Below are 57,671 nucleotides of genomic sequence, written 5' to 3'. Positions count from 1 at the left end.
TACTTGAAGATGGAGAAGAATTACCCAAACCTAGTGATCCAGTTACAATTAAATGTGAAGATGGAGAGTTTATAGACTTAGTGAAGTGGGATGAAGAAGAGTATCTTAAAAAAACTGATAATAAAGCTGTAAAAAAAACACTTACTATTCCTAGTTGGCTTAACCATAAGGCCGAAGCTAAAAAATTAAATTTTTCTAAAATATTACAAAGAGCATTGAGAGAAGAGTTAGAATTAGTTTGATATTAAAATTATAATTTTTTATAATTTTAAAGAGGATGTAATATCATTGGTATTCTTATCCATGATACTACATCCTCTTTTATAATTTATAATATTCTCAAATCAATATTCTGCTAGAAGATTGTTGTAAAGGATATTATCAAGAGTGTATATAATGTTATTATATTAAGAGTAGTCAAAAAGTAGTCAACTTGATATATAGCGGACAGAATAAAAAGAAAGAGCGCAAGGCATAAAGCCTTGCGCTCTCTAGCTTGGTGCGGAAGAAGGGACTTGAACCCCCACGCCGTAAGGCGCCAGATCCTAAGTCTGGTGCGTCTGCCAATTCCGCCACTTCCGCGTATTGGAACGTCTATAATTCTATCAGAAGAGACCGTAAATGTCAATTATACAGTAAGGCTTTTATTGGTTTTTGCAATATATTTTATTTTACTATGAATTGAAATGCGGTTGATATGCATATGGTGCAGAGATAGATAGTTTGTTAGTTAATGTGAGTCGAATTAACTTAAACGTATTTTAAAGGATAACTAGTAGGGGGAATAAAGGAATAAATGAGAAATTAATATATTTTACTTTTAAATATATCATTGAAAATAATAAATCGCTTTATTATAATGGGACCCGTCAGAAGCTGGCATTGTTAATCAATGCCTTAGGTAGAGGAGGATATAACATGGAGTTTTGGTATCAGAAAAAGGGATTATTGTTATTAGGGGCTATTGCCGGTATTTTTACGGCTGGATTAGCTTATATGGGAAATCCGGCGAATATGGCATTATGTGCAGCTTGCTTTATTAGAGATATGGCAGGGGCAATGAAATTTCATAATGCTGCGGCAGTACAGTATTTTCGACCGGAAATTGTGGGAATCATCTTAGGGGCATTTATAGTTTCTCTTAAGTCCGGTGAATTTGGTTCTAGCGGTAGCGGCTCTACACCTATACGTGTATTATTAGGTGCTATCATGATGATTTGCGCGCTTGTATTTTTAGGATGTCCTTTGCGTATGGTGTTGCGCATGTCGGCCGGTGATATGAGTGCGTATGTAGGCTTGGTAGGATTCTTAGGTGGTTTGGCTACCGGTATCGTATTTTTGAAGAAGGGATACACTTTAGGTGAAGCGGTGGCTACACGTAAGAGTCAAGGGTATACAGTCCCGTTGCTGGTGGCCGTTTTATTTATTATCAGTGTGGCAACAACCTTGTTTGCGGTAAGTACAAAAGGACCGGGTTCTATGCATGCGCCGGTTTTCTTTTCTTTGCTTGCCGGTTTGATCTTTGGTATTATTGCGCAACGTACGCGGATGTGTTTTTCCGGTGCTTTTCGTAATGTGATGATGTATAAAGATAGTACGATGCTTTGCAGTATTATTGGTATTTTCGTTATCATGCTGATATATAATTTAGGGACAGGGCATTTTAATATAGCTGCCTTTGGACCTATTGCTCATGGTGATGTGCTTTGGAATATAGCTTCTATGTATGGTGTAGGTCTGGCGGCGACGCTGGCCGGTGGATGTCCTCTTCGTCAATTGGTATTGGCCGGTTCCGGATCATCCGACTCGGCAATGACTGTATTGGGAATGCTCTTAGGTGCGGCTGTAGCACATAATTTTAATTTGGCGGCTGTGCCGGGTGTAGCCAGCAAGTTTGTGGTAGGCGGTCCCAGTATATCGGGACAGGTGGCAGTTATTATTTCCATTATTATTCTATTGGTAATCGGTATATGGGGAAGCCATAAAACAAAGTCGTCTACTAACTAGAACGTGATGGACACTAAGCAGAATGTGACGGACACTAACTAGAATGCTAAGGATACTAGTCGGAAGGTGAAGTATATCAACCAGAGGGTGAAGGATACTAACCGGAAAATAAAGGGACACGAAAGATACTACTGGAAGGTCAAAGACGCTGGCTAGCATGTGATGGATGCTAGATTGAACGTGATGGATACCGGCTTGTGCGTGAAGGATAGTGGCTAGGATACGAGTGTGGCGTTAGCTTAGCGTAGCGTATAGATGAATCGCGTTATTGAATAGCGAAGTGTTGTCTATATGCTACTAATGTGGTACGATTAATGACATAGACGTGATTAATTACGGGCTTTGGCTTTGCTAAAGCCCGTTTTGGCGTGACTGAAAAAGAGTGGCTAGTCGAAGGGAAGACTGGGCAACTATTACGAAAGGTCTTGTAATATAGAATGAAAGAAATCACAGAGTTACTGCAAGCGTATCCGGCTTTTAAAGAAGCTGAGGCTGCGATTGCATCAACAAAGAAACATTTAATATATGGATTGGGCGGTTCGCAAAAGACATTCCTGTATAGCCGAGCTATGATTGATTACGGTCAGCGTCCGACGATTGTTGTCGTCCATGATAAAGAGCATCGAGAGCAGTGGGAACGGGACTTGGCATGTTTGCTACCGGACGTGCCGGTCATGTCTTTTCCGGTAACCGAGTCGGTAAGTTTTGCCGTATCGGCACGAAGTTTGGAACATCACGCAGCGCAAATGCGAGCACTTGGCTCCTTAGTCATGAATAAACCAGTGGTAGTTATTGCTACGGCAGAGGAAGCAGCTCAACGATTGCCCGAACCGGAACAGGTGCAAAGTAATGTCATTGTTTTTTCGGTAGATGATACCATTGACCGTGACGATATGTTGGAACGGTTGGTAGGAATGGGATATGAGCGAACCGATCAAGTGGAACAACGCGGGCATTTCAGTGTACGCGGAGATATTGTAGATATGTTCCCGGTCAATAGTGAGGTACCGTATCGCATCGAATTCTTCGGTGATACTATTGATACGATTCGAAGTTTTTCTTTGGATACGCAACGTTCGTTAGAATCGATGGATAGCTGTTTGGTGGTGCCGTTGCGTACCGAAAATGAAGAGCGCAGTGCTACCTTACTTTCTTATGCGGCGCAGGGCCTTATCGTCTTTGATGAACCGGGACGTATTCAAGAGGCTTGGAAGAGTTTTATTAAAGAGGATCGAAGTCATCTCACCGATTTTTGCGACTGGTCGGATGCAGTACGATCCATACGAAGCCAAGGAGAAATAGCCTTTACCTTTTTACAGCAGCGATTGTCCGGACTTAGTGGCTATAACGGCATTGGAGTACAAGGGAAATCCATGACATCCTTTGAACGACAGATACCGTTATTGACAGATGAAATTAAGCAGTGGCAACGAAACGGACATCGCGTGATCATCGTCATGAATAACCAACAGCGACGAGAAGGGATTGAACGGGCACTTACAGAGGAAGGAATTCACTTTGATCGATCCCGACAGCCAATGGATCCGGAAGGTTCTGTTCTCATCATGCAGGGACTGTTGTCAGAAGGTTTCGAGCTGCCTCATTGTCGCCTGGTGGTAGTTACGGAAGGCAATATTTTTGGTCAGCAAAAAAGGAAGCTTCGCAAGAAGGCAGCCAAAGGGAGAGAGATTAATTACTTTACCGACTTAAAGGTTGGCGATTATGTGGTACATAGCGTGCATGGTATCGGGAAATATGTAGGGCTTAAGACAATCGAAACGGAAGGTATTCACAAGGATTATATTGAAATTGCGTATGCCGGTACGGATCGCCTCTTTTTGCCGGCGGACAATCTTGACCAACTGCAAAAATATATCGGCAATGAAGGAGAGACGCCGCGGATTCATAAAATGGGTGGCGGTGAATGGCGTAAAATTAAGAATAAGGCGCAAAAATCAATTGACGATTTGGCGGAGAAGCTGGTTGCGTTGTACGCACAGCGCGAAGTAGTGGAAGGTTTTGCCTTTTTACCAGATCAGCCGTGGCAACAGGAATTTGAAGATGCGTTTCCTTATGAGGAAACGGAAGATCAGCTGCAGGCAACGCGAGAAATTAAAGAGTCCATGGAAAAGCCGTATCCTATGGATCGATTGCTCTGCGGTGATGTGGGATTCGGCAAGACGGAAGTGGCGATGCGTGCTATTTTCAAAGCGATTATGAGCGGTAAACAGGTAGCGGTTTTGGTACCGACTACAGTATTGGCACAGCAGCATTTTCAAACCTTTTCCGATCGATTTACACCGTTCGGCGCAAAAGTGGATGTGCTCAACCGATTCCGCAGTGTTAAAGAAAAACGGGAGATTATGCGACGCGCGGAAAGCGGCGAAGTGGATATTGTTATCGGCACACATGCACTGTTGAATAAAAAAATTCACTTTAAAGACCTGGGGCTTCTCGTGGTGGATGAAGAACAACGCTTTGGTGTAGCACAGAAAGAAAAATGGAAGAGCTGGGCCACCAATATTGATGTGTTAACATTGAGTGCGACACCGATTCCGCGTACCCTTCACATGTCACTGGTGGGAGTGCGGGAAATGAGTGTTATTAATACACCGCCGGAAGAACGATTGCCGGTGCAAACCTATGTGGTGGAATATGACATGCAGATTATTGTCGATGCGGTACGCCGTGAAATTCAGCGTGGTGGTCAGGTGTATTTTGTATATAATCGCGTGCAATCCATTGAACATATGGCAGAACTGTTATCGCAGGCTATGCCGGATTTACGCTTTGCCATTGCCCACGGGCAGATGACCGGTTCACAAATGGAAGCCATTATGGTTGATTTTTATGAAGGCCATTATGATTTGTTGCTCTGCACGAGTATTATCGAAACAGGTCTTGATATTCCTAATGCCAATACAATTATTGTATATGATGCGGATCATCTGGGATTGTCACAGTTATACCAGATGCGTGGTCGCGTAGGGCGTTCGAGACGGCGAGCCTATGCGTACTTTATGTATCGTCCGGATAAAATGCTCAGTGAAGCGGCGGAAAAACGATTAAAGGCCATCGAAGAATTTACAGAGCTGGGGGCCGGATTTAAACTGGCTATGCGCGATTTGGAAATACGCGGGGCCGGGAATCTATTGGGATCACAGCAGCATGGTAATATTGCTTCCGTTGGATTTGCTATGTATTGTACGATGTTGGAAGCGGCGATTGCCAAGGCGCAGCACAAGGAAGAAGCTCCTAAAGAATTGCCGGATCCGGTGATCGATCTTGAAATAGATGCTTTTATTGATGATGCATACATTCCGGACAGTGCACGGAAGATTACCTTGTACCAACGTCTGTTACATATTAAGACGCAGGAAGAACTCAATGATTTTACCGATGAATTAGTGGATCGCTTCGGTACACCGACACCGCCGGTGGATGCATTGCTTCGCTTGGCACGAGTAAGAGAAACAGCTCGTGCGTTAGGTCTTAAGAGCCTGGTATGGCGCGGGCAAAGGTTGACATTGGTATGGGCGGATGACAGCAAAATGGCAGGCTGGGATATGGCAGCAGTTGACGAAGCCGTATGGAAACGTATAAAATTTACCGAAGGGAAGGACGGTAAAGCGACAACCCTGGTGTATAATGTGTCCTCGTTGACGGGGTCACGTATACCGATTGTAGAAAATTTGTTGACGGAATTGGAACGTCGTTAACGATAGGAAAACGGAGGTACCGGATGAATCGATTCTTAAAGGGGGCTATGATTTTAACCATTGCCGGTATAGTGGTCAAAATTATGGGCGCTTTCAGTAAGGTCATATTGGCACGCATCCTAGGCGGTGAAGGCATTGGCTTGTATCAGATGGCTTATCCGATTTATCAGATTATTGTAAGTATAGCTACGGCAGGATTGCCGGTGGCCATATCGATTATGGTGGCCGATAAGTTGGCGAATAATGATGCGTTGGGCGTGCAGAAAATCCACCGCGTTTCCATGAGCCTGCTGGCCACGTTGGGGCTTGTATTCAGTGTGGCCATGTATTTTGCTACACCTCTCCTTATAGACAGGGGTGGCTTGGTAACAGATCCGCGAGCGTATTACGCTATTTTGGCATTGTCGCCATCTATTTTTGTGGTGACATTGCTCAGCTGCTTGCGCGGATATTTCCAGGGATTCCAAGATATGTTGCCGACGGGGATGTCCCAAGTATTTGAACAGCTGTTTCGAGTAACTGCGATGGTGGGCCTCGCATATTGGCTTTTGCCGAAGGGGCTTCACTGGGCAGCGGCCGGTGCCAGCTTGGCCACGCTACCGGGCGTGACGGCAGGACTGTTGGTACTGCTTTACTTTTATCGACGTCAACGGAAGGTGCGACAGGAATTACTGATAACACAAAATCCACAGGCAACAACGGAAACGGCGCTAGCCATTATGAAACGGTTGATTATCTTGGCCATTCCCGTATCCATGGCGAACATTATGATGCCGATTGTTTCGGGCATTGATTTAGGTGTTGTGCCGCGACGCCTGGTAGAGGCGGGCTACACTGTTAGAGAAGCGACTACCTTGTTCGGGTATTTGACGGGTATGGCCACGTCATTGGTGAATCTGCCGGTGATCCTGACTACCTCGTTAGCGGCCAGCTTAGTGCCGGCTATATCGGAGGCCTATGCAAAGCGAAATATGGAGGAAATCAGGCAGCGTACACATATGGCAATGAAGATTGCCGCGTTGATTACCATCCCCGCTTTCGTTGGCCTTTGCGTGTTGGCTACACCGGTGTCGTCTATGCTGTATGCGACGCCGAATGCAGGCGGTCCGATTGCAGTCATGAGTCTTAGTATTTTTCTCTTGGGGATGCAGCAGGTTACTACCGGCGTCCTTCAAGGGTTGGGACGAACGGCGATTCCTATGATTAATCTTATTGTCTGTACGATTTTAAAAATTCCCCTTAGCTGGTATTTGACGGCACAACCGGAATGGGGAATTAACGGAGCCGCTTGGTCGACGAACATTGACTTTGGTTTAGCGGCTGCTTTAAATATGATATTTGTCTACAAATACATTGGGTATCGACTGCCGCTGTTATTGATGATGAAAATTGCCTGTGCTGCACTGGCTATGGGCGGTGCGGCTATTGTGGTTTACTATATGGCACTGTCCTTAACGGGAAATGCAGTTGCCGTACTGTTAGCCATTGTAGGTGCCGTTGTCGTATACGGCGGCGCATTACTGCTGACAAAAGCATTGGAGAAGGAAGATATATATCATTTGCCGTTTATTGGAAAGCGATTACGTCGAAAGGAGAATGCGTAGTGGACTATGTGACATTGTTGCGTGATAAAGAATATATACAAGCTGATGATGCGGTATATGTAACATCGGCAGTGCGTATTGATCGCATGCCTTTCGATATGAGCGATGCTGTTCTTATCCGGGCTATTACGGCCGAAACTTGGCCAAGGGTAACAGAGGTGGTAACCTCACGTTTAGGCAAGGCGCGTCAACGAGTGTGGTTGGGAACTGCGTCTCATGCGGAGCCAAGCGGGCAAGAGGAGTTGCTATGGATACCGGAAGATGAAACCACGGATGTGACGGCAATGGTAAAGCAGACGGAATATAGCTGGTCACTGGTGGTGTTGCCTATTCAGAAAGAGGAAGATACCCCGTTTACACTGGCTCCCCTGCGTGATGTAGTGGCAGCATTGCGGGCACCGGATGGATGTCCTTGGGATCGACTGCAAACACACAGCACCTTGCGAAGATATTTATTGGAAGAAATCTACGAAGTGTTGGAAGCCATCGATAACGAAGATGTGGACAATTTACGGGAAGAGTTAGGCGATGTGCTATTACAGATTGTATTTCACGCACGCCTGGCGGAGGAAGCGGGACAATTCAGCTTGCAAGATGTGATCGATGATATTACGACTAAGATGATCCGCCGACATCCGCATGTATTTAACCGCACGGACAGCGAAGGGGCGGGAACGGCCGTATTGTCCTGGGAAGCTTTGAAAGCACAGGAACGCGGTCATGAACGGCACGGTCTTTTAGATGGTGTTTCCAAAGGGTTGCCGGCACTTCTGCGCGCTCAGAAGCTACAGGAAAAAGCCGCCAAAGTAGGATTTGACTGGGATTCGGTAGAGCCGGTATGGAATAAATTTTACGAAGAAATTGATGAATTTAAAGAAGCTGTAGCGGCGGGAGACCGCAAAAATGCTGAATTGGAAGCGGGAGATGTGCTTTTTTCCTTGATTAATCTGCTGAGATGGTATAAAATAGGCGGTGAAAATGCACTGAACCGCACCAATACTAAGTTTTACCGACGTTTTTCATATGTCGAGCACTGTGTCCGAAGCAGTAATACATCGTGGGATGAATTAACCCTGGCTGAATTGGATTCGTATTGGGATGCAGCTAAGGTGAACGAGAGAAGTCATTCTGTGTAACTTGTGGCAAGCCGCAAGATGGCATTTGAATGGATATATTCAAATTTTTAAGGAGGTTCTGTCATGAACAAAACAGAATTAATCGCAAGCGTAGCTCAGAAAACAGATTTAACTAAGAAAGATGCTGAAAAAGCAGTTAAAGCTGTTTTCGATACTGTTGCTGAAGAATTGGCAAAAGGCGAAAAAGTACAGGTAATCGGTTTTGGTACGTTCGAAGTACGTGAACGCCAGGCTCGCGAAGGCCGCAATCCGCAGACTAACGAAGTAATCAAAATCGAAGCTTCCAAATCCCCTGCGTTCAAAGCTGGCAAACAGTTGAAGGAATTAGTTAACAACAAATAATATGCGTTAACGCTAACCGCAAACTTCGGTTCAACAAGATCCGTGTAAGGATATACGCGAAGGACTGTAGCAGCATTCGACATGTACGAAGGCTGTTGCAGTCTTTTTTATATTACTCCTCGGTCTTAGATGTGGTATAATAAGCCGATAGGAGAAGGAGATTAGTATGCGTGATACGAAGAAACATCGAAAGGTGCTCATCGTGTCGGCGTCCATAGGGACGGGGCACACACAGGCAGCACGGGCTATAGAAGAATATTGGATGCAACAAAGTCCCGATACGGAAATTACGCATGTTGACTTTTTGGCGACAGATACCTTATCGTTCGATAATTTGCTGAAGGAAACATACATCAAGATGATTGACGTATTTCCCATGATGTATGATTTGGTGTATCGCTTTTCCCAAGGTGAGCGCAAGGGTGGTATGATCCAAACCGTATTGTCTTGGTTGTTAAAACGTCGTATGTTACGCCTTATTCGGCAAGAGTCACCGGACGTTGTGATTTTTACCCATCCGTTTCCTTGCGGCGCTGCGTGTATATTGAAACGACAAAACCTTATCGACGTGCCGCTTATCGGAGTAATTACTGACTTTGCGGTGCATCAGTTTTGGGTATATCCACAGCTGGACGCGTACTATGTGGGTACGGAGGTTATGGTGGATGAGTTGGTGAAAGCCGGCATTGATTGTAGTAAGATTCACGTTACGGGGATTCCCGTGCGACGTCATTTCTTTGATAAAGCGATTGCGCAGTATGCGCTGACAAAACCGGTACGGGTTCTCGTGATGGGCGGCGGACTGGGATTGGGATCATTGGAAAGTGCCTTGCAGCGTCTTGACGAGGTAGCGGCCATTGATGAATTTACCGTGGTTACCGGTCGTAATACAAGTCTTTACGAAGCGTTGCTGGATATGAAAGAGCGCATGCAAACGCCGGTGCGCGTATACGGTTATACGACAGATATTCCCGAGCTGATGGCAGAGGCAGCCTTACTGGTAACCAAGCCGGGGGCGCTGACTTGCATGGAAGCTGTTACCGTAGGTATTCCTATGGTTTTCTTCAATGCTATTCCGGGACAAGAGGAAGCTAATGCCTTATTATTGGAACAAAAGGGTTGCGCTCGTTGGGCCAGAGATATTCACAATCTAGAAGATGTAGTGACGGCGCTGCTTATCAATCCAGAGCGACTGCAAAATATGTCGCAACAGGCACGCGCTTGGCATGTGGACGGCGCAGCTAACATCGTATCCTCTGTAGAGGCGATGCTGTCGGCAAAATGCACATTCGAAACCATCGGCGATTTACAAGAAAACACCCCGCAAGGGTAGTGACGTAGATATCATAGTGACTATCATGGTAACAAATCGGTTACCGGATAGGGGATATCAGTCACACCCGGCGGGGTGTTTTGTGCTAAGTAAGCGGGGAATTACAGTTCCGACGCGTCGAAGCGAGCAATATTTTCTTGGCGAATATCGCGTAAGTTAGCAAGCAAATCATCACTGGCGGCAAAGCGCGCAAAGAGTTGCCCGAAATAATGGGAGTCCTCTAAGGTTACGCTCCATTGATACGAATCATTTTCATCATATACAGAAAAAATAATCGGGCTGTCTAGGTCAGTCGGCACATTGCCGTTATCATCGGTGATTGTTGCGTAGGTACCGTCATCATCCAATTGATAGAACAGTACTTCTCTATCATCGATTTCTACTAACTCAAAACCCATTTCTTCATAAAACGATCCAACCGCGTCGCTGTCCATAATTTCCTCCTTATTGTCATGCACATATGAAAACGACTGAATGTCGCTGTGTAATTACCCCTATTGTACTTAAAAGAGGAAACAAATGTCAAATTGAGAAATATAGTTAACGATTTCTAGGAAGTAGTATATAATGGTAAGACATACGAAAGACATGGGAGGTACGACAGGATGAACGTTATCAGTTTACAAGAAGTAGAAAAATCATACGGTACGCGGCTGCTCTTTAAGGATGCATCCATGACAATTACCACGGAGCAACGCATCGGGCTTATCGGTGTAAACGGTACGGGTAAATCTACGTTCCTCAAACTATTGGCCGGAGTTATGGAGCCTGATAAGGGAAGCATCGAGAGAAACGGGAAAGCGTCGGTGTATTATTTACCGCAGGCTCCGCAATTTGATGAAGAGGCCAGCTTACTGGAAAATATTTTTCTCGCCGATCACCCGTTACTAAAATTGGTTCGTGAGTTTGAAAGGCAAAGTAAGATTGATGCTACATCACCGGCTTATGTGAAATTATTGAATCGCATGGATGCCGAGGATGGATGGTCTGTAGAGCAACAGGCGCGGACGATTCTAACTAAGCTGGGACTGGGCGATGTGGAACGACCGGTACGCCTGTTATCTGGTGGGGAACGTCGGCGACTGGCTTTGGGGCAGGCACTGCTATATCCGTGCGATATTTTATTATTGGACGAACCGACTAACCATTTGGATGAAGCCAGCATCGATTGGTTGGAAAAATATTTATTGGCGCGATCCGGTGGATTCGTGTTGAGTACACATGATCGTTATTTCTTGGATGCGGTATGCAATAGCATTTTAGAATTGGATAACCGTCGCTTTTATCGCTATGAAGGATCCTATGAAACCTTTTTGGAATTGAAAGCGGACCGTGAAGCGCGAGAAGCGGCGGGAGAAGCAAAGCGAGCCAAGTTGCTAAAACATGAATTAGCGTGGGTACGCCGCGGCGCGCAGGCGCGCAGCACTAAACAAAAAGCGCGTTTACAGCGCTATGAAGCCTTGGCGGCTATGGAGAAATCACGTCGTGTAGATACGCTGGATCCTATTGCTCTTAGCAGTCGTTTGGGAAAAACCATATTTGATATGGAACATCTTACCTTTGCCTTTGACGATAGACCAATTGTAACCGATTTTACATATCATGTGGTGAAGCATGATCGCATCGGTATCGTAGGGCCGAACGGTATTGGTAAGTCTACCTTTATGAAGCTGTTGGATGGAACCTATACACCGCAAGAGGGAACCGTAGGGCGCGGTGAAACCGTTAAAATTGCTCATTTTACGCAGGAGCTACCACCTTTTGACGAAGATCAAAGAGTGCTTGACTACATTCGTGAAGACCATCGCTATATGGTGCTCAATGATGGTTCCACACTTAGTGCCGGACAGGTGCTGGAACGGTTCTTGTTTACACCGGAGTTGCATGGGGTGCCGCTGCGCAAGTTATCCGGCGGCGAACGGCGACGCTTATACTTGTTAAAGCTGCTCATGTCAGCACCGAATGTGTTATTGTTAGATGAACCTACTAATGATTTAGACATTCCCACATTAAGTGTACTGGAAGAATTTCTTGATTCCTTTGGCGGTGTAGTCATTACCGTATGCCATGATCGTTATTTTCTCGATCGTGTGGTAGATAAGTTGTTTGTTTTTGAAGGAAACGGTGCCGTGCGTATTTTCCATGGTTCGTATTCGGATTACAAGGAACAGGTGCCGGATACACAGGACACGTTGGCAAAGCGCGGTCGTCTTACGCAGACCAAAGGTGAAAAACAGACAACGCCTGGGAGTGGGGTATCTGAGAATAAAGTAGTTGTAGGAAATAGTTCCTCATCCGAAGAGGGCGATATACATACGGAAGCGCAGGATAAGGAGCAGGCAAAGCGTAGTAGTAAGAAACCTCTTAATTTGGCAGAGCAAAAGGAACTGGAAGAGCTAGAAGAAAAAATTGCCGAAGGGGAAGGGCTAATCAAGGCGTATGAAGCTATGCTGGTGCAGTTGGCGAATGATTATGAAGCCTATGAACGAACAATGGCAGAAAAAGCAGACGCCGAAGAAAAGCTGGAGAGTGCAATGGAGCGATGGATGGAGCTATCGGAGCGAGCGTAATATATACACCTGTAAGCATATCTATGTGGACATTCTCAAAAATTTAACGATTCGTTGATTATTGATGGTTTTGTTAAAAGCATAATTGAAATTACTTGTTTGAATAGTATATACTAAGATTAAGGAGATGGACTGATTTAAACAAGAAGATTTTTTGTTGATGTTTTTACACTTTCAAAAAGGGAGGAAGTTGCCATGAATAGTAACAATTGGGGTGGTAAACGCGCAGGCGCGGGCCGCAAAAAATCGTTGTTTGAACGGAAGGGTCGTACATTTCGCTTAACTGACGCAGAATTTTTAGAAGTAAAGCCGATGATTGAAGCGGTACGGAAACGTACCGAAGAAGCTGCTATGGTGGCTATGAAATCTCGGCAGTAAACGTAGTACGAATAAACAAAGAGGCTGACCTCGTAATGTGGGGTCAGCCTTTTGCGTTATATGGAAAGGGGGTATTGAGTTATGGTAGTCGTCTATATTACAATAAATACAGAATTATCGATGTAATGTCGGTAATCATTAATAGACTATGCGTGATAACCCTATTGGAAACAGCCAGGTTGTTGCTGGTGGTAAAACAGTGTATGTGACGTTGCTACATCACTTGTTGCCAAGGGGTACTAAGGAGGATTATATGAATACGAATACATATATTGCACTGGATCGATTGGGGACGGAGGAGGCCGTGACTCGTGTAGCCGCCGTTGTGGTAGATGGTGTCGGAACGGCTACGGATCCGGTTATTTTGGAAGGCAAGGCTGCGGATGTAGCTGATGTGATAGCTAAGGTAATTGCTACCGGTCATGAACGTTGGCAAAACTGGTTAGTTATGGAAAAGGCGGCAGCCGTATTTGCTAAGGAATATACGGACAGTGTTACTTACGGCGATGTAGCCGATTATATTGAAGGCTTTGTGAAGATGGACATGCTGGTGCTGACAGAATTTAATGCGCTGTTAGAGGCAGCGGACGAAGCAGTTAATCGCATGTTGGTACGTGTTTTGCGCGGCTTTATGAGTAAGCAACGTCAAATTATTATCGGCCTTACCGCACCGATTGAAGCGGATAGTGCGGAAGCCAATAAAGAACTGCTAGAATTGCTCGGTCTTTGTTAGATTGTAATAACTACTGCTGGGAGGTATGGGATGATGAAAGGGTCACAAGAGAGACGCCGCTGCTCATGGGCTGAGCGTAGTCCGGAAGAATCAATATACCATGACACGGAATGGGGTGTGCCTACGCATGAGGACAGCACAATCTTTGAGTTTTTAGTTTTGGAAACTATGCAGGCCGGATTGAGTTGGACGATGATTATGAAACGTCGGGAAGGTATGCGTAAAGCCTTTGATGGTTTCGATTATCGTAAGATTGCTGCTTATGATGATGAAAAAGAAGCGGCGTTATTGCAGAATCCGAACGTGATTCGCCATCGACTAAAAATAGCTTCCCTAAAAAAGAATGCCCGTGCATTTATGAAGGTACAGGAAGAGTTTGGCAGCTTTGCTGCATATATCTGGGGATTTACTGATGGTAACACCATCGTTGGGCATTGGCAAAAGGAAGAAGATGCGCCGGCAACAACGGCTTTGTCGGATACGATCAGTAAAGACTTAAAGAAGCGAGGCTTTACTTTTGTAGGCAGTACGATTGTGTATTCTTTTTTGCAAGCCATTGGTGTAGTGAATGATCATATCGTAAGTTGTCCTCGGTATCGTATGTTAGTAACCCCCGAGAATGAGTAGAGTCCAAGAATTAGCAGAGTCAGAGAAAGAGTAACGTATGCGTTATTTTAATTATGTATATACACACAATCATATACAGATGAATGGCTACATTTACCGAATCAGTACGTATCATTATAATTGGCATCCGGAGGTAGAGGTACTTATTGTACTGCAAGGCTCCGTAGAGGTTTGTCATGATGGCGATTATACGGTGCTGGAAGCAGATGATTGTATTATATTGTCGCCGCAATGCGGTCATGCAACATTGGCAATGACACCGGATACGATTGCGTTGGTATTGCATTTGCCACCGGAGATGATGACGGCGTATGATGCGGATTTTATGCAATATACATTTTGTGTGTACAGTGATAAAAACTCAAGGTACACGCGTCCTTTTGAAGCAATGCGACGATGGGGTGCCGAGTTTATGCGCTTAGGTGTCACTGCAGCAGCACGCCATCCGGATAGACAAGAAAGTCGTACGCCAAAGCAGCGTGAATTGCGTACTGGTTTATCTCCAATGGAAGCGATTACGGCAGAAGGCCTTATCATGCATGTGGCGCGTACAGTGATGGAACTGGTTATGCCCGTGCGCATTCGACCGGATGGGCACGCGCCGGCAGTTGCTAGGGAAGCTACGTTTGAAAAGATGATTGCTTACATCGATGCTAACTATACATCTCGTATTGAACTGAAGGATATTGCTGCCATTGGCGGTTACACCGAAGGCTATGCATCACAATTTTTTAAACGGCAATTGGGTATTTCCTTTATGGAATATGTTATGCGTATGCGACTTAGGGCAGCGGCAGTGGCATTGGTTAATTCGGAAGAACGAATTGTTACCATCGCCGGCGAATGTGGATTTACCGATGTAAAAGCGTTTAATACGATGTTTAGAAAACATTTTAGGACGACACCGTCCGCTTATCGCAGGACAGCTCGGCGTATAGCACGGCAAACAGCATTGCAGGATTGGAAGGAATACATAGCCGCCGATGATGCATCGGTGCATCAAGTGTTGGAGCAATATATCCGTACCGGACTGACCGGGTATGGAACTGTGAAAGATAAAAATTATAGTCATGACAGGCAGCGCTGTAAAGAGTTAGAAGCCTCCTTGGCGGATACAAAGGCAACATTGCAACAATTGTGGCAGCGGTTAGAAGACATTTCTAAAAAATAACGAATATACCGATTTTGTATATAGATATTGCGTATACTATTTAACGTAGATATGAATATATAAGGAAAACACCGTAGGTAGTTAGTCTACCATACGGTGTTTTTTTATATAAACGGGGATGCCCCTTACTGATACGTGGTAGTGCTGAGAGGAAGTATGCTATAAACACATCCTTATTATCGGATAGAGGGATTTCAATAAATCCGTATAATGAAACACAGATACGATGCAGTACAGGTTAATCAGAGAGGAGCATTGCAATGGATGGTGTAACAATCACCCTGGCATTTCTAGTGTTTGCCATTATTATGTTTGTTTGGGAAAAGATTCCCTTGTCGATTACGGCGATGATAGTTGCGGTAGGTCTGGTGTTGACCGGCGTTATTACGCCAAAGGAAGCCTTCGCCGGTTTTGTAGACAGCAACGTACTTTTATTTATGGCTATGTTTATTGTAGGGGCCGCTTTCTTTGAAACCGGCATGGCCCAACAAGTAGGTGGCTTGGTAACTAAATTTGCCAAGTCGGAGCGCTTGCTCATCGTTGCGGTAATGACGATTACCGGTGTCATGTCCGGCTTCTTGTCGAATACGGGAACGGCCGCGGTATTGATACCGGTAGCAATCGGTTTGGCACAAAAGGCAGGCTTTAAAAAAGCAAAATTTTTGTTACCGTTGGTATTGGCATCGGCCATGGGTGGTAACCTTAGCCTCATCGGTGCGCCGGGAAATATGATTGCTCAATCCGGTTTGGCTAAGATTAATTTATCGTTTGGATTTTTTGATTATGCACTAATCGGTTTACCGGTATTGGTAGTGGGCATTATTTACTTTGTTCTTATCGGTTATAAATTGTTGCCTGACGAACCGACGCGGGAAACAGAAGATACCTATGAGGGAACGCCGGATTACAGTCATGTGCCGACATGGAAAAAATGGATGGCGGCGATTGTACTGGTGGCCACTATCGTAGGAATGATTTTTGAAAAGCAGTTAGGTGTAAAGCTGTATGTAACGGCTTGGATCGGTGCGTTGGTTTTAGTAGCCACAAAGACCATCAGCGAAACAGCGGCGGTAAAATCGATAGACATGAAAACAATTTTACTGTTTGTAGGTTCGTTGGCGTTAGCCGGAGCATTGGTTAAAACCGGTGCCGGTGCTGTAGTGGCCGATACGATTATTGGCATGCTTGGCGATCATCCGTCACCGTTCTTGCTGATGTCGGTTATCTTTATTCTGTCGGCAATCTTGACGAACTTTATGTCTAACACGGCAACAACAGCACTTTTAGTGCCTATTGGAATTTCGTTGGCTCAGCAAATGGGGGCAGATCCGAAAGCCGTGTTGATGGCTACCGTTATCGGCGGTTCCTGTGCATATGCTACGCCTATAGGTATGCCGGCCAATACGATGGTGTATAACATAGCAGGCTATACATTTATGGATTACATGAAAGCAGGGGCTCCGCTGATAGTAGTGTCTACCATTGTTTCATTGATTTTGTTACCTATATTCTTCCCCTTCTACCCATAAGCGTGTATAGTAATACACAACAGGACTGATTTCAGCAAGTGTAATATAGCGTAATATGTTGCGGAACGTTTACTACAAATAAACTGTGTGCGTAGTAACGGGAAATGGGCATAGACGTGTGATTTTATCAAAGTATGAAAGTACAAAGAGTACTTATACATAACAGTAGATACGTAGTAGATAGTTAAAAAGTGAGTGTGCAAGGAGGCTTACAAGCTATGGAAAAGGAAAAACAAGTGCAGATTATGACACAGCAAATAGCTGATTTCGTCAGCTATATGGCGCGAGTGTTGCCGGATGATGTAGAGGCGAAAATTAAAGAATTAGCAGCCGATGAAAAGAATCCGTTAGCAAAAACAATTTACGAAACAATGAAGACAAATATGCAATTGGCTGCAGAACTAAAGCGACCGTCTTGTCAGGATACCGGTGTGTTACAATATTGGGTAAAATGCGGATCTAATTATCCTTTAATCGGTGAATTGGAAGAGATTTTACGGGAAGCTACCTTTAAGGCAACGCAAGAAGCCCCGCTACGCCATAATTGCGTAGAAACCTTTGATGAATATAACACAGGTAAAAATATCGGTACCTCTGTACCCTATATCATGTGGGACATCGTGCCGGGCCGTGATGATGTGGAAATCTTCCCGTATATGGCCGGCGGTGGTTGCTCCTTGCCGGGAAGCGGTAAAACATTGATGCCCGGTGAAGGCTATGAAGGGGTAGCTAAATTTGTACTTGACCTCATGACTTCGTATGGTCTTAATGCATGTCCGCCACTGCTTGTGGGTGTTGGGGTAGCTACTTCGATTGATACGGCTGCATTATTTTCTAAGAAGGCATTGATGCGTCCGGTAAGCTCTAAGAATCCGAATGAAAAGGCAGCTTACATGGAACAGTTATTGGAAGATGGCATTAACAAATTGCATTTAGGACCACAGGGTATGGGCGGCGATAAATCCGTCATGGGTGTAAATATTGAAAACGGTGCTCGTCATCCGTCGGTTATCAGTGTAGCCGTTAATGTAGGATGTTGGAACCATCGTCGTGGTCACTTGGTATTTACAAAAGACGGCGCATGTCAGGTATTGTCTCATAGCGGGGTGAAATTCTAATGGAAAAGAAAATTTTAACAACGCCTATTTCGGCAGCAGATTTAGAAGATATTAAAGCAGGCGATATTATTTATCTTACCGGGCACATAACGACATGTCGTGATGTAGCGCATCGCCGCTTGGTAGAATACGGTAGAAAATTACCGGTGGATGTACGTGACGGTGCTATTTTACACGCCGGACCGATTGTGCGTAAGGTAGACGGCAGCGACGACCGTTATGAAATGGTATCGGTAGGACCGACAACAAGTATGCGTATGGAAAAATTCGAATACGAATTTGTAAAAGAAACCGGTGTGCGATTAATTGTCGGCAAAGGCGGTATGGGTCCCAATACGGAGCGAGCTTGCCAGGAGTTTAAAGCTTTGCATTTGGTATTCCCCGCAGGTAATGCTGTGTTGGCAGCAACGGAAGTAGAAGAAATCGAGTCGGCTAACTGGAAGGAATTAGGGATGCCGGAAACCTTGTGGACATGCCGGGTAAAAGAATTCGGGCCGCTTATCGTATCCATTGATACACATGGCAATAACTGGTTCGAACAGAAAAAGGTGGAATACAATGCCACCAAGGAAGAAGTCTTAGAAGATATTTATAAGCATGTGCAGTTTATAAAATAACAAATATCCGGTGTGATAATGGAGAACTCTGTAAGGAGTATAGTGGTGCTTTCTATAGGAAGCATACATCCAAACAGGTAGGCAATCTATGTTAAAACCGCTCTTTTCGGAATCGTACCGAAAGGAGCGGTTTTTGCGACTTGTTCTTATTTTGCGAATTGCTTATAATAGGAGCATATGTGTCGGCACGCCTATGTTTGACAGGCGTAGCGTGAATAGGTATGAAAAAGGTTATGTGTATATGCAATCGGGAGGTAAATATGGCAAAAGAAATTAGCGTAGGTACAGTAGGAACAGCGGAAGTAGCGGTAACGGCAGTGAATACGGCGGATGTTATGGGCAGCGGTACACTACCGGTGTTTGCCACACCGGCAATGTGTGCATTAATGGAAAAGGCTGCCGTACGCGCAGTGGAAGATTTCATGGAAGACGGTGAAAGTACCGTAGGGATTAAGCTTGCGATTAGTCATGATGCGCCATCTCCATTAGGTGCCGAAATTACGGCAACCGCAACAATTACAGCAGTGGAAGGACGCAAAGTTTCTTTTGCCGTAGAGGCACGTGAAGGAGATCGAATCATCGGCAAAGGTACTCATGAACGTTTTATTATCGATTGCGAACGGTTTATGAACAAATTGAAAAAATAAAAATTATTGAGTACACGGGTGGTGTGGCAGGTGGATATTTACCAAGTGTGATGGCTGTAGGCACTGAGATAAAGTCCCGTGACGATTAATTCCTAACAAAAGAATAGGATTGTAAGTTGACAGCGATAGAAAAGTATTGTACTATACATTTGTGAATTTTATATCCTTGATTTTTGAGTGGGGTGTATATACTATGAATATTTTATTTAAGAATTTATTTGCTTACCAAGATGTGGGCTTACTTATCTATCGTTTGGGCTTTGGTGCGTCGATGGCAGCACATGGCTATCTGAAGTTTGCCGGTGGCGAAGGAACCTTAACGGCGGTAGGAAGCATGCTTTCTATTTTTGGTATTACCGATGGCTTTTACACATTAGGTGTAATGGCAGCGGCTGCAGAACTGTTAGGCGGTATCTTACTTTTGCTCGGTCTATTGACTCGCTTTGGTGCGTTGTTAGTAGTAGGCACCTTAGTAGTGGCTACAGCAGTAGGCTTTAGCGGAGGCTTCATGAAGTGGGACTATCCGTCGCAGATGGGACTGGGGGCGTTGATGCTTCTCATTGCCGGTCCGGGACGATACAGTATCGATCGCTTTTTAATGCGTCGCTGATTCCGGCGTTGCCACGAGCACAGGCAGTTGCATATTTGTATGATATAATTCAAAACAAGGTATAGGACATAACAAAATGGGAGATATCGCATTTTGTTGTGTCCCTTTTTATTATCAATAGAAAAGAATAGTTGTCACTCGATAGAACAGAGTATTGTTTTATCATAGAGAGATGACTAAAATATATCTATTTTCATTTGTTGATGGAAATGGTATGATTAATGGAGATATTACTTAATCAGAAAGAAGATACCAATGAATAATACATACGTAACAATGATTCGCGGCGAGGTGCCGCAACACACGCCGGTGTGGTTTATGCGCCAAGCCGGTCGGAGTCAGGCCGAATACAGACGGATTAAAGCCAAATATTCCCTGTTTGAAATTACGCGCCAACCAGAGCTTTGTGCGTATATAACAAAGTTGCCGGTAGATGAGTACAATGTGGATGCGGCTATTTTGTATAAAGACATTATGACGCCGTTGGTACCTATCGGGGTGGATGTGGATATTAAAGCCGGTGTGGGACCGGTGATTGCTAATCCCATACGGTCCATGGAGGATGTGGCGAGGCTGCGCGCACTTGATGTAGAAGGCGAATTGCCGTATATGATTGAAACTATTCGCCTGTTAACGGAGGAAATGCTGCAGGTACCACTAATAGGTTTCGGTGGTGCGCCGTTTACCTTGGCCAGTTATATGATTGAAGGCGGTCCCTCCAAAAATTATAATAAGACGCGGCAAATGCTGGTATGTCGTCCTGATATTTGGGATGCGTTGATGGAGAAGCTGACGCAGATGACGATTGCCTACTTGGGAGCGCAGATTAAGGCCGGCGCCGCAGCCATACAGATCTTTGATTCTTGGGTAGGGGCGGTTAACCGTGCCGAATACGAAGTGCGGATTTTTCCCTGGATGGAGCGGATTATCGGCACATTGAAACAGCAGTATCCGGAAGTACCGATTACTATGTTCGGTGTCGGTACCGGACATTTGTTGTCGCTTTGGCGTAAGTTGCCGCTGGATGTAATCGGCTTAGATTGGCGTTGCACGGTGGCGGAAGCCAGCGAAATGGGAATTGCGCAGACCTTACAGGGCAATCTCGATCCGGCCTATTTGTTTGCGGATTGGCCGATTATTCGTCGGGAAATCGATCGGATTTTGGAAGAAGGAAAAGCACACGGCAAACACATTTTTAATTTGGGTCACGGTGTTGTGCCCGAAGCTGATCCTGATGTGTTGAAGCGGATTACCGCATATGTACACGAGGTTACAGCAAAATAATGAAAGAACGAGATGAAACATCGCAGGTAGTGGGGCTGTTAGTTTTAGACTATGGCACTCCCTTGCGAGAAGAAGATATTATGCCGTATTACACGCATATACGGCGAGGCTATCCACCGACGGCGGCTGAAGTGGAACGATTGAAAAAGCGATATCGGGCCATCGGCGGTACATCGCCGCTAGCAGCGTTGACGGCGGCACAGGCGCAAGCACTGGTCGACGCATTGAATGCATCGACTACTACTGTGCGGTATCGGCTGTTTACAGGCCATAAGCATTGTGCACCGTTCATAGAAGATGCGGTAACGGAAATGGCAGAGGCAGGTATTACGGAAGCGGCTACAATTGTTATGGCGCCGTATTTTTCCTTATTTTCTACCGCTGCCTATTTTGAACGTGCCCGTCGACGGGCAGCCCGTTATGGTTTGACATTACACGAAGTGCAAGCGTGGAACGAAGAACCGGAATTTATACGCTATTGGACGAATGCATTGGAGAAGACACTATCCACTACGGGCCGTGATGCATCGGTGGCCGTTATATTTACGGCACACAGTTTGCCGTATCATGTTATCCATATGGGGGATAGCTATCCGGCGTGTATCGAGGCGACGGCTAAGCGAGTGGCCGAAGCAGTAGGGCTTACCTCGTATCACATGGCGTGGCAAAGCGCCGGTGTACGCGGTGACTGGCTGACGCCGGATGTGGCGACGGTGACGAAAAAGGTAGCCGATGATCCGACTGTGCGCACGGTCGTATATGTGCCTATCGGTTTTGTATGCGACCATTTGGAAGTACTTTATGATAATGATATTGAATGTAAAGCCTTGTGCGATACATTGAATCTTGCATATACACGCGTAGATATGCCAAATACCAATGCTACATTTATAGAGGCTATGCATCGGGCGGTGTTACGCACGGGAATCGAACAACAGAGGTGATAGAATGAGTCGAGTGGCGGTGATTGGCGGAGGACTGACAGGTCTTTCTACTGCCTATTATCTGGCAAAGGAAAAGCCGAACTGGCAAATAGATGTATATGAAAAGGAAGCGCGTTTTGGCGGTAAAATAAAAACAAAGCGAGTAGACGGCTATGTGGTGGAAATCGGACCGGATTCGTATTTGGCCCGAAAGACAGCGATGACGGAACTCATCAACGATGTCGGTCTCGGTGATACGATTGTAGCGAATGCCACTGGACAAGCGTATATTTACGATCGAACAAAAATGTATCCTATCCCTGGCGGATCCATTGTAGGGATACCGACGGAATTTATTCCTTTTGCCATGTCGACTCTCATATCCTGGAGCGGAAAAGTACGCGCCATGCGGGATTACTTCACATCTCCGTATCCAACGGATGGCGATGTATCTATCGGTGACTTTTTTCGCTATCATTTAGGGCAGGAAATGATGGATAAGCTTATCGAGCCGCTGCTGTCCGGTATTTACGGCGGTGATATTTATGAACTTAGTCTTGATGCAACCTTCCCGGAATTTCATGCGCTGGAACGCAAAGCCGGCAATATGGTAAAAGGCATGCTGGCAGCGCGTAAGCAACGGGCGGCGATGCGTCCTAAAGGAGCAGTACCGCAAGGACAGTTCCGTCAAGTGACGGGCGGTTTGGAATCGATTATTGATGCCTTGGTAGAGTCTATGCCGGAGAATGTAACCCTTTACGGGAATGCGGCAGTGACGGCGATAAAAAAAGAAGACGGTTTTGTAGTCACAGCAAAAGACAGGACTACTCGTTATGATCGCGTGATTATTACGACGCCGCCACAGGCATATCGGGCTTGGTTCGGCGATGATGCCGCTATGGCGGAGCTGATGAACATGGATTTATCGTCATGTGCGATTGCGGTCATGGCATTTGAACGAAGCGCCTTCGATGCGCCGCTGAACGGTACGGGCTTTGTAATTACTCGTAAGACCGATACACCGTTGACGGCTTGCACGTATATCAGTTCAAAATGGCCACAGACGACACCGGCCGATAAAATCGTGCTTCGAGTTTTCCTCGGTAAAGCCGGTGATGATACAGTACAGCGCCTGGACGAGGAAGAATTAAAAAAAGTGGCATTGTATGAAATTCAACGCATAATGGGATTTACGGCTATGCCACTGTGGATTGAAATTACGCGCCTTAACAAGAGCATGCCACAGTATAAAGTAGGGCATCGCGAATTGGTAGGGCGCATTAAGGAACATGTAGCCCGGACGTATCCGGGACTTGACGTTATCGGCACCCCCTTTGATGGTGTAGGCATGCCGGACGGTGTGCGACAGGCAAAGGAATTGGTAGACCGATTGAAAAAGGAGGTATAACCAATGAGCGAAGATAGAAATAATGTGCAAGAAAAAGGTCATGGTGGTCGTCCGCTTATGCACGGTGGGCACAGCGCCGTGCATGGTCATGGTGGCCATCCCGGTCATCCGGGAATGCCCGGAGCAGCCAACGAGGAACAGCCCAAGGCCGTATTGACCTATGAAGGTTGGTTTAGTTTGCATGCGACCTATCGTATTAATTTCCAAATGTGGCAGTCTTGGACAGCAACGGAACGCAAGGCGGCATTGTTGGAGTTTAAACGATTCATTGCGGATCTTGAGAAAGAACACGAAGCTCATAAATCCAGTTACGCGTTATATAATGCCAGTGGAGAAAAGGGGGATTTGCTCCTTTGGATCTTACAGCCTACCTTGGAAGAGGTTAACGCTGTGAAGACACGTCTTCATAAACTGAAGATAGCCGCTGTACTGGAAGCAACGTCTTCGTTTGTGTCGGTTATTGAAGTAAGCAATTATATGCAGTTCGATATCAATCATCCGCGCGTGCAGGAACGACTGTATCCGAAAATTCCGCGCCTTCGTTACATGTGCTTTTATCCTATGAGTAAAAAACGTGAACAAGGTGATAACTGGTTCATGACTGATCGCGCCGAACGAGGTCGTATGATGCGGTCCCATGGACAAATCGGACGAAAATATGAAGACGTAATCAAGGAATTTACGACCGGCGCATGCGGTTTAGATGATTGGGAATGGGGCATTACCCTCATGTCCGATGATGTGGTGCAGTTCAAGAAGATTGTGTATGAAATGCGCTTTGACGAAGTAAGTGCCCGCTTTGGTCTCTTCGGCTCCTTCACGGTAGGTACGTTATTGGATGATCAGTCCTTGACGGTGCTCTTTGCGTAGTCCTGCCGGAGGTGGGTATGGGATTTTGGAGGCAGTATAAACATATAGTCTATTTGATGTTGATTGCAGGGGCCGTATTTTTAGCGGCCCTGCGTTTTTCAACGGTTATTACCTTTGGCAGTGCGGTGTTTGATGCGCTGATTCCTTTGGTGTGGGGCGTATTGATGGCATTTATTTTGCAGATTATCGTCAAGCGCTTTGAACGGATTTATTTTCCCACCGCAGTAGATGGTTGGAAAGCGGCATCGCGGCGACCGGTATGTATTGTGCTTGCCATAGTTGCTATTTTATTAGCCATTTTCTTTGTGGCACGAATGGCGGTACCACAGCTCATCACTTCGCTGGGCATTGTAGTGAAAGCGACACCGCAGATCTATCATGCTATGGAACAGTGGATTAATACGATTATCGCAGAGAATCCCGATGTATTGCGACCGGATATTATTCATTCCATTTCGCCGAACAGTGTGGTTACCTACATCAGCGATTTGGGAGCGGAAGGCGGTAAGTATGTCATGCATACGATGAGCTCTGCCGTAGAAATGGTATTTAATTTTGTGGTGGGGTTAATCTTCGCCATTTATATTTTGCTTGATCAAGAACGATTGCGCTCACAGGCTAAGCGTATCGGTAAAGCCTATTGCAGCGAAAAAACGACGGATCGCATCGGCTATGTGTGGCAGGTGACGAGTCAAACCTTCAGCAGCTTTTTTATCGGACAGTTTTTAGATGCTTTGATTTTAGGAATTATGGTAGGCATCGGTTTATGGCTGTTCGGTCTGTCCTATGCGTTGACCATTGGCTGCGTGGTGGGGCTGACGGCACTCATTCCATTACTGGGTGCATATCTGGGGGGAGCGATCGGCATTATTATGCTGTTGGCGGTGAGCCCTATGCAGGCAGCGCTATTCGTGGTAATCCTCGTGGTTATGCAGCAAATCGAAGGCAATGTTATCTATCCGCGCATTGTAGGCGGATCGGTAGGACTGCCGGGTATTTGGGTATTTGCAGCCATTACTATCGGCGGCACCTTGTACGGTGTACCGGGGATTTTATTTAGTGTACCGCTGGCGGGTACCTTGTATAAACTGTTTATGGAAGATGTTGGCCGCCGTTTGGAACGAAAGCTTTAATGGGGACAGATTAAAGCTTGCGGTTTTCCTATATGTTGTCACGCATAGTGACAGCGTAGGAAACGCAGGATAGAGCGGTAAAAGGAGAGATGTTTAGCGTATTGTCCGTAATTGATAAATCATGATATACTATAGGCAATAACTGTGAAAGATGACAACAGGAAATCAGGAGGTACGCTCTATGAATAAAAAGATGCTATCTATGGTGATGGCCGGTATGTTCGCCGTAGGTTTTGGGGCAACCGGTGTGCAGGCCGCCGATCCGACGGCAACAGCTCCTACGACTCCGGCGGCAACGACATCCGCACCGGCAGGAGATACAACCGCGGCAACAGTAGAAGCGCCGCGCAAGTCCATGGTACTTACAATGAATGAAGTAGCAGCGATTTTCCTTGGGAAATACGCGAACTCTGCGATTCACTCCATCGAACTTGATACGGACTACGGTCGCTTTGCCTATGAAGTAGAAGGCTATACGACAAAGCACACCTATACGATTAAGGTAGATGTAATCACCGGCAAAATTCTTAAGGAAGAAGAGGACGGTCGTGAAAAAAATATTCCGTCTAAAATTTTTAACCCTCTCGATGTAATTGATCCGCATAAGGCGGAAGCGATTGCCAGAGCAGCTGTCGGCGACAGCGCTATTTCCAAAAGCTGGGAACTTAAAGCAGAAGACGGTAAGGTTACTTACGAAGTGAAGGTTATCAATAACGATGAAAAAGTGGACGTAATCCTTAACGCATTGGATGGTACGGTAATCACTAAGTCGGTACCGGAAAAAATCGTTCAAGAAGAAGAGGATGACGATACGGGTTGGACCTTCCACTTATAATGTAGTGGCAGCGCATGATTTCGTAATGATGCGCGCGTAATAGCATAGGAGGATGCACGTTTCCCGACGACAGTGGGGAGATGTGCATTTTTGCTATTACTTACAAGAACATATGAAGACGACGGGAAGGAATGATTATGTATCAACCGAGTATACATACGAAATGGCATCAAGATCGGATGCGGAGTATCAACCCGTATCGCATGTTGGCAGCCAGCTTTTTAATTACTATGTTAGTAGGTACCTTGCTGTTACTGTTGCCTGTGTCGGCTCGTCCCGGTGAAACGACGCGCTTTGTCGATGCAGCCTTCACGGCGGTGTCCTGTGTATCCGTAACGGGATTGGCCAGTGTAGATACGTATACCCATTGGTCGTTGACGGGACGTGTTATCATGACCATCCTCATTCAACTGGGTGGCTTGGGGATTATGACATTTACGACGCTGGTGGCATTCCTCTTTGGACAGCGCATTGGATTGCAAAGTCGATTACTACTGCAAGAGGATTTAGGACAAGACGGACTGCGTGGGATTTTGCGCATTGCTAAGCGCGTAGCCTATTTGACATTTGGCGTCGAAGCACTGGGAGGCGTCGTGTATGTGTGGCAACTTTATCCGTATATCGGCAGCGAGGCGTATTATGTAGGCTTTATGCAAGCCGTTTCGTCATTTTGTAATGCCGGCTTTGTCTTTTTTGATAATGCCTTGCCCTATGCCATGGTGACGGACTGGGTGTTTACAATAAATACCTGTATCCTTATTATTGTAGGCGGCTTTGGCTATATGGCGATTTTTGATATGTGGGCCAATCGCAAGCGAGGTTTTGTCTTCTTTGCGCTTCACACCAAGGTGATGTTGGTAGGTACCTTGGCACTATTGGTGTTGGGAACCGTCGGCGTGTTGGGAATGGAATGGAACAACCCGCTTACCTTGGGACCGCTGAGCATAACCGATAAACTGCAGGCAGCTTTCTTTCAGGCAGTTACGCCGCGTACGGCCGGCCTGGCTACGATTGATTATGGCGCGGTGCATGCAAACACGGCCTTTTTAACAATGCTTTTAATGTTTATCGGCGCCGGACCTAACTCGACCGGTGGCGGTGTAAAAATAACAACCATGGTTGTAGTTTGGGTAGCAGCCATGTCGATTTTTTCACCGCGTCACGATGTGGAATTGTTTAAACGGCGTTTATCACAGCAGCATATTGTGAAAGCTTTTGGCATTATGTTTTTCTCGACGCTGCTTATTATTGTGGCAACCGGTATATTGGCATGGGTTGAAAGCTATCGTTTTTTAGACATTACCTTTGAAGTGACATCGGCCTTTGCCACAGTAGGTCTTTCGCGAGGGATTACCATGGAGCTTTCCGATATTAGCAAATGGACCTTGATTGTTGTTATGTTCAGCGGGCGTATCGGTGTGTTGGCGCTCATCGGTTCGGTGGCCTTGCGTCATCAGCCGCCACGCCCCATTTCGTATCCGGAAGGCAATGTGCTGTTGTAAAAGAAGAGAAAAATACAAACGGAAATAAAAAGACGAATGAAATAAAATAAAAAATGAAATAGAAGGACGAAATAGAAGAAGGTGAGGCTATGAATAAACAAGCGGTGGCCGTCATCGGTTTGGGACGATTCGGAGCAACCGTAGCCAAGACATTATCCGCGCAAGGTCATGAAGTATTAGGCGTAGATATTAATGAAGAAACCGTACAGCGTATCAGCCCGTATGTGACGCATGCTGTTGTGGCCGATACCAGTGACGAAGATGCACTGCGCGCATTAAGTCTCAACCAGTTTGATGATGTGGTCATTGGTATTGGTGACAATGTGCAGGGCAACTTGATGACTGCCATGCTGGTAAAGGAAATCGGAGCCAAGTATATTGTGGCAAAGGCACAGAGCACGTTACAGGGACGATTGTTAGAAAAAATCGGCGTTGATTTGGTAATCTATCCGGAATCGGATATGGCATTGCGCGTGGCACAGATGTTGGTGCGCGAACATGTCATCGACTATTTGCAGCTTTCCAAGGATATCGGGTTGGTAGAAATGGAAACACCGGCGTTCTTGCAGGGCAAGACATTGATTGAAGCCAATATTCGTGCTAAATATAATGTCAATGTAGTGGCCATCAAACGGGATAATGATGTATTGGCGCCGCCGGATCCGAATGACCCGCTGCGAGGAACGGATACGCTGATGATTATAGGACGTGATCCGGATATTACTCGTTTGGAGGAAGGCAAGTAATTAAGGGATACAATTTAGGATTAGGATATGGGCAAAGGGGGCCATCGTATGAAATGTGCACAGTGTATGACAAAAAATTGTGCAAAGCTGGGACAAAATTGTACGGACAAAGAATTTACGACTATTGCATCAGCCTATGAGGGTGAGACGCAGCAGATTATGGAATGTGCCGCGTGTACGGAAGGAAACTTTTACAACGAGCTGACGCGCATTGAAGAAACAAGACAGTTCTGCCAGTACATGGGCTATAAGAAAATCGGGTTAGCCTTTTGTGTCGGTGTTCATCGGGAAGCACGTTTGGTTGAAGCCTATTTTCGTAAATTTTTTGAAGTAGAATCCGTTATCTGTAAAGTGTGCGGAGTAGATAAGGCAAAGCTGGGACTGCAACAGATTAAGGAAGGCGCACGGGAGTCCATGTGTAACCCGGCGATGCAGGCCAAGCTTTTGGAAGAAGCCGGCGTTGAATTTAATGTATCCATGGGACTTTGCGTAGGACATGATGCAATATTCAACCATGCCAGCTCCGTACCGGTGACTGTTTTGGTTGCTAAGGATCGCGTGTTGGCACATAATCCCTTGGGAGCAATCTACTCGCGGTATTGGTTGAAAAAATTGGGGATATACGAAGAGGAAGTGTAACAATAGAAAAGCGGTATAGTAGCTACTAGAAGCCAGGTCTGCCGAATGGCATTCTTTGTAGCTACTATACCGCTTTTTCTTGCGATGAGTGAGGAATGACATTCTACGCAGAATAGATAGCCTTTTATTATTCTCTATACTGAATGTATTCGAGGGACAATTATTACGGGATGGAGAAAGGAAAATTCTTCGTAGCTACTATACCGTTTTTTTAGAGTAGGGAGGAATGACTATATATTGTGAGGAGGCGTATAAGAATGGTATATTGATAACAGGAGGTGATTGCATATGAAAACAATAGGCTTGATTGGTGGAATGAGTTGGGAAGCCTTAACCATTAACGTGTATAGTAATAAGAAAAAGAGGATACTCTCCGTAGAATGCCATTCGCAAGACCTGGCTTCCTAGGAGAGTATCCTCTTTTCTTTATAGTTAAACACCTGTGGCTGAAGGATCCCAAATAAATTTGTGAATTTGCAACTGTACCCTCACGTCATCCAGCTTGTGTTCCAGTAAAAATTCAACGATTGTTTTAGGTTCGATGGCGCCGAACACCGGCGACACAAATACCGATGCTATCGGGTGATAGGTGGCAATGATGTCTTTCATCGTATATAAGTCATCAATGGAACCGACTACAAATTTCAACACATCGCGAGAGGTCATATGCTGAAACACGTCTAGGTTCATCATGTCTTCCACGAGAGAGGACGGGCACTTGTAGTCGTAGGTATAAAATACATTGTCCGTAATCAGCGGCGGTAATAATGTGCCGTTGGTTTCAATATTAAACTCGTAAGAACCTTCGGCGGAAAGCATTTTAATCAAAGCGACTACCGCCGGTGCTTGCAGTAGAGGCTCGCCACCGGTGATAGTAATATAGCGATGCCCCATTTGGCGAAGTGCATGAGCGACTTCTTCCAAGGTCATACTTTCATAAGGCGCACCATCATAGCTGTAGGTGGTATCACAGTAGGAGCAACGAATGTTACAATCGTACAATCGCAGAAAGGAACAAGGAAAGCCTTGCCGCGATCCTTCGCCTTCGATAGAGGAGAATAGCTCGACGACGTTTAGCGTCATCGCCGATGGTGTAGGCACTGCAGTTTGAGAAAAAACAGAGTGAGTATTAGCGCTCATAAATAGCTACATTCCCTTCCGACTCCTGAACGACTACCTTTACACATTTTTCACCAAGCTCATCGGCAATCCACTTGGCCATGTTCTCGGCGGTAGGATTAATATCGCCTAGAATGTTGTTGATGTGTTTGTGATCAAGACGGCCGTGAATAGCTTCCTTGATATGACCGAAGTCGATGACCATTCCGTTCTCATCCAGCTCTTCCGCTTGCGCATAGACATGGATAATCCAATTATGACCGTGAAGATTTTCGCACTTGCTACGATAGCTTAAGGAAAGCTGATGAGAAGCGCTGATTTCTAATTTCTTTATTACTGTAAACATAATCTCTCCTTTATACATTTACATATTAGTTAGTATGTCGTCATATATCGGAGTTCAGTGTACCACGGCGCACAGAGCAGGACAAGATATGATAAATTTTTATAGTAAATATGAAGGACAGTGTATTCAAAGCAACAGGTTTAGAGGAAGAAGATATGGTACAATACCTTTACGATTTTTGTTTTATGGTTTTCAGTGAAGGTGATATACATGAAAAAAGTAGCTATTCTGGTGAATGAAGATACAATGCAGCGTTGCTCTTGCGGCGGTTGCTTGCGGGCGCTATTTGAAAAGAAGGACTCCTTTGCCCGTTACGGCGATGAAGAATTGGAGTTGGTAGGAATGACGCATTCCGGTGGCGATTTGGCTAAAAAAATTGAAACCCTTCGTAAGAAAGGCGTAGATGTAGTGCACCTGTCGACATGCACGAAAAGTAAAAACGAAAACTACGAAGCTATTGCCGACGCTTGTGCCGAATATTTCGATGTCGTCGGCTATACGCATGGCAGTCCCGACGGTAAGGGAAAAGGCAAAATGGCAGTAGAGCTTTCGGCGCGTCATCCGAAAACGACAGAAGAGTAATAGATGATTTTGATTTCTCCACATTCCTTATGGTAGGGCACATTCACTATGTCTGTTAGCTTTTTAATTGTATAGGATGGTCTTTACTTGTAATGGGTTTTTATTTTACAAGATAAGGATTGAAAAAAATAAGCTCCTGCGATATACTATCTTTTGTTAAGTATAGTTTATAAGTAAGGAGTATTCAACAATGGAAAATTATAAAAAGGGGCAAACCTTTTTTCTCGGTTTACAACATGTGTTAGCCATGTATGCAGGGGCGGTTATCGTACCGTTAATCGTAGGCAGTAGTCTGAACCTGACGGTGAGTCAAATTTCCTTCCTCATCGGGGCGGATTTGTTGACATCGGGGATTGCCACGCTGTTACAGGTATGGCGCAATCGGTTCTTCGGCATTGGATTGCCGGTGGTTTTGGGTTGTACATTTACGGCGGTATTCCCTATGATCTCCATCGGTAAAGAGTTTGGCATGGGTGCCATTTACGGAGCCATCATTACTTCCGGTTTAATCGTCTTCATCATTTCTCATTGGTTTGGTAAATTAGTTAAGCTGTTTCCGCCGGTGGTAACGGGATCAATTGTCAGCATTATCGGTGTTACCTTGGTGCCGGTGGCGATGAATAATTTAGCCGGTGGCGTAGGCAGTCCGGACTTTGGCAGCACCACGAATTTGCTGTTAGGCTTTGGCGTATTACTTTTTATTTTGCTTTTAAATCGTATCTTCAAAGGATATATTCAAGCTATCTCGGTACTCTTAGGCTTAGCCGCCGGGACGGTAGCCGGAATTTTGCTGGGCATCGTGGATTTTACGCCGGTGCGGGACGCATCGTGGGTACATATCGTTATGCCTTTCCAATTTGGTATGCCCGTATTTAATGTAAGCGCTATTTTGACGATGACTATCGTAGCCTTGGTGAGCATGGTGGAATCTACCGGCGTGTTCTTGGCATTGGGCGAAATTTGCGGGCGCAAGCTGACGGAAAAGGATTTGGCACATGGCTATCGTGCGGAAGGGTTGGCTTCTATTATCGGCGGTATCTTTAACTCCTTCCCGTATACCACTTTCTCGCAGAATGTAGGCTTGGTACAATTATCCAAGGTGCGTGGCACCAATGTAGTTACCATTTGCGGTTGCATGTTGGTAGTCCTTGGCTTGTTGCCTAAATTTGCTGCGTTGGCGACGATCATCCCGACAGCTGTGTTAGGCGGTGCTATGGTAGCCATGTTTGGTATGGTATGTGCAGCCGGGATTCGCATGTTGGGCAAGGCAGATTTCTCCGACTCCAACAACATGCTTATCGTGGCTTGCTCCATTACTTTGGGACTTGGCGTTACCATTACGCCGAACTTTTTCGGACAATTCCCTCAGTCCGTGCGCATCCTCTTTGAAAGCGGTATTGTTACCGGTGCGTTAACGGCAGTCGTTCTAAATCTGCTCTTCAATTGGAAGGACATTAGAAAATAAAGTAAGTCATAGTTTAAGAATAAAGTAAGCTGTCGCTGAAATAAAGTAAGCCGTAACCAAAATAAAGTAAGCGATAGATAAAAAATATATGTAGCAGTCTGCATATTACTTTACATTGGATATATTATTTATAGTTTGACGATTCAATGACGCTTTACGGACGCTTTCATTTTATACTTTAACCATAGAATCTTAGTCAATTAGGCCGGACGGCCGCTATACGACAACTGTACTGCAGTTTGCCTATAACGGCGTCGGCACGCGAAGACATGTACAGGCTAAGATAGCGGAGATAGGAACCCCGCCTATAGGCAGTGCAAGTTATATCCTCGGAATGACATTGCAAATCCTAAGGCGGGGTCCTTTTTTATACCTACATACCTATATAGAAGTTATGTTGCAAAAAGGGGGGATTATGTATGACCTTTGGCATTGAAAAAGGCGTGTATACGCTGTCGCTTGGCATGGAGGCTACCTTGGCGTGGGTCATTATTTTACTACTCATCGGTCGATGGTTGGTGCAGCGTGTATACATACTGCAGCGATTCTGTATTCCTGCACCGGTTGTGGGTGGGTTGTTATTTTCCTTGCTCACCTTGTTTCTTCATCAAACGGGACTTATGGCCGTAAAGATGACCACAACCTTTCAAACTCCGTTGATGCTAGGATTCTTTGCTACCATTGGTTTGATTGCCAGTTTGAAATTAGTGAAAAAGGGCGGTAAGATACTGTTCTTCTATTGGCTGCTGTGTTCCATTCTGGCATTAATGCAAAATATTATTGGCGTGTCCTTAGCAGAGGTCTTGGATATTCATCCGCTTCTCGGTGTATTGATGGGAGCGGTATCTATGGAAGGTGGTCATGGTGCAGCCGGTGCCTTTGGTCCGGAAGTAGAAGCCATGGGCATTTACGGTGCTACGGCAGTAGCTATGGCGGCAGCTACCTTCGGTCTTGTGTCGGGCGGTCTTATCGGGGGACCGATTGCCAACTACTTAATCAAAAAAGGCAATCTTACCTCTACGGAACTGGATGAAAATCCTGATGCGGTAACGGAAGAAGCCGTGGAAGGTACGCATATGACAGCGTCTTTGTTCATGCAACATGCAGCGGTCATCACCGTATGTATGACAGTGGGCCTGTGGGTGGCAACAACCTTAAAGGCAAGTTTGGCGATTGCCCTTCCCAGCTATGTGGGAGCTATGTTCTTTGCCGTGGTCGTACGCAATTTGAACGATCATTTTCATTGGATGAATTTAGATAACGGCATCATTAATTTTATTGGTGAAATTTGCTTGGGCATCTTCCTTTCTATGGCACTCATGACATTGCGTCTGTGGGAATTGGCAGACCTAGCGCTGCCTATGATTATCGTGTTGGCTGCGCAAGTTCTCTTCATGGTGTTCTATACGGTAGTGATTGCCTTCCGTGTATTGGGGAAAACCTACGATGCAGCTATCATCTGTGCCGGTATGGCCGGTCATGGACTGGGTGCTACGCCGAATGCCATTGCCAATATGACGGCCGTAACCGAACGGTTCGGTCCTTCCACAAAAGCATTCCTGGTGGTTCCGTTGTGCGGTGCGTTTCTTATCGATCTGTTTGGTATACCGTGCATTACATGGTTTATTAATTATTTCGCGCCATAAAAAGGTTTTCTACAATGCGTGACATGAAGGAATTGTTGGCTAAACAGTCTGCTGAAATCGCACGATTGAAACAGATGCATAACATGAACTTTGACGATCAGCTCAGCGAATTGTTCCCGGACGTAGCTGAAAACCATTGGGCTTACGAATACGTAACCAAGATTGCCGGCAACGGTATTGTGGAAGGCTATCCGGATGGTCTCTTCAAAGGCGATCGCATGATGACCCGTTATGAATTTGCCGCTATCGTATATCGTATGATGCAGCTTGTTAAGGGTGCTAACGATTAGGAAATGAGCAAGCTTGTTAAAGAGTTTGGTCCTGAATTGAGATACATCCGTATTGATGCTGTTCATAAAGACAAGGACGGTAACCCAACAGTTCAGCGTGTACGCGTAACTGAATATGGTAAAACACATGCGTAAGATTACTCCTCGCTACTACTACATATCCTGAGTAATTTTAACGAGATGAAACTCTCGGCGCATGAAGGAACGGCTCTCTCGAGTAATCGAGGGAGCTGTTTTTTATTTGCTTTTGCTGCGATACCTTTCTTTAACTATTTCTTTAGAGATAGTCTTGTATTGTATTGTTTTGTTTAGGAATGCGCTCGGTGTGTGGCTCGGTGTGTGGTTCGGTTGAACGGTAAATTCTTGCGCTACTTTTTACCATCTATCCGAACTGCAGCTGACGTATACGATCAATTTTCCTTGATGGTTACCATGGTACTTACCATAGTACTTACCGTGGTACTTACTATAGTGCTTACCGTAGTACTTACCATAGTGCTTACTGTAGTACTTACTCTAGTATTTACCTTGGTATTTGCTATATCAGTTTCCTTACCCTCCACTTATTACCATCCGTGAGTAAGGTAAATGTAAACACAACTTGCTACTATTTTTTATAACATTCATTCGCAAGGTTTGCCCGCTGAGCTATGTGCGCATAGACTTTAATAACTACCGCTGAAAGCATTAACTCTTGCTGAAAGCATTAACACTCACTGAAAGCATTAACACTGGGCGTAGAATAATGAACAGTTGAGAAGTTGGACAGGAAAGCCGCACTCCTTCCTCGTATTATTACGGTAAGGAGGGATTTTATGATTACCAAACGACTTTCTTTTAAAGCGGATAGTATTCTATCTGATACGGTAGACATAACATCGAATACAACAACTATACCCGCAGATGAAGCTACCAACACTGGTCCTATGTCAATATTTAGTACAATCTAAAATGAAAATATCTCCTTTGCATCAGCTAGCAAGTGATTTAGAGTGTTTACAGCGCGCTTTATACAATCGTTCAAATTCATCAGGAGAAAGAAAGTTGCAGTGTCTATGTGTTCTCACTGTGTTATAAAAGGCTTCTATGTACTCAAATACCAAACAGTATGCCTCGTGAAAATTATGAATTCTAAAACGATTAAGCCACTCTCGTTTTATCAAAGCATGAAATGATTCAATGCAGGCATTATCCCAAGGATACGCTTTTTTAGAATAACTACGTTGCATTTTCTTCGTTGCTTTCTTGTACTCATCTGCCACGTATTGGCTACCGCGATCGGAATGAATAAGTAGTGGGCTCGCAATGTTTCGCCGGCTTTCCTTAGTTCTTTCGCAATCTTGGGGGGCACCATAGTTTTGATGAGAGTTGTCATAAATCTGTCTAATTTTCTCTTTAATTTTTTCCCGGTGAATAACTAATTTAGAGGGGCAATGATGTAGCCAAGAGTAATAGCTAGAGCGTGATACACCCAGAATTTTCAGCAGGAGGCTTGCTGCCCTTCTTTGTTAGCAGCCTCCGTCTTTTTAAAGACTTCTGTATAAACAGAGCGTGTTATTTTCCCAGAATGCCGATGGCTTTTTTTAACACATCAAGTGCGTCCTTAGTATCACGAAGTTCGCGGCGGAGTCGAGCATTTTCTTTTTCTTCATCTGAGGCATAATTGCCAGAACCACGAACAACAATATCTCCAGATTCTCTGAATTCCTTTACCCATTTGCTTAATGTGCTGTAACTAATTCCAAGATTTTGCGCACATCCTCGCATTCGAAGGTCTTGATGGTCCTCATAATACCGGACCGCATCCAGTTTAAATTGTTTGTCATGTTGTTTTGCCATTGTGAAATCCTCCTGAATAATCTATACCTATTATACTTCAATACGTGTATGTAGGATTTCTCATTTTGGCTTGTACTATTTATATACTAGCTCCAGTACTTACGGTGGTGAGTCGGCGGTAGCTATTGGTGTATCCGGTACGAATGACGATCGCGATATTACCTACAAGGTAGCCGCTACGTACGACAGCCGCGGTAAGTGGGGCTTGTCCGGTGGGATTGGCTTCTCCGTAGGATCCAGTAGAGATAATCCGACGAAGCCGGAACGCAAGACCATTTCCGAACGAGTTGATCGCTTGACGGCGGAAAATAAACAACTCAACGATAGAAACAGTCAATTGGAAGCGCAGATGAAGGCCATCAGCGATAAGAACGATCGACTGGAAAAAGGAATGCAGGAAATGAAGGCTATGTTCCGCCAGATGATGCCACAGATGCAAAAAGCCAATGGACAGGCTGCGTCTAATGAAGACGGCACAAAGGAAGAACAAAAGATAACGGCTACGGCGTAGTTGGCTAGCGTGTGTAACGACACAAAGTAATTAAAAAGAGACTCCTATATTTTAGCGGTCAGCTCTAAGAAATGACGTGCTTACAATATGGGAGTCTCTCTTCTTTCTCTTATCACATGAATTTGGTATAATAAAATATTATAGGCTGTATAAAATAATTATAAGTAAGGAGGTTTCCTATGAACTATTCATTTCCTGAAGAAGTAAGCCGTATTCCGGTAGAGCAGGTAGTAACGAAGAAATTGCGCAACTCCATGTTGTGGATGGCGTGGGGTGTGTTGACTACCTTCGTTACTATACTGGGGGCGTTGTTTAATCCGCAGTGGCTGGCGATGGCATCGCATAATTACACTTGGATTTTATTGATTGAATTGGGTGTGGTTATTTTATTCTCGGCCCGACAGTTAACGGCAAGCGTCACCAGTTTGAAAGCGATGTTTTTCATTTACTCCATTTTGACGGGGCTTACCTTGGCTGTGCTTAGTACGTATTATGGTACGACGGCTTTCTTTTATGCCTTCCTTGGAACGGTTGCCTTTTTCGGTACTTTTGCAGTGGTTGGTGCCGTGACAAAACGTGATTTAACATCCTTTTCTACGTACTTGGTGGTGGCTTTGATCGCCATGATTATTATGATGCTGCTCAATGCGTTTGTTTTTGAAAGCAGTGGCTTTAGTATGTTGCTCGGCGCGTTGGGTGTTGTTATCTTTACTATTTTTACGGCGGTGGATGTCAATCGCATTAAGCATATGCTGGTGCAGGTAGCTCACGAAGATGAAAGCGTGTTGGAACGGGTTGAACTTATCGGCGCGCTTAGCTTGTATTTGGATTTCATTAACTTATTCCTCTCGATTTTACGGTTTGTACGCAGAGACTAGCGGAAAGGACAACGAATGGACGAACGAGAATGGCAAACCTTTGTCACCGTAGTGGCGGAGGGAAATATTACGAAAGCAGCGGAAAAGCTTTTTTTATCACAGCCTGCTCTGAGCTATCGCTTGCGACATATGGAAGAAGCCATGGAGTGTCCGCTGTTGATTCGCACGAATGAAGGAATTGCGTTGACGCCGGAAGGTGAATTGTTTTATGACTATTGTCGTCGCATGATTCGGGAAAAGGAAGAGTTGCATCAAATGATGGGGACTCTTCAGGGCGAGGTGCAAGGGACGCTGAAGATTGCTTCCTCCATTAATTTTGCCGATTACCAGTTGCCGCGACTGCTCAACGAGTTTACCAAGGAGTATCCGAAGATTCGCATTCAGGTGAAGACGCGATGGAGTCAACATATTAATAAGATGTATAATTCCGGTGAAGTGATGGTCGCCATTGTGCGCGGTGAATATAAAAATTCCGGAGCTAGGGTTAAGCTGTTGGAAGAGCCGTACTGCTTGGTGTATAAGGAAAAGGTCAGCCATGAGGAGTTGGCGCGATTGCCGTTGATTCAGTATCACACGGATCCGTCCATTGCCATGGTCATCGACAATTGGTGCAGTGAAAATTTGCCGCAGGAAACGATGGCGTCCATGGAACTGGATTCCATGGTTACGTGTCGTCACTTTGTGCGCGAAGGGTTGGGCTGGGCCATTTTGCCGTACATGGGTCTTGGTAGCTGTGCGGAAGAAAATATTTATGTGGAACCGATTTTTGATAAAAAGGGCAATCCGCTGATCCGACCGACGTACATGTATTATAACGAAACCAGCACTAAGTTGGCGGCGGTACGTACATTTATCGATTACGTCATCGAGTATTACAAGAAAAATCAAGTGGTGCACTTGCCGGGATATAATGTAGTAGTAGACAAATAAGTATATGTAGCGGATGAATAGTAGGTATGCCGTCAATTATGAAGGGTATGTGAAATCCGCAAATGAAAGACAAGTTAAAAGGGCTAACTCAAGGTAATGATGGGTTAGCCCTTTTATTATGCGGTTTTTCATGGGATGCAAAAAAGTAATGACAGTCATAAAAATAAGCGTCATAAAAAATTTATGGAGCCTATAAGGGCTTTTAATTTTTCACGTAAAGGCATCTTACCTATAATTAGATTGCAAGAAAGGTTGGCACGCAGACAGCGTGTAGCATACAACGGGTGATGACCTACATCAGAAAGGACGATACGTATGAAACACTTAGTGAAGGCGGCTACGGCCGGTTTCGATGAAAAAAATGATGTGTTGGTTACGGTAGAGCCGATTGCGGCCGGTATTGAAGTGGAGCTTACTTCCAAAGTAATGCGTCAGTACGGAGAACACATTAAAGAATTCATCACGGCTACAGTAAAGGAAGCCGGCTTTGACGGCGTAAAAGTAATCGCTGCAGACAAAGCTGCTTGGGACTATACGATTAAAGCGCGCGTACTTGGTGCGTTAGAAAGGGGTAGTAAATAATGAGCAAGTTCGAAGAAGCAAAGAAACGGTTATCCCGCTCTATGATGTTCGTTCCGGGCAATACCCCGAAAATGATTAACAGTGCAGACATTCATGGTGCGGACAGCATCATGTTCGATATTGAAGATTCCATTCCGGTAACGGAAAAGGATACGGCTCGTCTTTTGACGGCAGAAGCTCTTAAGACACTGGATTTCAAAGGTGAAACGGTAGTACGTATCAATCACCCGACACAGACTCCGTATGGTTACGATGACCTTGATGTTATCGTACCGGCTAAACCGGATTTGATTCGTCTCCCGAAAACGGAAGATGTATCCGAAGTAGAAATTGTCGCTAAAAAAATTGAAGAAGTAGAAAAGGCTAACGGCTGGGAAGAAGGTACGATTAATATCATCGTAGCTATCGAAAGCGTAAAGGGCCTTTACAATGTTCGTGAAATCTGCCACGGTCCGCGTGTTGTAGCTATTGCGTTAGGCGCTGAAGATTACCGCGCAGACCTTCGTACGACGAAGAACAAACCGGCCGTAGAATTATTGTTTGCCCGTCAGACAATTCTTCACGCTGCTCGCGAAGCCGGCATCCGCGTAATTGACACGGTATTCTCCGATGTTAAGGATCCGCAGGGCTTCCGCGAAGAAGTTGAATTTATTAAAGCCCTCGGCTTTGACGGTAAATCCTGCATTCATCCGAGCCAGATTAAAATTATTCATGATGTATTTACGCCGGATGCTAAAGAAATCGCTCATTCCGTTAAAGTCCTCAACAGCTATGCTGATGCACTGCGCAACAATAAAGGCGTTATTGCTGTTGACGGTAAGATGATCGATGGTCCGATTGTTGTACGTGCACAACGTGTCGTTGATAAAGCACGTGCCGCAGGTATTAAAGTAGAACTCGAGGAAGGAGCCGAATACGATGTTAAATAAAGCTGGTCGCGATATTCCGATGAATTTACCGTGCCTGGAAGGCCGCGAAGTATATCAGGGCGAATTTGCTCTTGCTACTAACGCACGCCGTGCAGGCCGTCCCGTACGTGCTACGCGCCCGGGTGAAAATAAAGTGGTAGCTTCCATTGATGAAGCTATCGAAAAGGCAGGTCTTAAGGACGGCATGTCTATTTCCTTCCATCACCACTTCCGTAACGGTGACTATGTTATGAAGCTCGTTATGGAACGCATTCATGAAAAAGGTATCAAGGATCTTACGATTTTGTCCAGCTCCTTGGCACCGTGTCATGAATTCCTTATTGATTACATTAAGGACGGTACCGTAACTGCTATCGAAACCTCCGGTCTTCGCGATGCACTCGGTAAGTTCCTTTCCACTAATCCCGGCGTATTGAAACGCCCGGTAGTTATCCGCTCTCATGGTGGTCGTGCTCGTGCCGTATCCTGCGGTGAAGCACACATCGACGTAGCATTCCTCGGTGTACCGACTTGCGACCCGCGCGGTAATGCAACCGGTATGATGGGTAAAGCAGCATGCGGTGCTCTCGGTTATGCTATGGTGGATGCACACTTTGCGGATAAGACAGTTCTTATCACTGACAATCTTGTTGATTATGTATATCCGTACAGCATTCCGCAGACGGATGTTGATTATGTAGTAGAAGTAGAAGCTATCGGCGATCCGGCAGGTATTGCGTCCGGAGCTATCGGCATTACGAAGAATCCGGTACAGCTTAAAATCGCTGAGCTTGCTGCTGAATTCCTTGATCAGGCCGATATTATTAAAGAAGGTTTCTCCTTCCAACTTGGTGCCGGCGGAGCTCCGCTTGCAGTAGCTAAGTTCATCGGTCAGAAGTTGAAGGAAAAAGAAGTAGTCGGCGGCTTCGGTGTTGGTGGTGCTACCGGCGTATTGGTAGGTATGCTCGAAGATGGTCTCATCAAGGCTATTTACGATACGCAGACATTCGATACTACCGCAGCAGCATCCCTTCACGATAACCCAAACCACATCGAAATGAGTGCTTCCATGTATGCCGATCCTTGGACGGATTGCATGACGAATTACCTTGATGTTGTGTTCCTCGGTGCTACGGAAGTAGACGTTAACTTCAATGTTAACTGCATGACCGACTCCAACGGTATCCTCATGGGTGCGTCCGGCGGTCACAGCGATACGGCAGCCGGTGCCAAGGTAACGGTTATTACTTGCCCGCTTATCCGCGGCCGCTTGCCGATGATTCGTGAAAATGTACAGACTGTAATCACTCCGGGTACGTCCGTAGACGTTATCGTAACGGAACGCGGTCTTGCTATTAACCCGAACCGTCAGGATCTCATCGAAAAATTCAAGGATTCCAACTTGCCGATTTATACCATCGAAGAATTGCAGAAGATGGCATACGATCGCGTTGGCAAACCGCAGGATGTAGAAGTAAGCGACAAAGACGAAGATGTAGTAGCTATCGTTGAATATCGTGATGGCTCTATCATCGACGTAGTACGCAAACCGCTTCTTTAATCAATAGCAGTACCTTACAAATCAGTTACATTCGCGTGTTAGTTAAGCGCGGATTCCTACCCAATATATGCTGATACTTGTAATTCTCCGGTTACTTAGGCGAGGCAGTTGCCTCGCCGGGTATCCCTATAGCTATGCTGGTAAAACAGCACTGTAATTTCGCTCATCGATGCAGGTTTCGGACATGGAGCCCATCGGTAACGTAATTTCACATTTAACAACACAAGGAGGATTTCCTACTATGTTCTTAGGTATTTTAGGCCTATTGATGATTGTCATCATCGTTTGGGCGTTGATTCAGTCCAAAACGAACCCGGTGCCTATTTTCGTAATCGTGCCGATTATTATGGCTGTGATTGCAGGCTTCGGTCCTACTGAGATTTATGGATTTATTAAAGCAGGTGTGACGAAAACTTGGTCCACAGCGGTATTATTTATTTTCTCCATTATCTACTTCTCGTTGATGGGTGACGTTGGTTTGTTCGACCCACTCGTTAACTGGCTCGTTAAAAAAGCAGGCTCCAACATCGTAATGGTTACGGTAGCTACGTCCTTGATCGCCGTAGTTGCTCACCTTGACGGTGCATTGGCATCCACGCTTCTTATTACTATCCCGGCTATGTTGCCGCTTTACAAAAAGCTTCACATGCGTCCGGTTGTGTTGGTATGTATCATCGGTGCTGCCATGAGTATCATGAACCTTGTACCGTGGGGTGGCCCGGTAGCTCGTGTTGGCGTTGTGCTTAATGCAGACGTTAACGAATTGTGGAAGTCTTTGATTCCGTTGCAGGGCATCGGCCTTATCATCTTGGTAGCTTTTGCTGCTTACATGGGTATGGTTGAAAAACGCCGCGGTGCAGGTCTTGTACCGACAGGTAAAGCTGCCGAACTCGATGCTTCTATGGATTCCGTAGAAGAAGCGGCTAACCAGGCTGAACTCGACGCTATGAAACGTCCGAAGCTCTTATGGTTCAATGCTCTCTTGACGATTGGCGTAATCGGTCTTCTTTGCTTCACGAAGATTCCTCTTTACGGAGCCTTCATGTTTGGTTTGGCATTGGCTCTTATCGTTAACTTCCCTGGTGCAAAAGCACAGGCGAAAGCAATTAAGATGCACGCTGATACAGCTGTTACCATGCCGATGATTCTCTTGGCATCCGGCGTATTCCTCGGTGTATTGAGCGGTACGGGCATGATGAAAGCTATGGCTGAAATGCTTATCAACATCGTTCCGCAGGCATTGGGCGGTCATCTTCAGGTTATCTTCGGTATCTTGGGCTTGCCGATCGGTATGCTTCTCGGTACTGACTCCTACTTCTTCGGTCTCTTGCCGTTGGCTATCGGTGTAGGTAAACAGTTCGGTGTTCACCCGCAAGATATGTCCATGGCTATGTTGATCGCTAAGAACTACGGCGTACTTGTTACTCCGCACGCAGCAACTACGTTCCTTGCTTGTGGTTTGGCAGGTATCGAAATCAAAGAATTGTTACGTTTCTGCGCTCCGCGTTTGTACGTATTATCCTTGATTTCCCTCGTTTGCGGTGCAGCGTTAGGCTTGTTCGCTCTTTAATCAGAGGCGCGAGCAATTGCTTTAGGCAAACATAATTTAATTACACGTGACGTGTAGTATAGCTATAGAAATTACAAAAGGGCGGTGCCGGTTGGTATCGCCCTTTCAGCATACTGAGGAAGGAAAGAAAGCCGAACGTATTCGATGTGGTTGGAGATTCGAATACGCTCGGCTTTTGTTGAGTGTTAAGTGTTATGTGAGAGTGAATTGTGTTGTTAAGTATAGTTGAGTTATAAGGGTAGGAGTCATCTACTCCCCGTTGGTGCTCGGGTATACCGATGCACGAAGATAGCATGTAGTGTCATAGGCATCTCCTTTAACTTATATCATCTGTAGCAGTATCTGTCGTAGTATCTATAGTAGTATTTAATTGGTCGCATCTGTATTAGTAGGATCCAGCTGATAGGATCTAATTGGTATCATCGTCAGTATCGTGAACAGCGCCGTAAAAGTTGGGGTACTGGGCTGCACGTGAACCGGAGGCGATATAACGATGTGAGTCGTGCAGTGGCTGTATAGCAATTTTCAGCCGATGAATGGTTGCTTTGGGAGCTTCGGCAGAGGATTTCTTTTTTGTATGCCGAGCGGATTCAAAATTCGGGTATTGCATAGTAGTTACTGTCTCCTTAGCAGCCGATGGAGTAGGTTGTACAGGTGTATAGCTACCGGTACCGGCCGTATAGGTTATTGCATAATCGGGATGATTGTTGTTCGTAGTATCGTTGGTGAAAGTAGGCGAAGACGCCATTAGAAAAATACCGCGGTTGGCTTCGATTTGTGAACGGGCATGGGAAGCGAGATAAACAGCGCGATTATATATTGTTGAAGACGACATATGATGGTCCGCATCTAGCATAGAGTTGTTTCGCTTAGCGTTCATTGAAGCGGTTCGAGTTTCTACCGTAGTTGATGGGCGCGCGTCCCGAAGCAGGCGCTGCTCATTGGTAGTCCCTGTATTCGGTGCAAGCGGTGTCGGCGGAGCTTCTCGGGTAATCGCTCCGGATGCATAGGCACTGCCGATGCCGCCTAGTATTAGAGAGAACGCCATGATGCGTTTATATAAAAGAGTAGGGAATTTCATACTAACCTCCTCATGAAAGGCTCTTTCCTATTCATGATCCTCAAATAGGAACATAGGATTTGTGTACATCATTTATCATGTGATTAGTATAGTCTGTGAAAATGAACGGCACATGTAACGAAAATGAACGTTTAATGAAATTAAAGAGAGCTATTTAGAACGTCAATCACTGATATGACAAAAGCCCTCGGCCGAGGGAGAGTATAGGCCGGGGGCTTTCATCATACAGTTATATTTTATATACGAGTGGAGTTAGTTATGTTAAAAGAGTGTTAGTGTTGTTAAGAGTAGAGTGTTAGTTGTTATGTAATTTATTTACTAGAGTGTTGTAATGTAATTAGTTATGATAAGGGGATGGCAACGTGTGTCGTTGCTATATTATTTTTCTTCCGAGGATGCTTTTGCTTCTTCCGAATCCGGTGTGGTATCGGTTGTTGCGTGATTATCCGTTGTATTGTTATCTACTACGGATGTATCTGCTTCAGTATTCACTGCGGCGGAATCTGCCGTGTTATCTGTGGTAGTAGTGTCTGCCGCGTTGTCCGTGGCGGTAGTGTTTGCCATGTTATTATTGTCATCGTTGCCCACCGGCTGTGTATCGCTGTCATATCCCGTTGGTGCCGGGGTAGCATCCGGGGTAATGGGTGTAATCGGAGTGGTTGCATTGTCGGAGGGTGAACTCACATCATTCGGCTGTTGTGATAGAGTATCACCCTTGGCACTGGTTTGGTATGTAGCTGTCGTGGTATCGTTAGTGAGCATGCCGTCAGCTGTTGCCGGGGTAGCAGCATAAGCACTGCCTAAGCTCCCGAGTACCATGGAAAATACCAACGCTTTTTTTGTTAATGATGTAGAAAATTTCATACAGACCTCCGTTATACTATCTTAAATATACACTATTTATGCAAGTACTCACGTGCGAGTGTTATTATCTGTATTAATGATAATAATCTAGCTTGACCGGGCAATGTAGTTGTTTGATATATCATGTGTACAGTATAGGGCGCTAAAATGAAGCTAAGATGTGAGTTATATGAAATTACAGTGAAATTCACCTATGTATATGAATAAGATATTCTAATTAAAGGTAGAGATGCAGATTGCCGGATTAATACATAATATATGAATAAAACAGAAAAAAGATAATAACAATATAATCATAGGGCTAAGAATTATAACGATATGGTTCGGGGGATTGACAACACATGAATATAAATTTGAAATTCGGTAAAAGAGACAGATGCTATAATAGGAATAGATGGTATAACAAAGATAAGATGTAGCAGAGATACAACAGAGATGTAACGTAGATATAACAGGGATTGCTGGTGCGTAAAAATAAAAAAGGAGCCGAAAGGCTCCTTTTATTTTAAGGTTGATTTGGCGTATCACCAGGATGTATGTAAATGTCGTTATTGGGAAACGATGGCCAAGGTACATTTCCGGGATTGCTGTTAAAGTTAGGCATCGCCTCTTCTTTAGGTATGTCACCGTGAACCGTAACAGAAGGGGTGGCCCATTCCAGTTGCATGGTACGCCAGTTCAATCGATTTACATAACCATTCAATCGCCACGTGTCTGTTTCCAGATCTTTAAGGCGATCGCCGTGACTGTTACTGATGTGCTCCAAATTGGTGATGCGATAGTCAAAACTGTCATGGTTGGAGAAGTCGTAAGCTGACTCCACATGGCGGCGTAGTTCGTCGACTTGAACCTGCAGAAAATAAATATACCAACTCATACAGGCAATGATAATAAGTGCGATAATAAGTAAGCCGTGTGTACGCATCCATGAACCCAGTGACGACAGATAAGGGGGAAGAGCCACCTTCATAATGACCTCCGCCGATTATTTCGATTCAGCCAAGCCCGGTAACGGTAATTTCGAGGTAACGAAATCAAGCCACAAACGGGATGCGTGGGAGAGGTAATGACCTTTCTTCCAAATAACGTACAAGGTATGAGTGATTTCCGGTTTTACTAAGGGGCGAACGACAACATTAGTGCCGATTTTTGTATTTTCACCCTTAACCGGGCACAGACGGCTCGGCAATAAAGCGACTGCAAGGTGAGCACCTACCGTTTGTAACATCAAATCACGTTGACTGGTTTCAAAAACGATGTGTGGCTGGAAGCCGGCATGTTTACAGGATTTTACGATTTCGTCATGCAAATTGAAGTCATCCTTGTGAAGTACGAAGGATTCTTCGGACAACATGTCGAGAGAGATTTCTTTTTCTTTGGCAAGCGGGTTGTCACGCGGCAAAATAACGGACAACGGATCGCTGGTTAAGTAGAACGATTCAAACTCTTTCGGATTCGGTTTTGTACAGATAATACCGATATCGATAAGACCTTCCTGTACGCTGATTTCGATTTTTTTGGAACCATGTTCGTACAATTCCAATTCAATTTGCGGATAGGCGCGTTTAAACTCACCGAGAAGCTGCGCAAAAATCGGTGCATCCGTAATCGGAGGTAAACCGATGAGGATAGAGCCCTGTTCGAGACGGAATTCATTTTCGAAGTCAACCTTCAAGTGTTCGAACATGAATACAACACGTTTGGCATGGGTAAGGAAAATCGTACCGCCATCGGTTAATTCTACGGATTTAGCATTACGCATAAAAAGAACAACGCCGAGTTCATCTTCCAGCGCCTTGATGGTACGGCTGATGGCCGACTGAGAAATATGTAAATTTCTAGCTGCTTTACTGAAACTTTTTTGATCGGCTACTTCTACAAAGTATTTTAAATGATGAAAATCCATGGTACACCTCTAACCCTTCAAGAAATACACGCTCATATGATATGTATTATTTAACATCTAATACTTGATTGATGTCTAATGCATAGCATGTATGAGCTTAAGTCAATTAACTATGAAAAAATGTAAAGTGATTATCTCACAATTAGCAAACTATCTAGCCTCATTGGTGTTGCTATCTTACCCTTAGAATTGTATAATGAGGACATGAGGCTATATCGATTTGTTATTTTAGGAATAAATTGAGTCCTCCAAATGCAAAAGGGTTTTAATAAATATTATATTATTACATTTTTGCAATATAAGCAATCCTTTTACTAAAATATGAACTCTCAACATGAAAATTTATCTTAAATTTTCGTGTTGAGGGATTATTCACATGTAAAGGCTTGTTTCTTATATGTTCCTTGTGCCCTTTTAAATGCTATAGTGTATACAGCATCTTCTATTGTTTTTGATGCTATAGAGTATACAATAGATTATAATGGATGCACAGGGCTTGATGGGGGAAAAGAATTCCTGAGATAATAAGGGTAAGCAAGTGTACAATCAACTCATTCTTTATGCTTAAGGAGGCTTTTTAAACATGCGTAAAATGAAAACAATGGACGGCAACCAGGCTGCAGCTCACGTTGCCTATGGTTTTACGGAAGTTGCTGCCATCTATCCGATTACTCCGTCTTCTCCGATGCCGGAACACGTGGATACTTGGTCTGCTACAGGTCGTAAAAACATTTTCGGCCACACTGTACAGGTTGTGGAAATGCAGTCTGAAGCTGGTGCAGCAGCCGCTGTACACGGTTCCTTGCAGGCAGGTGCTTTGACGACGACTTTCACGTCTTCCCAGGGCTTACTGTTAATGCTCCCGAACCTTTACAAAGTTGCGGGTGAATTGTTGCCGGGCGTATTCCATGTAGCAGCTCGTGCTATTGCATCCCATGCATTGTCCATCTTTGGTGACCATCAGGACGTAATGGCAGCTCGTGCCGCAGGTTGCGCTATGCTTTCCGAAGCATCTGTACAGGAAGTTATGGACCTCGCTCCGGTAGCTCACTTGACAGCTATCAAAACGCGCGTACCGTTCGTTAACTTCTTCGATGGTTTCAGAACTTCTCATGAAATCCAGAAAATCGAAGTACTTGATTATGAAGAATTAAAGCCGTTGGTTGACCAGGAAGCATTGGCTGCATTCCGCAAACGCGCATTAAATCCTGATGCGCCTGTAACTCGCGGTACTGCCGAAAACCCGGATATTCACTTCCAGCATCGTGAAGCAAGCAATCCGTTCTACAAACAGGTTCCTGAAGTTGTAGAACATTACATGGGCGAAATCAATAAGCTTACTGGCCGTAACTATCAGCTGTTCAACTACGTTGGTGCTCCTGACGCTACTGACGTAATCGTAGCTATGGGTTCCAGCTGCCAGGTAGTAGAAGAAACTGTTGACTACCTCAACAAGCAGGGCCGTAAAGTAGGTATGATTAAAGTTCATTTGTTCCGTCCGTTCGCAACCGATCGTCTTTTGGCTGCGTTGCCTAAGACTGTAGAACGCGTTGCCGTACTTGACCGTACGAAAGAACCGGGCGCATTGGCTGAACCGTTGTTCCTCGACGTACAGGCAGCTCTTGTACAGGGCGATGTAAACGCTAAGGTATTCGGCGGCCGTTATGGCTTGAGCTCCAAAGACGTTATCCCGGCAGACATCGTAGCTGTTTTCGATAACATGGTAGCTGCTGAACCGAAACGTTTCTTCACTTTGGGTATCGAAGACGACGTTACCAACTTGTCCTTGAAACGTGCCGAAGGTGTTTCCATTTCTGCAGAAGGCTTGACCGGTTGCAAGTTCTGGGGCTTCGGTTCTGACGGTACTGTTGGTGCTAATAAATCCGCAATCAAAATCATCGGTGACCATACTGATATGTATGCACAGGCATACTTTGACTATGACTCCAAGAAATCCGGCGGCGTAACGATGTCTCACCTTCGTTTCGGTAAGACTCCGATTAACAAACCGTACCTCGTAACGGAACCGGAATTCATTGCTTGCCATCGTCAGTCTTATGTACATGAATACGACTTACTCCGCGGTATTAAGAAAGGCGGCACGTTCCTTCTTAACTGTACTTGGGGTCCGGAAGAATTAGAAGAAAAACTCCCGGCAAAACTTCGTCGTACCATTGCTGAAAAAGAATTACATTTCTACATCATCAATGCAGCTAAGATTGCACAGGAAATCGGTTTGGGCGGCCGTATTAACATGGTTTGCCAGGCTGCGTTCTTCAAATTGACGAACATCATTCCTGTTGACGATGCTATTGCTTACTTGAAAGACTCCGTTGAAAAGACCTATGGTAAAAAAGGTCAGAACGTTGTTGATATGAACAACGCTGCTATCGATAAAGGCGTTGATGCTCTTGTTAAGATTGATGTACCGGCTTCTTGGAAAGACGCTACCGACGAAGGTGCTGCTACCGTTAAACCGGGTTGCCAGTCTTGCCCGAGCTATGTTGAAAATATCTGCAAACCGGTAAATGCTCAGGCTGGTTATGACCTTCCTGTAAGTGCATTCAACGGTTACGAAGACGGCACATTGCCGGCAGGTACCGCTGCTTACGAAAAACGTGGTGCAGCTCTCTTCGTTCCGCATTGGATTAAAGAAAATTGTATCCAGTGTAACCAGTGTGCGTTCGTATGTCCGCATGCTACTATCCGTCCGGTATTAGCAACTGCTGAAGAAGTGGCTGCAGGTCCGGAAAACTTCGAAGCTATCCCGGCACTTGGTGCAAAAGACCTTCAGTTCCGCATTGCTGTTTCCCCGCTTGACTGCTTGGGTTGCGGTAACTGTGTAAACATCTGCCCGGCTCCGAAGGGTAAAGCTATCGTAATGAGCCCAATCGACGGCGAAATGGAATTTGCTGAAACTTGGGATTATGCAGTTAAATTGCCGAAGAAAGAAAACCCGATGAAGAAATCTACCGTTAAAGGTAGCCAGTTCGAAACTCCGCTTCTCGAGTTCTCCGGTGCTTGCGCAGGTTGCGGTGAAACTCCGTATGCTCGCCTTGTAACTCAGCTCTTCGGTGATCGTATGGTTATTGCCAATGCAACAGGTTGTTCCTCCATCTGGGGCGCATCCATGCCGGCATCTCCGTACACTACGAACCAGGAAGGTCATGGTCCTGCATGGGGCAACTCCTTGTTCGAAGATAATGCTGAATATGGTTATGGTATGTTCATCGGTTCCCAGAAGATTCGCAAACAGCTTGCTGAAACAGCTGCTCGCGTAGCTGAAGGTGCTTCCGACGAATTGAAAGCAGCTCTTAACAACTGGGTAGAAGGTGCAAATCAGGGCGAAGGCTCTCGTGATCGCGCTAACCTCGTTGTAGAACTTCTTGAAAAAGAAGCTAATAAGACTGCAGATATGCAGGAAATCCTTGACAAGAAACAGTATCTTGTTAAACGTTCCCAGTGGATCTTCGGTGGTGACGGCTGGGCTTACGATATCGGTTTCGGTGGCTTAGACCATGTTCTTGCTTCCGGCGAAGACGTTAACGTTCTCGTATTCGATACCGAAGTTTACTCCAACACCGGTGGTCAGTCCTCTAAATCTACGCACGTAGCTGCCGTTGCTCAGTTCGCTGCCAGCGGTAAACGTACGAAGAAAAAGGATCTTGGCATGATGGCTATGAGCTATGGCTATGTATATGTAGCTCAGGTTTCCATGGGTGCTGATAAGAACCAGTTGATGAAAGCTATTACCGAAGCAGAAGCTTATCCGGGACCGTCCCTCATCATCGCTTACGCTCCGTGTATCAACCACGGCATCAAAGGCGGTATGGGCAATGCTCAGGAAGAAGCTCGTCGTGCAGTGGCTTGCGGTTACTGGGATCTCTATCGTTACAACCCGGCTCTTAAAGCAGAAGGTAAGAACCCGTTCAGCTTAGACTCCAAAGAACCTACGGAATCCTTCCGTGACTTCTTGATGAACGAAGTTCGTTACGCTTCCTTGAAGAAAGCAGCTCCGGAAATGGCTGAAGAACTCTTCGCTAAGACGGAAGCTGATGCCCAGGAACGTCGTAAGACTTACATTCGTCTCCAGAAAGGTTTCGATGAAGTTAAATAAGAAATTCCATATATCGTTTGAATGATATAGTGGTAGTATAAAGAAGGCAACAGCCTGTGGACGCACAGGTCTGTTGCCTTCTTTTTTATTGGTTTTGCGATTTGTTATAATACATGCAAGGGGAAAGATGGAGAAAGGACGTGACGTAGATGAAAGCTAATTCAAGAGTAAATCGATTACGCCGGATGCTGATTGCCATGGTATGTACAACTTGCATTGGATACGGTGCGGTAAGTGCCGCTATTATAGAAAAATCACAGCATCTTGAAACTGTTCCCAACGATGCGGTTATTCATATAACTATGAATGGAGACGGAACTATTTTGTCACAAGGTACAGCAACAGAGGCTGATGGACATGACAGTACGATAGAGGCAGTGGTTGGTGACAAGGTGGCAAAGGATACCGGCGATAAGATTGCAAAGGATACCGGCAATAAGACCGCGAAGGATACCGGAGATATAAAGGCAACCAACAGTGAAAAGGCTATGATGGTGGTAAAGACAAAAAACGGTTGGGGTCTTGTAGATGAACGGGGACGACAGCTAATAGCACCTACATATAAGACGGTGGCACAGTCTGTTGATGGCGATATTATTTTTTCGCAAAAGGGAAAGGACGCTATTGCTGTATCGTTAGCGCCTATTCGTGTGAGCCATGATGAACCGGCTGTGGGCGAAGGCGTAAATCCTTCAGACAGTTATGTGGTGTTTAAAAATGATAAGAAGCGCTACGGGTTTAAAAGAGAAGACGGCACTGTTGCCATTGAGCCTACATTGAAGGAAGTATATACCGGCTTTAGTGAGGGTATTGCTTTTGTCAAAAACAGTCATGGCGACAAGGTGGCTATTGATGGGCAAGGTAAAGAATTGTTTGCGGTAGATGGTGACTTTTTCTCTCCGTACCACGATGGACTGGCAGAAATTCAGCGTCGTACATCGGGTTTTAATTTATTAGGTGCCGTGGCCGGTATTATGATTGGCAATGTGTTTGGCGGAAGTGACGGACATCATATTTATATTGGTGTAGGCCGGTACTCGGATGATTATTTCAATGGCTTTGTTGTGAGCCGTGATAATATTAAACGTGGTTATATCGATCGGGAAGGGCATTGGATTACTAAGAAACAATGGGAGTATGTATATCCGATGATGCCATTTGGCACGGTTGTTATCAACGATGATCGTCAGTTGGGGACCATCGATCGCAAGGGGAATATGCTCATGCCTTTCGGTGATTACGAAATGGAAGAAATTACGTTTGCTAAACCGTATTTTGTATTAAAGGATACGAATACGGAAAAACGTGGAATAAAAAATTATATGGATGGTTCGGATGTGTTGCCGTTCTTGTATGAAAAAATAAATTTATGGGATACGGATCGTTTCGTAGCGACTACGGCTACAGATAAGCGAGTATATGCGCTAGAGCCGTCACGTCATGAAGTATTTACTTTGTCGAAAAAAGCTGAGTTTGGTCCATATATCAACGGCGTAGCTTGGGTTTACAAAGATACGGCACTGGGTGGCGATGAACATGAGTATAAATTAATTGATGAAAATGGAAAGGTATTACTTTCCTTGGACGATAAAGCGATTGATGATGTGGGAAGCTTCCACGGTGATTATGCAGCGATAAAGAAAAACGGCAAATGGGGAGCCATTCGCCGTGACGGTACATGGGCAGTAGAGCCTGTGTACGATGATTTATATATGCTGCAAAGTGAAAATAAGCTTACCGTTAGTCGCCGCTAGCTTGTTCCCTTGTGGCAGCTGTAAGGGTAAAAAAGAAGGATATGAACGGAAGAAACGCTGCGTAGCTCGCGTTTCTGAGTTCATATCCTTCTTTTACTTCATATTCTTTTTTACTCTTTTTTATTTAATATGTTTACTTCCTCGTTCGGTCATTGGTTTGCCTTCTTTACAAAGCGGGCAATCTTCCGGATGATAGGTAGGTACGGTCAGGTGAAGCAGTGCTTCTACTTTATCGTTGGGAATACCGAAGTCTGCCGTTCCGCCACTGCGGTCGACGAGAAGACCAACGCCTACGATATCGCCACCGCTTTGGTTGACAACATCAACTACTTCGCGAACGGAACCACCGGTGGTTACAATATCTTCGACGATAAGAACGCGAGTGCCCGGTTCGATGCGGAACCCGCGACGCAATGTCATGACACCTTTTTCACGTTCCGTAAAGATAGCACGGGTACCTAAGGCTTTACCGACTTCGTGAGCCAAGAGAATACCCCCGGTCATAGGTCCTATAACGAGTTCTACATTTTGGTCGGCAAAGCGACGAGCCAATTCCTTGCACAACGTTTCCGTATATGTCGGATGCTGGAGCACGTTAAACTTTTCTACGTACATAGGGCTGTGCAGGCCGGAGGTCAAAAGAAAGTGACCTTCTAAAATAGCTTTAGTATCGATTAATAATTGTTTTACTTCCTGTTCTGTCATCATGGTTTAACAGCCTCCATTTCCTCAAGAATCATACGAACGGCTTCACGGGGATTATCCGCTTTGGTAATCGGTCGTCCGATTACGAGACGAGAAGCTCCGTCTCTAAGCGCACTACTTGGCGTAGCGATACGCTTCTGGTCATTTGCCACAGCAAAGGTGGGACGTATGCCGGGAGTGACAATAAGAAAGTCATCGCCGCAGGCTTCACGAATTAATTTTGCTTCCAGCGGAGAGGCTACGACGCCATCGACGCCGGCATCTTTCGCTAAGAGAGCCAGTCTACGCACTTGATCGGCGATGGGAAGTTGACCGCCGATTCCGGACCAAGTTGTATCGTCAAAGCTGGTTAATACGGTAATAGCTAACAGCTTCGGACGTTCCACACCGAGTTCTTCGGCAGCTTCGCGCGCAGCATCGGCAGCTGCTTTAAGCATCACTGCACCGCCTTGTCCGTGAATAGTGATGAGGTTGGCCCCCAGACGTGTTAATGATTTAACTCCTTGCGCCACGGTATTGGGAATATCGTGGAGTTTTAAATCAAGAAACACGGACTTGCCGCAATCCCGTAAATAAGCAACGGTGTCTTCGCCGGCGGCGTAGAAAAGTTCCATGCCTACTTTGTAAAAACTAACCGCATCCCCTAATGTACCTACAATGTCTTTCATTTGTTCCATTGTCGATACATCGAGGGCTACTATGAGTCTGTCATCTGCCATAGCATATCCTCCTATTAGGCTCTCTCTATATTTATATCCTTACAATTTTTGCATAAAATCTTTGTAAAGTCAATATACAAAAGAGGGAGGTATGATATAATACTGACAAGGATGTAGAGGTGATATGATGGTGATGAGATGGGAGGGTTTTTCATTGCTATCATGAATGAGTGTGATGGGATAGCATATCGTAGGATAGAAAGGAATATATATGTTAAACTTTGTAGCAATAGATTTTGAAACGGCCAACAAATTGCCAAACAGTGCTTGCTCGTTAGCGGTAGTAACTGTGGAGGATGGTGAGATTACAAAACGTGGATATAGCTTGATTAAGCCGCCGACGATGCAGTTTGATCCGGAATGTATTGACATACATGGCATTTTACCAAAGGATGTAGCGGATAAGCCTACCTTTGACAAGCTGTGGCCGGCAATTTATGAAAATCATTTAAAAGATAAATTGATTATTGCACACAATGCCAAGTTTGATATCGGTGTTATGCGGGCAATGCTTGATGAATACGGACTGGAATGGCCGGAGCTGAATTATACTTGTACGGTTAAAATCTCGCGACGCGTATGGCCTGATTTGGAAAATCATAAATTGAATACATTGGCAGCTTTCTTGGGAGTAACCTTTAAACATCATTACGCACTGGATGATGCGGAAACTTGTGCCAAGGTAGCCGTTGCAGCGGCGAAGGAGCGAGGCGTAGATTCTATGGAAGCATTGCTGCATGCTATTAAGTTGGAGCGTGAAAGCTTTGTGACGGAAGAAAAACGAGCACAACAGCAGGCCAAGGATGTAGGCGAGCAGATGTCTTTCTTTTAAGACAGGCATAGTACGTACCTGTGGTTAGTAGAGGTGATAATAATGCATATGTATGATTTACTGATAAAAAAACGTGACGGGGAGGCGTTGTCGGCAGAGGAAATTTGCTACATGATACACGCATACGTAGCCGGCGAAATTGAGGAATATCAGATGAGCGCTATGCTGATGGCTATCTACTTTCAGGGAATGACAGATGAAGAAACGGCGGCTCTTACCAAGGCTATGGCCGAGTCGGGAACGATGGTTGATTTGTCGGCGATTGATGGTATTAAAGTCGATAAACATAGCACCGGCGGTGTCGGTGATAAGACGACTTTTATTGTTGGCCCGTTGGTGGCAGCCTGCGGTGGCAAGGTGGCTAAAATGTCCGGTCGCGGTCTTGGGCATACAGGAGGTACCATTGATAAGATGGAATCTATTCCTCACGTACGCATTGCATTGGCGCAAGATGAATTCTTTCGTATTGTAAATACCATAGGTGTTAGTATTGTGGGTCAATCCGATACGCTGGCACCGGCGGATAAAAAATTATATGCGTTGCGTGATGTTATCGGAACGGTAGACAGTATGCCTCTCATTGCATCCTCGGTGATGAGTAAAAAGCTGGCTTCCGGTAGTGATGCCATTCTGTTGGATGTTAAGGTCGGAAGCGGCGCATTTATGAAAACCGTTGATGATGGCTTGGCTTTGGCACGTTTGATGGTACATATCGGTGAAGCTAACGGACGTCGTACCGTAGCGTTATTGACAGACATGGATTGCCCGTTGGGACAGGCGGTAGGTAACGCAAATGAAATGCGCGAGGTCATTGCCACGTTGCGAGGTAAAGGACCGGCCGATTTAACGGAAGAAGCATTGCTGATTGCAGCGAATATGCTCTATCTATGTGGCAAAGGAAGCTATGAAGCGTGTCAAGTTAAGGTGAAAAATGCACTGAGCGATGGTAGCGGGTTAGAAAAATTGGCGGCCATGATAGAAGCGCAAGGGGGCGATGTGTTCGCCGTCGAAACTAAGGAAGCGGTAACAACTGCGCATGAAGCATATGTGTACGCATCTAGCAATGGGTATGTGACACACATGGATGCGGAAGCAATCGGGCTTTCCGCTGTTCATCTTGGTGCCGGTCGACTTAACAAGGGAGATACCATTAACTATCGGGCGGGCATATATGTCTTGAAAAAGATAGGTGATGCTGTTCAGGCTGGGGAAGCGCTGGCGAAGCTGACTTCGGATTCTAAGGAAGGATTAGCGGATGCGTGCAAGCGGTACGCGGCGGCGGTAACTATCGGCGATACACATGTACAACGGGCGCCATTGATTTTGGCACGTGTTACGAAAGATGGCGTTGAACGATTTGATCGAGGGCAAGATATAAGGGAAGGACAAGTAGCTGACGGGTCATCAAAAGAAATAGATAGCGATGAATTGCTGCGGCAGGCAAGAATGTCACGCGAACAAGCATATGTACCGTATTCACACTTTCCCGTAGGTGCGGCGGTGTTGACGGAATCGGGCGCAATTTATGGCGGCTGTAATATTGAAAATGCATCGTTTGGTCTTACAAATTGTGCGGAACGGACAGCTATCTACAAGGCTGTAGCCGATGGGCATACACGTTTCAAGGCATTGGCGGTTATTGCGGATACGCCGGATGTGTGTGCACCGTGCGGAGCTTGTCGACAGGTAATCAGTGAATTTGCAATTCCGTATATTATCTTAGCAAATATGGAGGGACGTGTAGCAACATACACGGCGGAAGAGTTATTGCCCCTTTCATTTACGGCAAAGGATATAAAACAGAATAAGCAATAAAAAGAAGAAGCTGTAACGAAATGAGATGTTTCACTCGTTTCATTACAGCTTCTTTTTATTTTACGTGTGAATTTACGAGTTATAGGACAAAAAGTGTGGGTGAAAACCGCTATAAAACCAGTTAAGTACTGGGGTTATAGCGGTTTTATCTTTTTTGGGAGAAGATAAAG

At 45.2% G+C, this 57,671-nt stretch carries 54 protein-coding genes, 1 tRNA gene and 1 pseudogene (1 of these 56 running past the window's edge); 44 read left to right on the top strand and 12 right to left on the bottom strand.

Annotation, left to right across the window (positions count from 1 at the left end):
* Positions 1-242, top strand: partial view of a type II toxin-antitoxin system HicB family antitoxin gene (locus tag G344_RS0104740; RefSeq protein WP_028255208.1) — the 3' portion only. It extends 157 nt beyond the left edge of the window; 242 of the gene's 399 nt are visible here — the last part of the coding sequence; the start codon falls outside the window, past its left edge; the stop codon is at positions 240-242.
* Positions 243-497: 255 nt separating this feature from the next.
* On the opposite strand, the gene G344_RS0104735 is transcribed toward G344_RS0104740, so the two are convergent.
* Positions 498-582, bottom strand: a tRNA-Leu gene (locus tag G344_RS0104735).
* A gap of 336 nt (positions 583-918) precedes the next feature.
* Here G344_RS0104735 and yedE point away from each other — a divergent pair.
* The 6 genes from yedE to G344_RS0104705 all read left to right on the top strand — a co-directional run bounded on the left by yedE (position 919) and on the right by G344_RS0104705 (position 10,141).
* The gene (yedE, locus tag G344_RS0104730) at positions 919-2,007 is read left to right on the top strand and encodes a YedE family putative selenium transporter (protein ID WP_028255207.1); all 1,089 of its coding nucleotides are present in this window, start codon (positions 919-921) and stop codon (positions 2,005-2,007) included.
* Between the two features lie 437 nt (positions 2,008-2,444).
* Entirely contained in the window at positions 2,445-5,726 is a 3,282-nt protein-coding gene (mfd, locus tag G344_RS0104725; RefSeq protein WP_028255206.1) for a transcription-repair coupling factor, read from the top strand.
* A 23-nt stretch (positions 5,727-5,749) separates the two neighbouring features.
* A complete protein-coding gene (locus G344_RS0104720; RefSeq protein WP_028255205.1) occupies positions 5,750-7,330 on the top strand; it encodes a putative polysaccharide biosynthesis protein in 1,581 nt (526 codons plus the stop codon).
* Complete coding sequence (gene mazG, locus G344_RS0104715) at positions 7,330-8,466, top strand: nucleoside triphosphate pyrophosphohydrolase (protein WP_244869493.1); 1,137 nt, start codon at positions 7,330-7,332, stop codon at positions 8,464-8,466. Before G344_RS0104720 ends, mazG begins: the two co-directional genes overlap by 1 nt.
* A gap of 63 nt (positions 8,467-8,529) precedes the next feature.
* Entirely contained in the window at positions 8,530-8,808 is a 279-nt protein-coding gene (locus tag G344_RS0104710; RefSeq protein WP_028255203.1) for an HU family DNA-binding protein, read from the top strand.
* 166 nt (positions 8,809-8,974) lie between these two features.
* On the top strand, positions 8,975-10,141 hold the full coding sequence (locus G344_RS0104705; RefSeq protein ID WP_038154962.1) for an MGDG synthase family glycosyltransferase: 1,167 nt from the start codon (positions 8,975-8,977) through the stop codon (positions 10,139-10,141).
* A 101-nt stretch (positions 10,142-10,242) separates the two neighbouring features.
* On the opposite strand, the gene G344_RS0104700 is transcribed toward G344_RS0104705, so the two are convergent.
* Positions 10,243-10,575 (bottom strand): hypothetical protein, encoded by a 333-nt coding sequence (locus tag G344_RS0104700; RefSeq protein WP_028255201.1) that lies wholly within the window; start codon positions 10,573-10,575, stop codon positions 10,243-10,245.
* 171 nt (positions 10,576-10,746) lie between these two features.
* On the opposite strand from G344_RS0104700, the gene G344_RS0104695 reads away from it, so the two are divergent.
* The 19 genes from G344_RS0104695 to G344_RS0104600 all read left to right on the top strand — a co-directional run bounded on the left by G344_RS0104695 (position 10,747) and on the right by G344_RS0104600 (position 29,481).
* The gene (locus G344_RS0104695; protein WP_028255200.1) at positions 10,747-12,711 is read left to right on the top strand and encodes an ABC-F family ATP-binding cassette domain-containing protein; all 1,965 of its coding nucleotides are present in this window, start codon (positions 10,747-10,749) and stop codon (positions 12,709-12,711) included.
* 195 nt (positions 12,712-12,906) lie between these two features.
* Positions 12,907-13,089 carry a hypothetical protein gene (locus tag G344_RS0104690; protein ID WP_028255199.1) on the top strand — a complete coding sequence of 61 codons (183 nt, stop codon included), beginning with the start codon at positions 12,907-12,909 and terminating at the stop codon, positions 13,087-13,089.
* A 253-nt stretch (positions 13,090-13,342) separates the two neighbouring features.
* On the top strand, positions 13,343-13,822 hold the full coding sequence (locus G344_RS0104680) for a hypothetical protein (protein ID WP_028255198.1): 480 nt from the start codon (positions 13,343-13,345) through the stop codon (positions 13,820-13,822).
* Between the two features lie 30 nt (positions 13,823-13,852).
* On the top strand, positions 13,853-14,449 hold the full coding sequence (locus tag G344_RS0104675; protein WP_028255197.1) for a DNA-3-methyladenine glycosylase I: 597 nt from the start codon (positions 13,853-13,855) through the stop codon (positions 14,447-14,449).
* 37 nt (positions 14,450-14,486) lie between these two features.
* Positions 14,487-15,620 (top strand): AraC family transcriptional regulator, encoded by a 1,134-nt coding sequence (locus G344_RS0104670; RefSeq protein WP_028255196.1) that lies wholly within the window; start codon positions 14,487-14,489, stop codon positions 15,618-15,620.
* Between the two features lie 260 nt (positions 15,621-15,880).
* Positions 15,881-17,149: an SLC13 family permease gene (locus G344_RS0104665; protein ID WP_028255195.1), complete on the top strand. Its 1,269-nt coding sequence runs from the start codon at positions 15,881-15,883 to the stop codon at positions 17,147-17,149.
* A 218-nt stretch (positions 17,150-17,367) separates the two neighbouring features.
* A complete protein-coding gene (ttdA, locus tag G344_RS0104660) occupies positions 17,368-18,267 on the top strand; it encodes a L(+)-tartrate dehydratase subunit alpha (protein WP_028255194.1) in 900 nt (299 codons plus the stop codon).
* Positions 18,267-18,884 (top strand): L(+)-tartrate dehydratase subunit beta, encoded by a 618-nt coding sequence (ttdB, locus tag G344_RS0104655; protein WP_028255193.1) that lies wholly within the window; start codon positions 18,267-18,269, stop codon positions 18,882-18,884. The genes ttdA and ttdB overlap by 1 nt, the downstream gene beginning before the upstream one ends.
* 260 nt (positions 18,885-19,144) lie before the next feature.
* Positions 19,145-19,531: a thioesterase family protein gene (locus G344_RS0104650; protein WP_038154961.1), complete on the top strand. Its 387-nt coding sequence runs from the start codon at positions 19,145-19,147 to the stop codon at positions 19,529-19,531.
* 193 nt (positions 19,532-19,724) lie between these two features.
* Complete coding sequence (locus G344_RS0104645; protein WP_028255191.1) at positions 19,725-20,141, top strand: DoxX family protein; 417 nt, start codon at positions 19,725-19,727, stop codon at positions 20,139-20,141.
* Between the two features lie 255 nt (positions 20,142-20,396).
* Positions 20,397-21,425, top strand: a complete 1,029-nt coding sequence (gene hemE, locus G344_RS0104640; protein WP_028255190.1) for a uroporphyrinogen decarboxylase — start codon at positions 20,397-20,399, stop codon at positions 21,423-21,425.
* Positions 21,425-22,369: a ferrochelatase gene (gene hemH / locus G344_RS0104635; protein ID WP_038154959.1), complete on the top strand. Its 945-nt coding sequence runs from the start codon at positions 21,425-21,427 to the stop codon at positions 22,367-22,369. Before hemE ends, hemH begins: the two co-directional genes overlap by 1 nt.
* Before the next feature lie 4 nt (positions 22,370-22,373).
* Positions 22,374-23,756, top strand: a complete 1,383-nt coding sequence (gene hemG, locus G344_RS0104630) for a protoporphyrinogen oxidase (protein ID WP_028255188.1) — start codon at positions 22,374-22,376, stop codon at positions 23,754-23,756.
* 3 nt (positions 23,757-23,759) lie between these two features.
* A complete protein-coding gene (gene hemQ / locus G344_RS0104625; protein WP_244869492.1) occupies positions 23,760-24,626 on the top strand; it encodes a hydrogen peroxide-dependent heme synthase in 867 nt (288 codons plus the stop codon).
* 17 nt (positions 24,627-24,643) lie between these two features.
* Complete coding sequence (locus tag G344_RS0104620; RefSeq protein ID WP_028255186.1) at positions 24,644-25,759, top strand: AI-2E family transporter; 1,116 nt, start codon at positions 24,644-24,646, stop codon at positions 25,757-25,759.
* A 181-nt stretch (positions 25,760-25,940) separates the two neighbouring features.
* Positions 25,941-26,594 (top strand): PepSY domain-containing protein, encoded by a 654-nt coding sequence (locus G344_RS0104615; RefSeq protein WP_028255185.1) that lies wholly within the window; start codon positions 25,941-25,943, stop codon positions 26,592-26,594.
* Between the two features lie 137 nt (positions 26,595-26,731).
* Positions 26,732-28,096: a TrkH family potassium uptake protein gene (locus G344_RS0104610; protein WP_028255184.1), complete on the top strand. Its 1,365-nt coding sequence runs from the start codon at positions 26,732-26,734 to the stop codon at positions 28,094-28,096.
* A gap of 89 nt (positions 28,097-28,185) precedes the next feature.
* Positions 28,186-28,842 (top strand): potassium channel family protein, encoded by a 657-nt coding sequence (locus tag G344_RS0104605; RefSeq protein ID WP_028255183.1) that lies wholly within the window; start codon positions 28,186-28,188, stop codon positions 28,840-28,842.
* Positions 28,843-28,890: 48 nt separating this feature from the next.
* Entirely contained in the window at positions 28,891-29,481 is a 591-nt protein-coding gene (locus G344_RS0104600) for a DUF1847 domain-containing protein (RefSeq protein ID WP_028255182.1), read from the top strand.
* A gap of 432 nt (positions 29,482-29,913) precedes the next feature.
* On the opposite strand, the gene G344_RS0104590 is transcribed toward G344_RS0104600, so the two are convergent.
* Complete coding sequence (locus G344_RS0104590; RefSeq protein WP_244869491.1) at positions 29,914-30,621, bottom strand: radical SAM protein; 708 nt, start codon at positions 30,619-30,621, stop codon at positions 29,914-29,916.
* Positions 30,611-30,946, bottom strand: coding sequence for a 6-carboxytetrahydropterin synthase QueD (queD, locus tag G344_RS0104585; protein ID WP_028255180.1), 336 nt, complete (start codon positions 30,944-30,946; stop codon positions 30,611-30,613). The genes G344_RS0104590 and queD overlap by 11 nt, the downstream gene beginning before the upstream one ends.
* Before the next feature lie 210 nt (positions 30,947-31,156).
* Between queD and G344_RS0104580 the strand changes: the two genes are divergently transcribed.
* The 6 genes from G344_RS0104580 to G344_RS12210 all read left to right on the top strand — a co-directional run bounded on the left by G344_RS0104580 (position 31,157) and on the right by G344_RS12210 (position 35,879).
* Positions 31,157-31,528 (top strand): CGGC domain-containing protein, encoded by a 372-nt coding sequence (locus G344_RS0104580; RefSeq protein WP_028255179.1) that lies wholly within the window; start codon positions 31,157-31,159, stop codon positions 31,526-31,528.
* 190 nt (positions 31,529-31,718) lie between these two features.
* A complete protein-coding gene (locus G344_RS0104575; protein WP_028255178.1) occupies positions 31,719-32,993 on the top strand; it encodes a nucleobase:cation symporter-2 family protein in 1,275 nt (424 codons plus the stop codon).
* Positions 32,994-33,412: 419 nt separating this feature from the next.
* Positions 33,413-34,639 carry a sodium/glutamate symporter gene (gene gltS, locus G344_RS0104570; RefSeq protein ID WP_051245752.1) on the top strand — a complete coding sequence of 409 codons (1,227 nt, stop codon included), beginning with the start codon at positions 33,413-33,415 and terminating at the stop codon, positions 34,637-34,639.
* A 14-nt stretch (positions 34,640-34,653) separates the two neighbouring features.
* Complete coding sequence (locus tag G344_RS11690; RefSeq protein ID WP_028255176.1) at positions 34,654-34,929, top strand: S-layer homology domain-containing protein; 276 nt, start codon at positions 34,654-34,656, stop codon at positions 34,927-34,929.
* 3 nt (positions 34,930-34,932) lie between these two features.
* A complete protein-coding gene (locus G344_RS12215; protein ID WP_277352585.1) occupies positions 34,933-35,064 on the top strand; it encodes a hypothetical protein in 132 nt (43 codons plus the stop codon).
* A 680-nt stretch (positions 35,065-35,744) separates the two neighbouring features.
* Complete coding sequence (locus tag G344_RS12210; protein WP_277352584.1) at positions 35,745-35,879, top strand: hypothetical protein; 135 nt, start codon at positions 35,745-35,747, stop codon at positions 35,877-35,879.
* Positions 35,880-35,900: 21 nt separating this feature from the next.
* Here G344_RS12210 and G344_RS12120 read toward each other — a convergent pair whose 3' ends face one another.
* Positions 35,901-36,158, bottom strand: a complete 258-nt coding sequence (locus G344_RS12120; protein WP_244869495.1) for an integrase core domain-containing protein — start codon at positions 36,156-36,158, stop codon at positions 35,901-35,903.
* Positions 36,159-36,483: 325 nt separating this feature from the next.
* Complete coding sequence (locus tag G344_RS0104550) at positions 36,484-36,768, bottom strand: transposase (protein WP_028255174.1); 285 nt, start codon at positions 36,766-36,768, stop codon at positions 36,484-36,486.
* Positions 36,769-36,838: 70 nt separating this feature from the next.
* Here G344_RS0104550 and G344_RS0104545 point away from each other — a divergent pair, with 70 nt between their 5' ends.
* The 7 genes from G344_RS0104545 (at position 36,839) to G344_RS0104515 (ending at position 43,708) form a co-directional block, all read left to right on the top strand.
* Positions 36,839-37,279, top strand: a complete 441-nt coding sequence (locus G344_RS0104545; RefSeq protein ID WP_028255173.1) for a YadA-like family protein — start codon at positions 36,839-36,841, stop codon at positions 37,277-37,279.
* A 179-nt stretch (positions 37,280-37,458) separates the two neighbouring features.
* Positions 37,459-38,157 (top strand): Bax inhibitor-1/YccA family protein, encoded by a 699-nt coding sequence (locus tag G344_RS0104540; protein WP_028255172.1) that lies wholly within the window; start codon positions 37,459-37,461, stop codon positions 38,155-38,157.
* 15 nt (positions 38,158-38,172) lie between these two features.
* Complete coding sequence (locus G344_RS0104535) at positions 38,173-39,087, top strand: LysR family transcriptional regulator (protein WP_028255171.1); 915 nt, start codon at positions 38,173-38,175, stop codon at positions 39,085-39,087.
* A gap of 315 nt (positions 39,088-39,402) precedes the next feature.
* Positions 39,403-39,669 carry a citrate lyase acyl carrier protein gene (gene citD / locus G344_RS0104530; RefSeq protein ID WP_028255170.1) on the top strand — a complete coding sequence of 89 codons (267 nt, stop codon included), beginning with the start codon at positions 39,403-39,405 and terminating at the stop codon, positions 39,667-39,669.
* Positions 39,669-40,598 (top strand): HpcH/HpaI aldolase/citrate lyase family protein, encoded by a 930-nt coding sequence (locus G344_RS0104525; protein WP_038154956.1) that lies wholly within the window; start codon positions 39,669-39,671, stop codon positions 40,596-40,598. Before citD ends, G344_RS0104525 begins: the two co-directional genes overlap by 1 nt.
* Positions 40,588-42,138 carry a citrate lyase subunit alpha gene (citF, locus tag G344_RS0104520; protein WP_028255168.1) on the top strand — a complete coding sequence of 517 codons (1,551 nt, stop codon included), beginning with the start codon at positions 40,588-40,590 and terminating at the stop codon, positions 42,136-42,138. Before G344_RS0104525 ends, citF begins: the two co-directional genes overlap by 11 nt.
* A gap of 241 nt (positions 42,139-42,379) precedes the next feature.
* Positions 42,380-43,708, top strand: a complete 1,329-nt coding sequence (locus G344_RS0104515; protein ID WP_028255167.1) for a CitMHS family transporter — start codon at positions 42,380-42,382, stop codon at positions 43,706-43,708.
* A gap of 409 nt (positions 43,709-44,117) precedes the next feature.
* Here the strand turns inward: G344_RS0104515 and G344_RS0104510 are convergent, their stop codons facing one another.
* The 4 genes from G344_RS0104510 to G344_RS0104495 form a co-directional block, all read right to left on the bottom strand.
* Positions 44,118-44,789 (bottom strand): hypothetical protein, encoded by a 672-nt coding sequence (locus G344_RS0104510; protein ID WP_028255166.1) that lies wholly within the window; start codon positions 44,787-44,789, stop codon positions 44,118-44,120.
* A gap of 378 nt (positions 44,790-45,167) precedes the next feature.
* Positions 45,168-45,653, bottom strand: coding sequence for a hypothetical protein (locus G344_RS0104505; protein WP_028255165.1), 486 nt, complete (start codon positions 45,651-45,653; stop codon positions 45,168-45,170).
* A gap of 505 nt (positions 45,654-46,158) precedes the next feature.
* Entirely contained in the window at positions 46,159-46,617 is a 459-nt protein-coding gene (locus G344_RS0104500; RefSeq protein ID WP_156886150.1) for a hypothetical protein, read from the bottom strand.
* A 21-nt stretch (positions 46,618-46,638) separates the two neighbouring features.
* Positions 46,639-47,559: a LysR family transcriptional regulator gene (locus G344_RS0104495; protein WP_028255163.1), complete on the bottom strand. Its 921-nt coding sequence runs from the start codon at positions 47,557-47,559 to the stop codon at positions 46,639-46,641.
* A 583-nt stretch (positions 47,560-48,142) separates the two neighbouring features.
* Between G344_RS0104495 and nifJ the strand changes: the two genes are divergently transcribed.
* Positions 48,143-51,676, top strand: coding sequence for a pyruvate:ferredoxin (flavodoxin) oxidoreductase (gene nifJ, locus G344_RS0104490; RefSeq protein WP_028255162.1), 3,534 nt, complete (start codon positions 48,143-48,145; stop codon positions 51,674-51,676).
* A gap of 149 nt (positions 51,677-51,825) precedes the next feature.
* Positions 51,826-53,430, top strand: a complete 1,605-nt coding sequence (locus G344_RS0104485) for a WG repeat-containing protein (protein WP_028255161.1) — start codon at positions 51,826-51,828, stop codon at positions 53,428-53,430.
* 120 nt (positions 53,431-53,550) lie between these two features.
* On the opposite strand, the gene pyrE is transcribed toward G344_RS0104485, so the two are convergent.
* Both pyrE and pyrF read right to left on the bottom strand, forming a co-directional pair.
* On the bottom strand, positions 53,551-54,138 hold the full coding sequence (gene pyrE / locus G344_RS0104480; RefSeq protein WP_028255160.1) for an orotate phosphoribosyltransferase: 588 nt from the start codon (positions 54,136-54,138) through the stop codon (positions 53,551-53,553).
* Complete coding sequence (gene pyrF, locus G344_RS0104475) at positions 54,135-54,854, bottom strand: orotidine-5'-phosphate decarboxylase (RefSeq protein WP_028255159.1); 720 nt, start codon at positions 54,852-54,854, stop codon at positions 54,135-54,137. The genes pyrE and pyrF overlap by 4 nt, the downstream gene beginning before the upstream one ends.
* 211 nt (positions 54,855-55,065) lie before the next feature.
* On the opposite strand from pyrF, the gene G344_RS0104470 reads away from it, so the two are divergent.
* From G344_RS0104470 to G344_RS12045, 3 genes and pseudogenes are all read left to right on the top strand, one after another.
* Positions 55,066-55,686, top strand: a complete 621-nt coding sequence (locus G344_RS0104470) for a 3'-5' exonuclease (protein WP_028255158.1) — start codon at positions 55,066-55,068, stop codon at positions 55,684-55,686.
* A gap of 42 nt (positions 55,687-55,728) precedes the next feature.
* Positions 55,729-57,012, top strand: a pseudogene (locus tag G344_RS10680) (thymidine phosphorylase); the annotation flags it as partial.
* An 87-nt stretch (positions 57,013-57,099) separates the two neighbouring features.
* A complete protein-coding gene (locus tag G344_RS12045; RefSeq protein WP_277352586.1) occupies positions 57,100-57,501 on the top strand; it encodes a cytidine deaminase in 402 nt (133 codons plus the stop codon).
* Positions 57,502-57,671 lie beyond the last annotated feature (170 nt).

The organism is Veillonella magna DSM 19857, from assembly GCF_000428745.1.
Classification (GTDB): Bacteria; Bacillota; Negativicutes; order Veillonellales; family Veillonellaceae; genus Veillonella_A; species Veillonella_A magna.
The sequence above is the reverse complement of the archived record's forward strand: the minus strand, read 5'-3'. Positions and strand labels throughout refer to the sequence as shown.

Coding starts and splice junctions, on each gene's coding strand:
- yedE (WP_028255207.1), top strand. CDS start 919: ATGGAGTTTTGGTATCAGAAAAAGGGATTATTGTTATTAGGGGCTATT.
- mfd (WP_028255206.1), top strand. CDS start 2,445: ATGAAAGAAATCACAGAGTTACTGCAAGCGTATCCGGCTTTTAAAGAA.
- G344_RS0104720 (WP_028255205.1), top strand. CDS start 5,750: ATGAATCGATTCTTAAAGGGGGCTATGATTTTAACCATTGCCGGTATA.
- G344_RS0104710 (WP_028255203.1), top strand. CDS start 8,530: ATGAACAAAACAGAATTAATCGCAAGCGTAGCTCAGAAAACAGATTTA.
- G344_RS0104705 (WP_038154962.1), top strand. CDS start 8,975: ATGCGTGATACGAAGAAACATCGAAAGGTGCTCATCGTGTCGGCGTCC.
- G344_RS0104700 (WP_028255201.1), bottom strand. CDS start 10,575: ATGGACAGCGACGCGGTTGGATCGTTTTATGAAGAAATGGGTTTTGAG.
- G344_RS0104695 (WP_028255200.1), top strand. CDS start 10,747: ATGAACGTTATCAGTTTACAAGAAGTAGAAAAATCATACGGTACGCGG.
- G344_RS0104690 (WP_028255199.1), top strand. CDS start 12,907: ATGAATAGTAACAATTGGGGTGGTAAACGCGCAGGCGCGGGCCGCAAA.
- G344_RS0104680 (WP_028255198.1), top strand. CDS start 13,343: ATGAATACGAATACATATATTGCACTGGATCGATTGGGGACGGAGGAG.
- G344_RS0104675 (WP_028255197.1), top strand. CDS start 13,853: ATGATGAAAGGGTCACAAGAGAGACGCCGCTGCTCATGGGCTGAGCGT.
- G344_RS0104670 (WP_028255196.1), top strand. CDS start 14,487: ATGCGTTATTTTAATTATGTATATACACACAATCATATACAGATGAAT.
- G344_RS0104665 (WP_028255195.1), top strand. CDS start 15,881: ATGGATGGTGTAACAATCACCCTGGCATTTCTAGTGTTTGCCATTATT.
- ttdA (WP_028255194.1), top strand. CDS start 17,368: ATGGAAAAGGAAAAACAAGTGCAGATTATGACACAGCAAATAGCTGAT.
- ttdB (WP_028255193.1), top strand. CDS start 18,267: ATGGAAAAGAAAATTTTAACAACGCCTATTTCGGCAGCAGATTTAGAA.
- G344_RS0104650 (WP_038154961.1), top strand. CDS start 19,145: ATGGCAAAAGAAATTAGCGTAGGTACAGTAGGAACAGCGGAAGTAGCG.
- G344_RS0104645 (WP_028255191.1), top strand. CDS start 19,725: ATGAATATTTTATTTAAGAATTTATTTGCTTACCAAGATGTGGGCTTA.
- hemE (WP_028255190.1), top strand. CDS start 20,397: ATGAATAATACATACGTAACAATGATTCGCGGCGAGGTGCCGCAACAC.
- hemH (WP_038154959.1), top strand. CDS start 21,425: ATGAAAGAACGAGATGAAACATCGCAGGTAGTGGGGCTGTTAGTTTTA.
- hemG (WP_028255188.1), top strand. CDS start 22,374: ATGAGTCGAGTGGCGGTGATTGGCGGAGGACTGACAGGTCTTTCTACT.
- hemQ (WP_244869492.1), top strand. CDS start 23,760: ATGAGCGAAGATAGAAATAATGTGCAAGAAAAAGGTCATGGTGGTCGT.
- G344_RS0104620 (WP_028255186.1), top strand. CDS start 24,644: ATGGGATTTTGGAGGCAGTATAAACATATAGTCTATTTGATGTTGATT.
- G344_RS0104615 (WP_028255185.1), top strand. CDS start 25,941: ATGAATAAAAAGATGCTATCTATGGTGATGGCCGGTATGTTCGCCGTA.
- G344_RS0104610 (WP_028255184.1), top strand. CDS start 26,732: ATGTATCAACCGAGTATACATACGAAATGGCATCAAGATCGGATGCGG.
- G344_RS0104605 (WP_028255183.1), top strand. CDS start 28,186: ATGAATAAACAAGCGGTGGCCGTCATCGGTTTGGGACGATTCGGAGCA.
- G344_RS0104600 (WP_028255182.1), top strand. CDS start 28,891: ATGAAATGTGCACAGTGTATGACAAAAAATTGTGCAAAGCTGGGACAA.
- G344_RS0104590 (WP_244869491.1), bottom strand. CDS start 30,621: ATGAGCGCTAATACTCACTCTGTTTTTTCTCAAACTGCAGTGCCTACA.
- queD (WP_028255180.1), bottom strand. CDS start 30,946: ATGTTTACAGTAATAAAGAAATTAGAAATCAGCGCTTCTCATCAGCTT.
- G344_RS0104580 (WP_028255179.1), top strand. CDS start 31,157: ATGAAAAAAGTAGCTATTCTGGTGAATGAAGATACAATGCAGCGTTGC.
- G344_RS0104575 (WP_028255178.1), top strand. CDS start 31,719: ATGGAAAATTATAAAAAGGGGCAAACCTTTTTTCTCGGTTTACAACAT.
- gltS (WP_051245752.1), top strand. CDS start 33,413: ATGACCTTTGGCATTGAAAAAGGCGTGTATACGCTGTCGCTTGGCATG.
- G344_RS11690 (WP_028255176.1), top strand. CDS start 34,654: ATGCGTGACATGAAGGAATTGTTGGCTAAACAGTCTGCTGAAATCGCA.
- G344_RS12215 (WP_277352585.1), top strand. CDS start 34,933: ATGAGCAAGCTTGTTAAAGAGTTTGGTCCTGAATTGAGATACATCCGT.
- G344_RS12210 (WP_277352584.1), top strand. CDS start 35,745: ATGATTACCAAACGACTTTCTTTTAAAGCGGATAGTATTCTATCTGAT.
- G344_RS12120 (WP_244869495.1), bottom strand. CDS start 36,158: ATGCAACGTAGTTATTCTAAAAAAGCGTATCCTTGGGATAATGCCTGC.
- G344_RS0104550 (WP_028255174.1), bottom strand. CDS start 36,768: ATGGCAAAACAACATGACAAACAATTTAAACTGGATGCGGTCCGGTAT.
- G344_RS0104540 (WP_028255172.1), top strand. CDS start 37,459: ATGAACTATTCATTTCCTGAAGAAGTAAGCCGTATTCCGGTAGAGCAG.
- G344_RS0104535 (WP_028255171.1), top strand. CDS start 38,173: ATGGACGAACGAGAATGGCAAACCTTTGTCACCGTAGTGGCGGAGGGA.
- citD (WP_028255170.1), top strand. CDS start 39,403: ATGAAACACTTAGTGAAGGCGGCTACGGCCGGTTTCGATGAAAAAAAT.
- G344_RS0104525 (WP_038154956.1), top strand. CDS start 39,669: ATGAGCAAGTTCGAAGAAGCAAAGAAACGGTTATCCCGCTCTATGATG.
- citF (WP_028255168.1), top strand. CDS start 40,588: ATGTTAAATAAAGCTGGTCGCGATATTCCGATGAATTTACCGTGCCTG.
- G344_RS0104515 (WP_028255167.1), top strand. CDS start 42,380: ATGTTCTTAGGTATTTTAGGCCTATTGATGATTGTCATCATCGTTTGG.
- G344_RS0104510 (WP_028255166.1), bottom strand. CDS start 44,789: ATGAAATTCCCTACTCTTTTATATAAACGCATCATGGCGTTCTCTCTA.
- G344_RS0104505 (WP_028255165.1), bottom strand. CDS start 45,653: ATGAAATTTTCTACATCATTAACAAAAAAAGCGTTGGTATTTTCCATG.
- G344_RS0104495 (WP_028255163.1), bottom strand. CDS start 47,559: ATGGATTTTCATCATTTAAAATACTTTGTAGAAGTAGCCGATCAAAAA.
- nifJ (WP_028255162.1), top strand. CDS start 48,143: ATGCGTAAAATGAAAACAATGGACGGCAACCAGGCTGCAGCTCACGTT.
- G344_RS0104485 (WP_028255161.1), top strand. CDS start 51,826: ATGAAAGCTAATTCAAGAGTAAATCGATTACGCCGGATGCTGATTGCC.
- pyrE (WP_028255160.1), bottom strand. CDS start 54,138: ATGATGACAGAACAGGAAGTAAAACAATTATTAATCGATACTAAAGCT.
- pyrF (WP_028255159.1), bottom strand. CDS start 54,854: ATGGCAGATGACAGACTCATAGTAGCCCTCGATGTATCGACAATGGAA.
- G344_RS0104470 (WP_028255158.1), top strand. CDS start 55,066: ATGTTAAACTTTGTAGCAATAGATTTTGAAACGGCCAACAAATTGCCA.